Raw genomic sequence first — 57,671 nt, forward strand, 5'->3', positions numbered from 1 at the left:
ATGGTTAGCGCAGCGCCTTTTTCAAATCGGAAGGGGCCCCGGTTGAGTCGACGTTCACAAAAGGCAATGGTCGAGCCAAACAGTCGGATCGGGTGGGGCCAGTTGTCGGGGTCGCCGATCAGCAAATCCAGTACGTAGCCGATGAGGAGCGGCAGTATGACCAATACTAGTTTTTCCATTCGGACAGGGCGTTGATCAGCAGGGCGTTTTTATCAGGAGAGAGGGTGCAGACTCGAAAATGACCCGCTCCCAAACCCCGAAAATTACTAGCGTCTCGAATAAGCAGACCGTACTTTTCGAGCAAGAAAGCTTTTAACTGGGCTGCTGTTCCCTTGCTTGTTTCCACCAGAAAAAAATGCGTAGCGCTGTCAAATACGTGGAGCTGATCATTCTGACGCAATTGCTGAACGAAATGGGCTTTGTCAGCCAGGAGTTGATCCAAAGGCAATTGACACTGCTCGAACTGTTCAAAAATAAATCGCCCCGCAGCCAGTGCCATCGCGTTGACCGTCCAGGGCTGTTTACAAGCTTTGAGCTGATCTATACGTTCCGGCTTACCAGCAACGTAACCCAGTCGAAGACCCGGAATCGCGTAGGCTTTTGTCAATGACCGCATGACGAGCAGGTTATCAAACTGGTCGAGTAACCCAATTGCGGTATCAAGCTCACGGGTGAATTCGATGAACGCTTCATCGATCACAAAAAGGGTCTGCGGATTTTTTCCCATCCAGTCGGTCAGTTGCCTAAAAATGGCTCCCGTTGGGTTGTTGGGCGTACAGATAAAGACTAAATCGCTCGTCAATGCCGGCAGATCGGAAAGTGTATTCCAGTCGAGGAAGGTCAGCCTGTGCTGAAACATCCGGCAGGCATCTTCGTACTCGGCGAAGGCGGGCGCTACAATCGTGGTCGTCTGACCGGCAAATGCCTGAGCAATCAAATAGATGCTTTCGGTGGTACCACTGTTGATGAGTACTTGCTTTGGCGTCACCTGGTGGTGTTCGGCGACCTGATTAGCCAGACTCTCGGCCAGTACTTCCGGATATCGGTTGATGGTTGCCCATTGACTGAACAGGTATTCTTTAAGACCTTTAGGCTCACCGCCATACCACACATTGGTACTAAAGTCGGCTGTAATCGTGCGCGAATAGCGGTAGCTATCGTCGCCATGTCCGTGCAGCATAAACTAAGCTTCAAGTAGCCGAATTTGGGGAACGTATTCCCGAAACTGTTCGTCGGCGGATATGATAGTTAAATTTTCTTCCAGAGCAGAGGCTATCAGGAGTCGATCGAAAGGGTCGCGGTGATTAGCGAATAAGGGAATGGATTCGTAAGCCGCAATGTGCGTGTTACGGAGTGGCATTAACTGAAAACCATCGCGATAAAGCTGGCTAATCAAAGCTTCTACAGGCAAAGAGAGTTCAGGTAACTTATTAATTCTCTGCTTGATCGCAATTTCAAATAAGCTTATCTGACTAACCCAAATTGTGTTTGTCTGTAAAATGTTTTGAACAATCGGCTTTAACTTTTCCGGGCTGACAATTGCCCATATAAAAACCTGTGTATCGGCTAAATAATCCATTACATGTAATCACTCAGGTCGTCGAGCGGGTCATTGAAATTATCGGGGATACTATACTGGCCGGCTAAACTACCCAATTTCACTCCTTTATGGTCACCACTCGTCTTTTGCCATTCCTGCTCTTCCATGAATAGGACCACTACTTTTGACTTTTTCATTGTAGGTGGTAATTCGGTCAAGGTAAGATTACCGTTTTCGTAGATTCCTTCGATGGCTTTGTACATAACAGTTCATTTATAAGTGTACAATAATCAAAGATAACCTTTTTTGCAACGTGTTCGGATTCATACGTGAAGAGTCGCGTACACCTGGTCCATATCGACGTTCGCCCGAATCACATCCGCCAGCCGGTCATATTGCTGGTCTTTAAATTTCTGAAAATCGAACGGGGATTCTGATTGTTGCGTCGAATAGTCGGTCAGTAGATCGTTTATAACAACGTCGTTATCCAAAATGCCATGCAGATACGTACCCCAACAGCGATGGCTGTGCCGGTAGCCGTCCGCCAATCCATTGTCCAGGTACGCTACCGGATTGGATGTACCAAGCACCGTTGTCTCGCCCATGTGTATTTCATACCCTACGCAACGAGCCGTTTGCTGCTGGTAGGTGAACTGGCGTTGCTGCGTCGTTTTTGTATGTTGCAAAACGGTTCGAACGGGCAGTAGGCCTAAGCCGGGAATAGACTCAATAGCACTTTCCAAATGATCAGGGTCGTCAATACGTTCGCCCATCATCTGATAGCCACCACATATCCCAATCACCGTTTTGCCGTCTTTGTGGGCCGACACAATGGCGGAGGCTACGCCGTTATTTTTCAGCGTTAACAAATCCTCAATGGTGTTTTTACTACCCGGTAAGATAACAATATCGGCTTTGCGGAGTTCGTCGGGTTGGTTTGAATAAAACAGGTTGACGCGTGGATCGCGTTCCAATCGGTCGAAGTCTGTAAAATTGGATAAGCGTTTCAACAAAACGACCGCTACGTTTACTTTTCCGGCTACCGTAGATCGAAATTTCTGTTCCAATGAAACTGAATCTTCCTGCTCGATAAAAATATCCCGAAAGTAAGGTAATACGCCCACGACTGGAACACCGGTCAGTTCTTCCAGCATCCGGCGTCCGTCTTCAAACAAGCGAGCATCTCCCCGAAATTTGTTGACAATAATACCCTTGATAAGTGAACGTTCCTCTGGCGTCAGCAGAGCGATGGTGCCGTAAACACTGCCGAATAATCCGCCCCGGTCGATGTCGCCAATCAGGTACGTTGCCGCGCCCGCGTGCTGCGCCATACGCAGGTTGGTAATGTCGCGGTGTTTTAAATTTAACTCCGAAATACTACCCGCTCCCTCCATCACCACGGGCGAATACTGGTTGCTCAATCGGTCAAACGCCTGCTTAACAGCGGTAAAGAGTTCAGCCCGGTTGTTTCCCATGAAATAATCGTAAGCGGACTGATTGCCAATGGGCTTGCCATTGAGGATGACCTGCGAACTATTGTCGTTTGTTGGCTTCAATAATACCGGATTCATATCGGTATGACAGGCAATGCCAGCCGCTTCGGCCTGAACCGCCTGCGCCCGACCAATTTCGAGGCCATCGGGGGTTGCGTAGCTGTTCAGCGACATATTCTGGGCTTTGAACGGGGCAGGCTGATAGCCGTCCTGTTTGAAAATGCGGCAGAACCCCGCCGTGATAACGCTTTTGCCAACGTCGGACGCCGTACCGACAAACATAATAGGACGAAGCTTACGCATTAGTTTCTCATAGGTTAAGCCGTGAGGATACCGTCTTGGTTATCGTGTCTGCGGTCAGATCGTCCAGCGCTACGCACTCCGCGCCTAGAGCCTGAGCCAACTCCCGCGCCCGACCCAATCGCAGGTAATCAGTGTCCGTGTCAATAACCAGAGTCGATAGCGATTGATCACGAAGCTGGTTGGCCAGTCGAATTGTTTGTTGCCAGGCATCACCACCGCCGGGTAAGGGTACATTCGCTTTACCATCGCTTAAAATGACCACGAAAGGCTGTCTCTTGTCCGATTTTTGGAGCGATTCCACCAGTTCGGCAGTCATTTGTAAGGCGTGTGGTAATGGCGTTCGTCCGCCCGTTGGCAGGTTCTGTAGCGCCTGCTCAGCCTGCTCAATATCGCGGGTAGGGGCTAATAGTAGCTGCGATTCTACTCCCCGAAAAGCAATAACGCCCACACGATCGCGGTGCTGGTAAGCGTCGGTCAATAGACTTACTACACTCCCTTTGACAGCTTCCATCCGGCGGCTGGCAGCCATCGACCCGGACGCATCGACCACAAACAAAATCAGGTTACCTGTTTTTCCGACTCGCACACTCTGATGCAGATCGTCACGGGTGATTTTCCACTCATCGTCTCCCCGGTGTATTGCGCTCTGCAAGGTAGCTGATACTGCAAGATCCGTTGGTCGCTGATCGGGGACCGCTCGCACGAACGAACCGCGTGGCGCATTCGTAACTGGATTACGTCGTCCAGTCACAGTGGGTTGCTGACTGACGTTTGTTTCGGTAACCAGCGATGGCGTACTCAGGACAGGCAGCACGCCAAAAACCTGTTCCTGCTGTGATTCGTCACGAGATGATTCGTCGCTTTGTGATGAATTACCGTTGGGCGATTGTGGAGCTGTTTCCGATTGATCGTTGTTTTTTTTAGGTTGTGGTTGGTGGGGGGCATCCGATGGCGGCTGTAGTTCATCCAGCTGGTTTTCGAACTGTCGATTCTCTTCCGCTGGTTTTTTTCGATGCCGGTGGGGGAGAGCCAGCTCAGCCGCTTGCCGAATGTCGTCCGCTGTTACATCGGTGCGCCCCGCTAGAGCCACTAGTGTCAAAGCTGTTTTGTACAAGACAATATCGGCCCGTAGACTGGCGACGTTCAACTGCGTACACAGCTGACTAATGAACGTCAGTAACCCGTCGGTCATGCGTACTTCGGGTAACAACTGGCGAGCCTGCTGAATCTGACGCGCTATAGCCTTTTGTTCATTATCCCACTGATTGACAAATAGCACGGGATCGGCTTCAAAGGCAATACGACGTCGAACGACTTCGGTTCGCTCGGCAGCATCGCGGGGAGCCGTTACATCGACTACTAATCCAAACCGGTCGAGAAATTGAGGGCGAAGGTTGCCTTCTTCGGGGTTCATCGTTCCGATCAGCATAAACCGGGCCGGATGATTCACCGACAAACCGTCCCGCTGAACCGTGTTGACACCCATAGCCGCCACGTCGAGCAAACTGTCGATCAGATGATCGGCTAGCAGGTTCACTTCGTCAATGTACAGGATACCCTGATGAGCCGAAGCCAATAAACCCGGCTGTAATTTCTTTTTCCGTTCTACCAACACACCTTCTAAATCCAGACTACCCAACACCCGGTCTTCGGTTGCCCCGAGCGGTAGGTTAACAAACGGAACGGCTACCTCTTCCGTTTGCCAGTTGGGCTGCTGACACGCCTGACACGCATCCAATGGCTCGTTAGGCAGACAGTTAAAGAGAGAACCGGCTACACGTAAAATAGGCGGCATCACTGCTGACAAGCCGCGAACAGCCGTGCTTTTAGCAGTACCCTTGTCGCCCCGGACCAGTACCCCGCCAATACCCGGATCGACCGCGCACAAAAGAAGGGCTTGTTTGAGCCTGGGCTGACCGACGAGGGCCGAAAACGGGTAAATCATGAATGGGTGAGTCGGATAAAAAAGTAATTGGAAGCTGTCAAAATATGTTGGTTGCTGGTTATTCGCTGCGTATTTCAAGCATGCTTTCGCTTTTCAGGTACACCTCCTGCAAGGCCTGTAACATATCGGGGGATGGGTTCGCCCACATGCCCCGCTGAGCGGCTTCGAGCAACCGTTCGGCGATGGCGTTCAAAGCCCACGGGTTGCTTTCAGCAAAGAACTGCTGCATGGCGGGGTCCAGAGCGTAGGTTTCGCCCACCTGCTCGTACATCCAGTCATCGACAACCTGCGCGGTGGCATCATAGCCAAACAAATAGTCTACCGTAGCGGTCAGCTCCAAACCACCCTTGTAACCGTGTCGCTTGATGCTTTCCAGCCATTTCGGATTGACGACCCGCGACCGGAAAACGCGTAATGCTTCTTCTTTCAAGTCGCGCACAACCGGCTGGGCGGGGTTCTGTGAATCGCCAAAATAGTGTTTCGGCTGTTGCCCCGTCAGGCTGCGGATCGTGGCAATCATGCCGCCGTGAAATTGTAGGTAATCGTCACTGTCAAAAATGTCATGTTCGCGATTATCCTGATTGTGAAGCGCTACCTCCACACCTGACAACCGCTGTCTGAACTCGGTACGCGCGTCGACACCCTGCGCGGTTTTCGAATAGGCATACCCGCCCCAGTTGACGTAAGCCTGAGCAAAATCAGCGTCGGCGCGCCAATTTTTTTCGTTGATGAGCGGCAGAATACCTGCTCCATAGCTACCGGGCGCGGCCCCAAAGATTCGGTAACTAGCTCGCTCTTCAGCTTCTTCGAGGGGCATATCCTGGTCGCTTAGTCCGGCTAAATCAGCTAGATAGTGCTTACGGACGAAGTTCTGGTCGAGCGGTTCATCCAAGGCAATGACGCGCTGAACCGCTTCGTCCAACAACTCAATCAAATTTGGGAAAGCATCCCGGAAAAAGCCGCTGATTCGGGTCGTGACGTCGATTCGGGGGCGGCCCAGCTCGTCGAGCGACATTATTTCCACGGTTGTCACTCGCCGACTTTCGACCTGCCAGATCGGGCGGACGCCGAGCAAGGCCATTACTTCGGCTACGTCGTCGCCACTGGTCCGCATGGCGCTCGTCCCCCAGATGCTGATACCCACACTTTCGGGATACGTTCCGGTTTCTTTCCAGTGCCGGTCAAGCACTTCGCGGGCGAGTTGTTGACCTACTTCCCAGGCTGCCTGCGATGGTAACGCTCGTGGATCGACAGCGTAGAAATTACGGCCCGTCGGCAAAATATGCGCCATCCCCCGCGTTGGTGCGCCACTTGGCCCTGCCGGAACATACCCGCCGGATAACCCATGCAATAGGTTAGCAATCTCTTCGTCGGTACGCGCCAGATTGGGCATTAGCCGACTGCATACGTAACGCAATACCTGCCGAATGCCGTCAAACTTAGCTTGAGCTGGCGATTCGTTAAACGTCTCGAATAGCACTTGGTCGATGCGATCAGGGTGGAATCGGTACTGTTGAGTCACCCGAAACAAGTGGTTGGCCAGTTCGTCAAGGACTTCCAGCGCATCCGAATGGGTGATCACGGGGCGTCCGGCTAGTTTCGTAAATGCCATCGAAACAGATTGAAGTCGCGCACCTTTATTCGCTTGTAATGTGTTCAGGTTCCAGTTGAAAAGCTGCGCTAATTCGGCGGGTAAACTAGGCGTCGTGGCGTTCGGTAGCCGGGTAAGCGATTGCAACATATCGACCAGGGCGTCACCCGTCGGCATTTCGCCCAGCGTGTGTAGACCGTTCCGAATCTGAGCCGCTCCCAACTCACACAGGTAACCGTCAATGTCTTCGATCAGGTGCGCAACATCTTTTCCGTCCATTTCGGTTAGACTGACTGGCACACCTTCGGGCGTCATTTCATCGTCCCAATCGTGCTTGTGATCGCCGTGGTCGCGGCTGAGCATGGCCGACAGATCGGCGTCTAGGTTCGTTTGTTTGATGAGCGTCCAGATCTGCCGTTGCAACAGTGGGAGCTTGGCCGGGTCCATTGTTTCAACCTGATAATATTCATCGACCAACTGCGTCAGCTGAGCCAGTTCTCCGTAACTGTCGGCGGAGGTCATGGGGGGCGTCAGGTGATCGATCACGACGGCATGAGCGCGCCGTTTGGCCTGTGATCCTTCGCCGGGGTCGTTGATAATGAACGGATAGAAAAGCGGCAGATCGCCCAGAAATGCATCAGGAAAACAATTGGCCGACAGCCCGATTCCTTTTCCCGGTAGCCACTCCAATGTACCATGTTTGCCGACGTGCACAATGGCGTCGGCCCGCCAGTCGTCGCGGAGCCAGCGGTACAGAGCGTAATAGTGATGAGTAGGCGGTAAATCGGGCTGGTGATAGATGGCATCGGGGTCCATGCCGTAGCCACGGGGCGGTTGCAACGCAACGAACGCATTACCCAAATCCAGACCCGCCAACGCAATGTGTCCGTTGTGAACATAGGTTTCGCCGGGGGGCGGTCCCCACTGCTTCTCCATTTTTTTGCGCAGCGCTTCGGGCAACTGAGCATACCATTCCTGATAACGCGCAGATGACACCCGACCGGCAGCATGGGCGAGTTGCTCCGGGGTCAGATACGTTTCGTCGTACGCACAACGGTCGATGAGCTGGTGAATCAGCTCCGTTCCCGTTGCGGGTAGTTCGCCGATCTGATAGCCTTCCGCTTGCATCGCGTACAGGATATTCATCAACGAAGCCGGTGCATCCAGGCCAACGGCATTACCGATCTGCGAGGCTTTCGTATTTGAATTTGTGAAAATAAAAGCGATCTTTTTCTGGGCGTTCGGCAGATTCCGCAGTCGCGAAAAACGCAGGGCCAGCCCCGTTACGCGCTCTACCCGATCATCCAGCGGAACGTAGCCTTTGGCATGCCGCTCTTTCTCTTTGAACGAAACCGGAACCGTAATGATCCGTCCGTCAAACTCAGGAATCGCTACGTTCATGGCCGTATCCAGCGGATTGAGCCCCCGGCTTGACGACTCCCAAGGACCACGGGCCATTCCCGGCGTAATAGCCTGAAAAATGGGCACGTTGAGCTGGGCCAGCGCTCGCCCTGAATCCGCTTCCTCGTCCGCCGGGCGAACATCGGTCATCGCGTACGAGATGGTATTGATCAGATTGTCAATGGCAATGCCGCCGTGCTCGGCCTGGAAGTAGCTGAACGCGAATGGGGCGTTGGTAGCCGGGTCAATCGCTTTAAGCGACGACGTAAAGATCGGCAGTGCGTTCAGGCCTTTGTCTTCCAACGACCGAACGAGTGCATCCACAAAAGCCGTGTTGCCGCTAAGCCAGTGCGACCGGTAAAACGTAATGCCCACCGTAGGCCGATCCGGATTATGCTGCTGTACCCAGTCTGATAGATTGGCCTGTTCGGGTAGATCAGGATGATAAATGCCGTGTTCAGGTAGCTGGACGGGGGCATCGGCCCCGAAGCCCGTCATCAGCAGGTGATCGGATAAGAAGTAAAGCAGGGACGTAAAATTCTGGTAGCCTCCGGCTTGTACATACGCCAGCGTTTCGTGCAGAATAGCAGGTGAAACCGTCGAAACAGCAGCAAAATCAGGGTTCAACTCGCCCGTACCGCTAATGACGATCAGATGCTGCCCTTTTTCTTTAGCCCGACGTACCAACTCACTAAAGCCGGGAACACTGCTTGGCCGACCGTGAATACGCAGGACAATGATCTGAGCGGCCCCGATCTCCCGGTCGAGCAGTTGAGCCATCTGCGCTTCGCTCTTGATCGCCAGCAGACTGATCCCCGACGTTTTCGGAAAATCGTCCGGTAATTCCTGCAAGACCCGGTTCATTGTCAGCAGGTCGGTGTCGGCGTGAGTCAGGAACACGATGCCGCCGGTTGGCGTTGCCGTCTGGCCGAGTTGGGTAGCTACTTCAGAGCCTTTCCAGGTGTAAAATTGGAAAACGTATTCCGACAGCTCAGCCGGTGGGGCCAGAAACCCGTCGGCGGCAATCATGCTGTCGATGTAATCGAAAATGGCGATGATCTGCCAGTCGCTATTAACGGAATGAAACCACACCGAATGCCCGTCGAAGAGCAGCGTGACCACATTAGCCAGCGTGCAGGGGCCGAGGCACCCGCCTTTGGTCATGTGAACGACGTTGCGAATCTTCCGACGCATCCACTCGCTTTTGTACAATTCGACCGGAATGGCCGCGTACCCCCGGTCGGTGCGACCGCAGCAGCAGGCGTTGTAGCAATACGATAAGTGCCCCCGGCGCTGAACCAAGTTTATGGCTTTACCGTCGGATCGGGTTACTCGCTGGCGTTTGATGTCAGCCATAAGGATTAGTCCGCCAGGGCGGTGATTACTCTGTTTTTATCGACCAGAGATGCCGATAAAAGTTGATGAATAAATGCCGGGTTGTTGCCCCAGTATAGATGCACGTACGAAGCGAAGGTGTTGCTGACCCGGTACAATTTGGTTTCGACCGGAATCCCTTTCGCATTCGTGATCGTTGCGAGTGAATCAGAAGAAACTGATTTCTGTAACGTTGAGTAATGAAATTCGTGTCCGTTCAGCGCCAATCCATTCCAGTCCACTCGGCGGTAACCAAGCGTCAGTTTCGCTGTACGCATAGACGTGGTTAGCGGTAAGGCTCCCACCATTGGAAAAACTGCGCCCTGTTTATCTTCAATGCCTTGACCGAGGTACATGAGACCACCACATTCGGCGTACGTTAATCCGCCTGATTGGCAGTAGGCCCGAATGCTTTCCCGCATGGTGTCGTTGTCGCTCAGCGTTTGCGCGTACAGTTCCGGATAGCCGCCGGGGAGGTACAAAAAATTCGTTTCGGGCAGTGATGTATCGTGCAATGGGCTGAAAAATGTAACGCGACCGAAGCGAGCGAGTACGTCTAGGTTCTGCTCGTAAGCAAACGTAAATGCCTCGTCGCGGGCTACGCTGATGCGCCGGTCCGATACAGGTTCTGCCGTAGACATTGTGGTGCGTTCTGACCGTTGGGCGCGGGTAATCGCTAGTAAGCGGTCTACATCGATTGTCTTTGGAATAGCGTCGGCAACAGTCTGAATGATGCGTTCGTAATCCGTTTCGGTAGAGATATGCAGACCAAGATGTCGGGACGGAATGGTAAATTCGGGATTTGCCGGTAGATAACCCAGCGCTTCGACGCCTACGTCCGTACAAGCCTCCGCCAGAAAGCGGTAATGCGATTCTGATCCGACAAAGTTGAAGATCGCCCCGACCAGGTTGATGCCTTTGTAAAAGTTTTTGAACCCGTACAGCAATGGAGCCACCGAGTAAGCCATTGCTTTGGCGTTGACGACCAGCACGACGGGAATAGTCAGCAATTCGGCCAGTGCTGCGCTACTGCCCTGCATTCGATTCGAGCCGTCGAACAAGCCCATCACGCCTTCGGTCACGGCCACGTTGGCACCGCTGGCATAGCGTTGATACGACTCGGTCACGTGCTCCGGCGACGCCATGAACAGATCCAGGTTGATACTTGCCGTACCGGCTGCCGTTCGGTGATGATAGGGGTCGATGTAGTCAGGCCCGCACTTGAACGGCTGTACCCGCAGGCCCCGATCCGAAAGTGCCCGTAGCAATCCCAGCGTCAGCGTTGTTTTGCCGGAACCGCTGGATGGCGCTGCCAGCAAAAAATGCGAAAATTCGTCTAGATCAGGCATGCGTTCCATTGACAACCCGTTTAAAAAAACGTCAGGCTGCATTTCGCCATGCGAACGGGAGGGGGACAGCCAGCCAGGCTATGGGTACAATAAACCCATCATTCCGGTACCCAAAAAAGGGCCGACAGTGTACGCCAAGCTTGACCGTGCTTCAGACCGCGAAAGCATTGTCAGCAAGAAAAAGGGCAGGTTTCCTGACTTGTAACATTGCTGCCGTCCTTCCCAGCCCGGAAGGCCAGTGGACATTGTTGGGCAGCAACTTTTAACGTTACGTACAGTTGCGCGACAGTTCGGATTGACACCACCGGGGTGGCCTGACCGATTCCCTCTTGATCTGCCCGTGAGCAGAACCCTTTTCCTGTTGGGGAAATGAAGTAGTTAACGTATTCTCATCAAAGGTACGGTATATTTTATACTTTTGTGGCTGTTTACGGGTGTGCTTTCTACTGGGAAGCGCTTAAAAGGGAATCCGTCGCACCGTTTCGATGGTGTAAATCGGAGCAGTCCCCGCTGCTGTATAGTTCACAAAAAGGTTCTGACTTAATTAGCCACTGTTCGACTGCGAATGGGAAGGCGTCAGAACGGAACGAGCCAGAAGACCTGCCTTGAACAAATAGCTGGAATGCTTTCGGGACGAAAAGCAACAGAGAGCATTATGCGGCACCCCTCCGGGTGTACATCGGCTTTTTGTGTGCGTTCTCCGCAGGCCAATCAATGGTTCATTTAGTAGCGCAGACGCATGATCAATCCTCTTTTGCTGGATTCACTTCTCCTCGGTGTTCAGCACTCCTTTGAACCCGACCACATGGCCGCCGTATCGGTACTGGCCTCCGAAAAAAACAAACAAGCTAAATACCATATTTGGCGTGTTATCTGGCGGTCGTCGCATTGGGCGCTGGGCCATTCGTTCACGCTGATTCTTTTTTCCTGCCTGATTCTGTTGTTCAAATCGGCGCTGTCGCTGAATATTGCCGAACAAGTCGAACTGGCCGTTGGACCGTTGATGATCTGGCTGGGCATTGTCGCCATCCGACGGAATCATCAGCAAGCGCACGAGCACGTTCAGGCGTCTCCCAACACGTCGTTCAGCCGCTCGTTCTGGGTCGGCATGGTTCATGGATTGGCCGGTACGGGAGGTGCCTGTACCGTTGCGCTGACCCTGGCCGCCCGTGACGCTTCTACCGCCGTCTGGATTATCGTGTTACAAAGCGCTGGTATCATTGTCGCCATGACCATTTACGGGTATCTGTTGGCCTTTTCGCTGACAAGGGTGGTCGATACGTGGCGGCAAACCCTCCGGCTTGTCAACTATGCCGTGGGTATCTTTTCCATTGCCATTGGTTTATTTACTCTCTGGGAATCTGTCCAGCCTTAGTCCGCTTCATCTCGTTAAACTACCCCTAATTTATAGTCAAGTGAGTCTATTTTTACGTTTAAGTACCCGTTTACGCATCAGTGCCCAAGTCATCAACCGTAGCTCAGTAAGTGGTATCGTATGTCTGCTGGCTGGTCCGGCCTGGAGTCAGTCAACGCCCCCCGACACCGTACGCAACCGGGACCTTACGGAAGTCGTCGTTACAGCTACCCGTTCGGAAGTTCGACGCGATTTGGTTCCCCAGCAGATCACGGTGCTAAGCCGACATGACATCGACCAGACACCCGCTACGGACGTTACCGATCTGCTCAAAAAACTGGCGTCTGTCAATGTTATTCAATACCCTAGTTTATCGTCGGGCGTTGGTATTCGTGGGTTCAGACCGCAGTTTTCGGGACTCAATCAACGCACCCTTTTGCTTATTGATGGCCGTCCAGCGGGTGCTACGAACCTGTCAACCATTGGGCTGAATAACGCTGAACGGGTGGAGGTTTTGAAAGGACCGGCTTCGGCACTCTACGGTTCGCAGGCGATGGGCGGAGTCATCAACGTAATTACCCGGCGTTCGAAAGGACCGGTTCACGGCAACGCCTTTGCAGAATACGGTTCGTTCCAGACGTACCAGGCGGGTGGAAATGTCGGTGGTAACCTGACGAAACGACTCGATTTCGATGCGTCGCTTAATTATTTCAAACGGGCGCAGGATTACAAACTGGGCAACGGCAATTTCTTTCGGGATAAGCTGGATGGCGATCAGGCTGTAAAAAATTACAGCAACAAACCCGCCGAAACTATCGATGATCGTAAAGATGACGGGCAGGTTCGTCCAAACACCAAACTAACGTATTACTCGGGCGCATTACGAGTGGGTTACCAGCTCAGCACCAATTGGCGTGTTGATGCGCGGGGCGAAAAATTTATTGCCAAGGATGTTGAATCGCCCGGTGACATTACCTACGGAACTACCCAATCCAGCCTGAAAGATGCCGACCGGCAGGCGGGCGAAGTTGCGGTCAGTGGTCAGGTGGGCGCGCACAAACCCGTTTTACGGGTGTTTGCTTCTGGCGAAAACAGCTTTTTCAAAACGACCAACGTTTCGGGTAAACCAGTGACGCCGTATCAATCGTCGAGCACAGAGAATCGTTGGGTTGGCATACAGCTAAAAGATAATTGGCAGTTAGGGCCACACACGCTGACGGTGGGCTACGATTACCTTGATGCCAGTACACAATCGCGCAGTTGGACCGATGCCACGACGGAGCGGGCCCCATCACAGCCTAATTATGCCATTCGCTCGTCGGCTCTTTACGCGCAGGGGCTGCTGCATGTCTACCACGATCGACTTATTCTGCAACCAGGCATCCGATACGACAACATCACGTTTGACGTAAAGGAAACGCCCCTGCTGACGACGTTTAAACCGGGTAAGGCAACAACTCCATTCGTTAGCCCAAGCCTGGGTGCCGTTGTGCGTCTGTTACCGGGCTTACAGGCAAAAGGTACAGTAGGACGGGCCTTTGTTACGCCCGATGCGTTCAATGTGGCCGGGTATTCTGAAACACGTACCTCGGCGGGTAAGATTACCATTACGACTGGAAATTCGGGATTAACCAATGAAAACAGCGTTAGCTACGACGCGGGATTGACGTTCAATCGTCCGACAACCGGTTTCAGTGCTGGGGTCACCTATTTCCATACAAACGTAAAAGACCGGATTGCGCGGGTCGTAACGCAGGTCAATGAAGCGCAAACCAACGGCGACGTGATCGTCGCGCGTGCAACGTACGTGAATGCCGCCGATTCGGAAATCAGCGGTCTCGAATATGAACTAGCGTACGATTTTGGTGCGCTGAGCAACTACCGGTATTCATTACAGTTATTCGCCAACGCCACCAGTATGTTCCGGTATACCGAAACCATCGTTGGAACGGATCGATCCGTAACGCAGCGGGACATCATGAACGTAGCCAAACAGAACTGGAATGCTGGGCTGGATTACAACTCCTACAAAGGACTGCGGGCACGGTTGCTGGGACGGTATGTTGGTCATCGGAAAGACACCGACTTTACCGACGCAGCCAACCCTGAAATTGTTTACCCGGCTTATCTGGTTATTGATGTCAGTGCCTCCATGACAGTAGCAAAACAGCATACCATTGGTGTACAGATCGCAAACCTGACGGATGAGAACTATTACGAAAAAAGAGGGTATAACCTACCCGGTCGGTCCATTTCGCTACGCTATACATTAGCGTTCTAACATTACCCGGTTATTTAGCAAAATGATGATCCAAACGCGATTGATGGCGTAGATGATCAGTAGTCCATCGGCACCGAAACGCTTCGGTGCCGATTTTGTGTTTGGAAAGTATACCGTTTTAAAACGTGAATAATGGGTTGATATAATACGTAAGTGTCTAACGATCAAAATACTAAAAGATGGTTTTTGTCATCCCGACCGATCCGCCGGTGCGGCAGGAGAGATCTTCGGATGCTAGAATAGGCTGCTCTCAGCGAAGATCCCCGCTCCGGCGGCTCGGTCCTGTATTGGGATGACAAAAAACGTTGATAATCAAAAGATTAAACGGAAGCTGAGCCATTGTTCACGTTTTTAAAAGCTTACTCTGTAGCGGCAATTCACGAAAAGAATACGCAGCCCTCATTGGTTTGTGAACCATGACGCGGTGGCCTGAATACCCGCTTCGTAAGACGTCGGCGTATAGTTGAACGCCCGCTCAAATTTTGAGGAGTCGAACTCGAACGGAAACTCATCTTGGTAATTCATCTCGTACGCTTCTTTCAGGAAAGGATTAAACCAGCCGATAAGCTTTAACAACCACTTGGGTAGCACCAGTAATTTATTCGGACGGTTCATAGCGCGAGCCGCTATTCGAACAAACTCCCGGCCCGTTAGCGCCGTTCGGGGTGTAGGCAAATGCCAGATCTGGCCTAACGCTTTCTCATGCGTCGCTAGTAAATAAAGCGCTTTGGCCGCGTCAGGGACATAATTAAACGAGCGAGGCACATCGGCGTTAATGGGCCATTGCGCCCGGCTGCCTTTTTTAAGATTGCTAAACACGTAAACACCCGGCGCACTTTTGTCCGTCACCGTTGGTCCATAGAAGTCTACCGCCCGCGCAATAGCCGCCCGGATGTGTCCTTTGCTCATTGCCTGTTCGAGGATGCGGGCCACCTCCGCCCGTACCTTCCCCTTCCGGCTGACAGGTCGGTACGGCGTTTCTTCCGTGATAGGCCCATTTACCCGACCATACATGTATACGTCATCGAAAAAGATGAGCGTAGCATTCGTTGCCTGACAGGCGGCAATGGTATTTTGCATAATGATTGGCCAGTCGCGTTGCCAGACATCCGCGTTGTAGTCGATGCCGATGAGTAGATAAACCACATTCGAACCCGCTACGGCTTGTGTCAAGGCGTTTCGGTCGAGCACGTTAGCCGCCATTGTTTCGGTTCCAGCTACGGACTTAGGGTTGCGGGATACCAGCCGGATCGTTTCACCGTTTGCTTGCAGAATGGGAATAAGAGCGGTGGCGATGGTGCCATTAGCGCCCACTAAAGTATGTACAGCCATAACCGTATTTTTTGTGGATTGACAGGTCAAAAGTAGTGGAGGCAATACCCAGAGGATTGTACGAAAACGAAACAGGGGCAACCGAAACCCAATAACCCGACGATTCGTTAAAGCTGGTATGAACACGGACGATGCAAACATAGAACAGGTTCTCCTACCCGACGAGCGGCTGACGGACGTAGTGCGACACATCTATTGCATTCGCCAATCAGCGCAAGCACCGACGATCCAGAAGCAGTTGGTACCCAACTATGAAATGATGCTGATCGTTAATTTCGGTCCGGCAATAACTGCGTCGGCAGCTGATTATACCTGGGTTGTTGAGCGGTCTGCCGTTTTGGGACCACTCAACAAGCTTCTGCGGTATACCGTCCCGCCCGACGCAGACATGATGGTCGTCGTCTTTACGCTTAATGGCTTTTATCGGCTGGTTGGTCAACCTGTTCACTCACTGCGAAGCGAAGCGGATGCCGACATCGGAATGCGGCTGAACGATGAAACTTTTGCGGAGTTGTGGGCGCAGTTAAAAGCAATGCCATCGCTGGCTGACCGGCTCGATTTGCTGAATGCTTACCTGTTGCTGCATATGGCCCCCGCCGATGAGGATGCCCGCTCGATCCTGGAGGGAGTCGTATTGTTCGACAACGTAGCCATCGATCCAGTGAAAGTCATTGCCGAAACGCGTCAGCTTTCGACCCGTTCCGTACAACTTCGCTTTCAGACCAACTTGGGGGTTTCGGCCAAAGAACTGGCTCGGTTTCTGCGTTTCAAAAAAATGGTAACCGAACTGATCACACAGTACCCGGCCCCGCCCGATTGGGCCAATCTGGTATTCGTTCATGGCTACCACGATCAGAGCCATTTGATTCGGGACTTTCAGCAATTTATGGGCCTTAGCCCCACCGAGTTTTTACAGCAACTGGCCAGTCAGGAAATCTGCATTTCGCAACCCGGTAAATATTACTAAAATCATCGGATACGCTACTTGTTTGTCAAATGGTTGTTAGCGGTGCTACACCGCAACGACTCTACTTTATACGGCTTGAACGGTAAGATAGTTTAGTTCGTCACTTTGTAGTGTGACTAGGTAGAATCTACCACCGCTCAATTGTGTAAACAAAAGCCCAAATAGCCCATGCGTAACCGTTTAATTCTTTGCTGTATTCTATTTATTGTTTGTTCAACTCATTTGGCCGCTCAGTCCAGAGCGACCTGGATTTGGTATCCGGGCGATTTTGAAATCTGGCTGAGCAATAAAATGCAGACGAAACGCACCGAACGGAATGCATTTATACCGCCCTTCTGGCGACTGTACAGCCATCAGATTGTGGTGAATTTTTCCAAACAATTGAATCTGGCGCAGCCTGAGGAAATTACGGTAGCGGTCGAAGGGCAGTACAACGTAACGATTGACGGGAAATACGTGCAAAGCGATATTCGTCGGATTACACTGCCTGCTGGAAAGCATAGCATCAACTTTCAGGTGTATAATCAGGTTAGCCCACCATCGATCTACGTACAGGGAAAAACGATTTACTCCGATCCCACCTGGACAGTAGAAGTTGTTCATAACAATTCGGCGGACAACATGCCCGGTAAGGCAACCAATGGGTATGCAGGTAGCTGGAACTTCGACGGTCCCGAGAAGCTTCCTTCCCGATACAGCTTACCGACGAAAGAAGTAAAGGCTACGTCCATAAAGCGTAATGCGCAATCGGTTTTAGTCGATTTTGGTCAGGAAACGATTGGCTTTGTTCAGTTAAAAGGATTGACGGGTAGCGGTAAATTATCGCTCTATTTCGGCGAGTCGCAGGAAGAAGCGTTGTCGGTTGATTCCTGCGAAATTCTTGATCATTACACGATAAACAGTAACTCAACTAATTTTACGGCCAGCAATGCACGGGCGTTTCGCTTTGTCAACATCGTTCATGAGCCGGGCATTCAGTTTGCCGATGTGTCCATGTTATACGAGTACCTGCCGCTTGCTCAGCGCGGAACCTTTAAAAGCTCCGACGAGCAACTAAACAAGATATGGGATGTATCGATTCGTACCCTCGAACTGAACACGCGGGAGTTCTTTCTCGACGGTATCAAACGTGACCATTGGGTCTGGTCGGGTGATGCTGTACAGTCTTACCTGATGAATTACTACTCGTTTTTCGACAATGAATCCGTGAAGCGAACTACCTGGGCGCTGCGTGGAGCCGAACCGGTAGAATCCCACATCAACACCATTCTGGATTACTCGCTGTACTGGTTTACGGGGATCTACGACTACTACCAGTATACCGGCGATGAAGCGTTCCTTAAAACCATCTATCCGCGCATGGTTACTCTGATGGACTTTGTGCTGAAGCGCAGAAACAACAATGGTATGCTGGAAGGGTTGCCCGGTGATTGGGTCTTTCTGGACTGGGCACCCATGACGAAGGAAGGCGAGTTGAGTGCTGAGCAGCTATTGTTTGCCAGAAGTCTCGAAACGATGGCGCTTTGTGCTTCGCTCATGAACGATACCGAAAAGGCCGCTTCGTATGGTCAGCTTGCCACTGATCTGAAAACAAAAATTCTAGACACATTCTGGGACCCTAATCAGCAGGCGTTTATCCACAGTCGGAAAGATGGGCAGGTAAACCGGCAGGTTACCCGCTATGCCAACATGTTTGCCACAATGTTTGGCTATCTCGATTCCACCAAGGTAAATGCTGTTACCAAAAACGTATTGATGAACGACAAGGTGCAGAAAATCACGACACCGTACATGCGGTTCTATGAGTTGGCGGCCCTGGCCGAAATTGGTCAGCAAGCCTACGTAACGAAAGAAATAAAAGACTATTGGGGGGGGATGCTCCAGGAGGGTGCTACTACGTTTTGGGAAGCGTATGATCCGAAAGAAAAAGGGGCTGCCCGTTACGCCATGTACGGTCGTCCGTTCGGGAAAAGCCTGTGCCATGCCTGGGGAGCCAGCCCACTTTATTTGCTGGGTAAGTATTATCTGGGTGTAAAACCGGTGCAGCCCGGATACGCTAATTACGTGATCGAGCCAAATTTGGGCGGTCTGCAATGGATAGAAGGTAAAGTGCCAACACCCCAGGGCGATATTGCGGTATCGGTCAACACGCGACAGATCAAAGTAAACACGGTAGGAGGGAAAGGACTGCTCCGTTTCAAAAGTGCTAAAAAGCCTGCCTGCAAAGAAGGTCAGCTAATCAGTAAAGGAAAACAAACCTTTGAAATGGCGTTGGAAGCGGGTAAAAATTACATTGTCTCTTACTCGCTACCTTAAAAATTCAGCTTTTTGTAAGCAATTCAGGTTGATGTATTGATGGGTAAATAAGCGCTGTTTACGGTGACTTATTTGCCCATCCATTTTTTAAAGTCGGTGGCTCGTTCCCGGCTTACTAGAACCTCTTCAGCGGGGCAAGGGTTGAGCGTAAGTTTGAGCTTGTGATTAAAATAAGCGTGAATTTGCTGTACCGCGTTTACGTGAACAATAAACTGTCGGTTAGCCCGGAAAAACAGGGTAGGGTCAAGCATTGAATCCAGCTCGTCCAGTGTGTAATCCAGTGAATATTTTTGGCCTCTGAAGGTGCGAAACAAAGTGACCCGGTCTTCCGAGTGAAAAAACGCAATCTCGCCCACTTCGATGGGAAGCCACTGCGACAGGTGCCGCACCAGAAAACGACGCCGGTACTCGGCAGGCTCATTTTGTCGGCGCAACTGTTCGACAAGAGAATCAATAGCAACGACCTGAATGGTTGGTATTTCGGGCTGGCGGTTGAGAAGCTGGTATTTGTGTAAACTGGCGGCCAGTTCGGGCTGTTTGATGGGTTTTAGCAGGTAATCGATGCTGTTGACCTTAAACGCTTTAATCGCATATTCGTCGTAGGAGGTTGTAAAGATGACGGGGGTCGAAATCGACGTTTGTTCGAAAATTTCGAAGCTTTGCCCATCCGCCAGTTCAATGTCCATGAAGATCAAATCAAGGGACGGTTTTGTTTGAAGGTATTCTACCGATGTTTCTATACTGGACGTTACATTGACGATTTGTATATCGGGCGCTAATTCGGCCAGCAGTTTAGTCAGTCGGAGGGCCGCTAATTCTTCATCTTCTATGATAAGGACATTCATAAAATTGTCTGGGCTAAGAATTGGGTGAGTCGATTCACGAAACTAGCCAGACCGTACAATGCACCCAGCGCGACATTGTATCAACACCCCAAAAACGCGACTGAAACGGTATAGCCCGCTACTGACCTGAAACCAGATGCAACACAATAGGCTAAACCGGAATTAAGGGCAGAGCTACGACAAACTGATTGGTTTCTTCCCGCACCGAAGGCATCGGCTGACCCAGCATTTCGTATTTCGACAGAATGTTTGCTAAACCGACGCCCGTTGACATAACACCTTGTCTTTTTCGCTGAATATTATTGCGAACGTGTAGATTGGCCAAGCTGTCGGTTTGAATCTGAACCGTCAGCGGCTTACTCTTCATAACGATGTTATGTTTGACGGCATTTTCGACGAGTAATTGTAGGGTGAGCGGAGGAATTTGGTACGATTGGAACCGCTTGTCTACCTCAATCGACAGTTGAAAACCACTGCCGTATCGAGTCTGGAGCAGGTGAACGTACGAATGAATAAAGGATAGTTCCGTCGCGAGATCGGTTAAGTTTTGTTCACTGGCCCGCAACACATATCGGTACACAGAACTCAACTCTTCGGTAAACGTTTCGGCCTGCTTTGGATCTTCTCCAATCAACGTGATTAATGAATTCAGGCTGTTAAACAGAAAATGTGGGTTAACCTGCTGTTTGAGCACATCCATCTGTTGCTGCATGTGCAACTGCTTGAGTTTGTACTCCCGCTCGGTGCTTTGGCGTAATTGATTGTAGGTGTAAATGGATTCGTGCGAGCCCGCCGATATAACGTTCGTAACAAAGCCGATCATCAGTACCCAGGGAATGGTTTCGGGTTTGTACGGATACCCCAACTGTTCGTAGAGCCAATAAAGGATTAGAATCGCGGACATCATGAAGCCGACGTACATGAGCATGGAGTACAGAAGTCGCTGGCCGAACTGATCGGGTGCTCCGTAGCAATAACGCATGTAATTCATCCATAACGTGAGCACGACAAAGATGACTGCTCCCCAGATATTGATAATAATCGTACTGTCAATGAACAGCGATTTATCCTGAAAGTAAAGCGGCCCAAAAATGATGTAATTGGAAATAATAACAGCGGGGTAAGTCAGTAAATAGATGAGAAAATTATAGCGGTCAAACGTAGCCCACTGTTTCATAGACGAGGAATTAAGCTAATCCAAAGATAAACGATGGCGGGAGCGAATCAAGCGAAAAACAAGCAGGTCAACGGGGGAAGCTGAACGTCAAACCTGCTTGTACAAACTGCTAGACGGTCAGGTAACGACGTTGTAGTTCGGCGGCAATTCCTTTCTTGACCGCCCGGCGACCTAACCAGTTCAAGACAGGTTGCAGCACGGACATCCATCCGACCAGGTAGGTGCCACTAATCATAACCGTATAGCCTAGGGCGTAGAGGCTCTTAGGCATTCCCTGCGCGGTTGACTGCCCATCTCTGGCCAGGCCATACGTAATTTGAAGGGTCTGTTCAAAACCGGGGCAGCCGGGTGCAATCCGACACTGGAAGCGGCACGACTGAGCGCTTTGATTAAAGAAGCGATGTTTGCTGTAAGCAGGTGCCGTTGCCGATTCGCCCGGTTTTAGGCGGATAATCTGGTCGCCAACCTGAATGCTTAACTCACCTTCCAGACAAGTAAATTCTTCCGAGAAATCTTCGTGGTAATGCAACGGATTGCCCCCACCCGCTGAAAGCGTTACTTCAACTAACGTGTGGTAGCCATTGCTTTCGCGGCTTGTTTCCAGAAAGATTACTTCGTCTTTGAGGATCGGGTTGATGATGGTGCGCGAAGCGGTTAAGGTCGTTGCCGATTGTTTTACGGTTTGCATGAGCTTGTTGTTTAACTGAATGACTGGTTGAACGAATACCGGCTATTCGAAACCGGCGTTGATGGGACAAATTTGCGCAGAGACCAGGCCGATTACCGAGGATGATACTACTGAAGCGGTACTTAGACCTACTGAAGTGCTTACTTCCCCGCTTTGAGCAAATTGTTGCTATTCGGGCTAAACACACGCTGCGGCCCAAGCTGAGAGTTGATGAACAAATTGGCTGAGCCGATAGTCGGCAAGCGGAAATCTTGTAGGATTCAGGTTGCCTTTCGTGGTAGTTATCGCTTTCGTTTAGTGCGCACGATTATCAGGTGCGTATTTGGCTGTGGCTATCTCAAGAAAATCTGTTAAAATCTCAATTTCTGCCGACGCTCGACCGGGGTGGACAGGATTTAGCTTTGGCTCTTCGAATACCAACACTAAACGGTTCGTCAAGCTATGAATTATCAATCCCTTCTTCGTCAGCTTTATCAGGATTTCAATGCCCGTCACATTGATGCGGTTCTCGCTCATCTGCATACCGATGTCGCTTGGCCGAACGGGTGGGAGGGGGGCTATGTAGCGGGCCATGATGAAGTCCGCGCTTACTGGCTCCGGCAATGGCAGCAAATCAATCCTTCGGTAGAGCCGCTTTCCTTTGAAACAAGACCCGATGGAGAAATCGCGATCTTGGTTCATCAAGTAATTAAAGATCTGGACGGCCAGGTGATGAGTGATGAGCAGCTCAATCACGTATATCGCTTTGAAAACGGAAAAGTGCGGACAATGACAATCGAACACTGATAAGCTGTTCTACCACTATTTTCAAATCTAATCTGACAAACGATCTCGTAGCTAGAAATAAGGACTGTTTTGAGCCGTGGAAAGCAAACTAGAGTAGACCTTGTTGAATAATGAAGTAAAGACCGACAGGAACAGAACACGCTGCGCCGTATTTTTGTCCTTCTGTTTTACCGCACTAAAACAGAAGGACAATTGTAACCAATACACAATGATGTTTTGTGGCCGTTGTGCTTGGTCATTTTTGGGTAGGCTCTTCTAGTAAATTATGGTGGATTTACGTTCAACGTCAAAAAGTAAAACTTCATCGGCTTCATTCGCGGATACAAAACCACATTACAACATCCTTGATGGATTACGTGGCGTAGCGGCAATAACCGTTGTTTGTTTTCACTTATTTGAAGCCTTTGCAACCAGTCATTTAGACCAAAGAATCAATCACGGCTATCTGGCTGTTGATTTCTTTTTTATTCTGTCGGGCTTTGTAGTCGGCTACGCCTACGATGACCGCTGGGAAACCATGACGGTAAACGACTTCATGAAACGTCGGTTTATTCGCTTGCATCCGATGGTCGTGATGGGGGCCATTATCGGAGCCGTTATGTTTTACTTCCAGGGCTGCGCTGCCTGGGACGTGTCAAAAGTATCGGTGCCTACGCTGTTGGTAGCAACCCTTATAAATGCTTGCCTAATCCCGGCAACTCCCGGCTTTGAAATTAGGGGTGTTGGCGAAATGTTCCCGCTGAATGGTCCGAGCTGGTCTTTGTTTTTTGAGTACATCGGCAACATCCTCTACGCGTTCATTATCCGTAAACTTTCCACCAAAGCGCTTGCTGTACTGGTTGCACTGGCCGGTATCGGGTTAGCCGCATTTTCTATTTGGGGACCTTACGGCGATATATGCGTTGGGTTCTCATTAACGGGGGACAACATACTCGGTGGTTCTTTGCGTCTATTGTTTTCGTTCTCGGCGGGGTTGTTGTTATCTCGCGTGTTTAAACCTGTCCACGTAAAAGGAGCATTCTGGATCGGTGGTTTATCGATCATTATTCTATCAACCATTCCTCGAATCGGTGGCAGCGAACAGTTGTGGATGAACGGTTTATACGATGCAATCTGTGTTATTATAATCTTTCCTACGCTGGTTTATCTGGGGGCTTCAGGAACAACTACAGACCAGCTATCAACCCGACTGTGTAAGTTTTTAGGGGATATCTCTTATCCGCTGTACATGGTCCATTACCCGTTTATCTATTTGTATTACGCCTGGGTTAAAAACGAAAACCTCACATTCGAGCAATCGCTTCCCGGCGCTATAGCCCTTGTTGTTGGCTCTATTCTATTGGCTTACTTGTGCTTAAAACTATACGACGAACCCGTGCGCAAGTTTTTAACGAAGCGCCTGTTGCGAGTAGGAAAATAGCCTTTATTAAAGACCAGCTCTGTTAACTGTTCCCGTCGCTTCTCATTGAATAAAATATAACTTACTGCTCGTTTGAGAATCAGTTAGTTACAGCGTACTGTTCGTTGTTTGGATAACAAAATGCACCACTAATGTAGTTACCTACTTCAAATCGGTTTGATGTAATTAAATAGTTCGATCATGGGTCAGCAACAGCTATTACAGACAGTCGCCAGTAAACTAATCGAGCGCTGGCGTTTGGTTGAAGCACAGGGACAGAAAGATAGTAGTGGTGAAGCGAGTAAGACGTTTCATCATCAGGAAGGCCAGTTTCTTGAAGAGTTAATCGATCTGGTAAATTCAGGTTTAGCGGCCCCCAATTCAGATTGGAAAACGGAAAAACAGCCGAAGGCTCCACCTATCTACTTTAGTCCCGACTCGACTTATGTAGAGCCACGCTGATCATAAGTAGCCTTTTAATGAACGGGGTACTTTGAGTGATAAATGCTCGTCAGTTGCTATGACACACAGAGGTTCACGGGCCTGATCAGTTCCTATAAAACTCGCTGTTTGAAAATTAATAATCTGATAGATAAGTAGTTATCTTATAAATTAATTATTTTTTAATGAACTAGGAATAGTTTGGCTGGGATTGCTGTTCGTTTAAAACTACTGCATCTTCAATCCCATGCAATTCCTCTCTACGAATAACAAACTTCTTCCCCGCTGTTTAGCACTCTCTTTTACTCTTATTCAGTTTGGTTGCGGATCATCGACCAACGAAGCATCAACGGCGACCGAGATTCCCACATTGCCCGTCGTTCAAGTCAAAACAGCATCAGTCACAACGTATCAGGAGTTCTCGGCCACGCTCGAAGGCCGGGTCAACGTAGATATTCGTCCGCAGGTTGAAGGCTACCTAGAAAAAATTTATGTTGATGAAGGGGCTACCGTCCGCAAAGGACAGCCGTTGTTTCGCATCGATACCCGTACGTACCGCGAGCAAGTCGGTAATGCGGATGCCAGCTTGTTGGCCGCCAAAGCAAACCTGGATAAAGCTGCTCTGGAAGTAGCTCGACTAACGCCTTTGGTCGAAAATAACGTCGTTTCGGATGTTCAGCTCAAAGCCGCGCAATCGGCTTACGCAGCGGCTAAAGCGAATGTCGCACAAGCCCAGTCAATGGTGGGTAACGCCAATGTCAACCTCAGCCGTACACTAATCACCGCACCCGCTAGTGGTTTTATTGGTCGTCTGCCTTACAAAGTCGGCAGCCTGGTCGGACGAGCCGAGTTACAGCCTCTGACGACCGTATCTGATGTACACGAAATATACGCGTACTTCTCAATGGGCGAAGTTGACTTCCTTCGGTTTACCCAACAGGCGTCCGGTGGTAGTCTGGCCGATAAGATTCGTAAGCTGCCGCCTGTTGAACTGGTGCTTGCTGATGGCAAAGCCTATGCTCAGCACGGTCGGATTGAGATGGTATCGGGTCAGTTTGACAAAACGATGGGAGCCATCAGTTTCCGGGCCGTTTTCCCCAATTCACAAGGGCTGTTACGATCTGGCATCAGTGGGCGGGTCCGCATCCCTGAGCCGCATCCATCGGCGGTGGTTATACCTCAGGAAGCGACCTTCGAACGTCAGGATCGGGTTTTTGTTTTTGCCGTTGCCGATAGCAACAAAGTGGTGAGTAAACCACTTCAAATAGCCGGAAAAAGCGGTAACTTTTACCTGATTACCAAAGGTGTAAAACCCGGCGAGCGCATTGTACAGCAAGGGCTGGATCGGCTTCGCGATGGGGATGCCATTACCCCCCGCCTTGTTGCTGTCGATAGCCTGACAACGTCCCGCGAACTGTAATTACTTCAACGAAATTCATCGTTCTGATCGGCTTTGCCCGATTGGAGCGCTTCTGGCAAAACCATGCTTAAAACATTCATTGAACGTCCGGTACTGGCTACGGTCATTTCGATTCTGCTGGTCATATTGGGTGTCATTTCTTTGGTCACGCTGCCCGTCACGCAATTCCCCGAAATTGCCCCGCCAAGCGTGCAGGTTGCGGCTTCGTACCCCGGCGCTAATGCCGAGGTGGTTGCCCGCTCCGTCGCTACCCCCCTCGAAGAGGCCATTAATGGGGTTGAAAATATGACGTACATGACATCGTCGTCGGGTAATGATGGGTCAGTAGCAGTCAACATTTACTTTAAACTCGGCACTAATCCCGATCTGGCGGCTGTAAACGTACAGAACCGGGTAGCCAAAGCCACGAGTCTTTTACCCGCCGAAGTCATCCAGGCGGGGATTTCGACGCAAAAGCAACAGAACAGTATGATTATGATCCTCAACCTGAACAGTGATGAGGACGTATACGACGAAACGTTTTTGCAGAACTACGCCAAGATCAACCTGATCCCAGAGTTACAGCGGGTGAACGGTGTCGGACAAGTGATGGTGTTCGGGGTGAAAGACTATTCCATGCGAATCTGGCTAAAACCGGATCGATTGGTGGCTTATGGCCTTTCTCCCCAGGAAGTGCTCGGAGCGATTCGGGAACAGAACCTGGAAGCGGCTCCCGGTAAAATCGGTGAAAACAGTCGGGAATCGTTTGAGTACGTTATCAAATACAAAGGCAAACTTAGCCAGCCGGAACAGTACGAAAATATTATCCTCAAAGCGAATGCCGATGGATCGGCTATTCAGCTAAAGGACGTAGCCCGGATTGAATTTGGTTCGTTTACCTACAGTGGCGATACAAAAGTAAACGGTCGGCCAAGTGTGGGTATTGCGATCAACCAGATGGCGGGTTCTAACGCCAATGATATTCAGGTTGCTATTCTAGCGATCATGGATAAGGCCAAAGGAGCGTTTCCGAAGGGAATTAATTACACCATCGGGTATAGTACCAAAACCTTCCTCGACGAATCCATCGATCAGGTTACGCATACGCTGCTCGAAGCATTTGTGCTCGTGTTTATCGTGGTGTTCCTGTTTTTACAGGATTTTCGGTCCACGCTTATTCCGGCGATTGCGGTGCCGGTCGCCATTGTCGGTACGTTCTTTTTCATGCAGCTGTTCGGCTTTACGATCAATCTGCTGACATTATTCGCACTCGTACTGGCGATTGGGATTGTGGTTGATGATGCCATTGTGGTGGTAGAAGCGGTTCACACTAAGATGGAGAAAAGCCGCCAGTCGGCGCGGGTCGCTACGTTGCATTCCATGCAGGAAATTTCGGGTGCCATTATCTCTATCACGTTGGTAATGGCTGCGGTATTCGTTCCGGTTGGTTTCATGAACGGTCCTGCCGGGGTGTTCTACAAGCAATTTGCCTTTACGCTTGCAATAGCCATCCTGATCTCGGCGGTTAACGCCCTAACGCTGAGTCCGGCACTGTGCGCATTGCTACTCAAAAATTCGCATCACGTTGACGGTGCAGCGCACAATGGTCATTCGAAGAAAGGATTTTTAGACCGCTTTTTTGCGGGCTTCAACGCCGGATTTACATCGCTGACGAATCGCTACGTTGGTGGACTACGGTTTTTGATTCGCCACAAGTGGGTCGGCTTAAGCGGTCTGGCGTTAGTGACAGCGGTAGCGGTCTGGTTCATGCGCACAACCCCAACGGGTTTTATCCCATCCGAAGACCAGGGCTTTATCGCTTATTCGCTGAAGCTACCGGCGGGGGCTTCGTTACAGCGCACGCAGAAAGTTGCGGATAAAATCGAAGGTATTCTGCATAAGACCCAAGCCGTTGAACAGCACATTGAAATTAGTGGCTTCAACATGATTGCGAACTCGGCGAGCCCGTCGTATGCAGCCGGATTCGTTAAAATGAAGCCATACGCAGAGCGGGGAGCGGTGAAGGATTTACAGCAGGTCGTTGATGCCGTAAGCAAGCAGGTTGCTGGTGTTGAAGAAGGGCGGGTAGACGTATTTACCATGCCAACTGTACCGGGCTTTAGCAATGTCGATGGGTTTGAATTGTTATTGCAGGACCGAACAGGCGGGAAGCTGAATAAGCTGAGTGCTACAGCCAACGCGTTTATTGAGGAAATCCAAAAGCGGCCCGAAATTGCCGCTGCCTTTACGACATTCGACACGGGTACCCCGCAGTTTGAACTGGAACTGGACGTAAAGAAAGCGAAGCAACTAGGCGTTTCAACCAGCGACATCATGCAAACGATGCAGGTGTATTACGGGAGTACGTTTGCGTCGGATTTCAACCGCTTTGGCAAGTTTTATCGGGTTATTGCTCAGGCTGACGCTCCGTATCGGGCTGATCCGTCCTCGCTGAACAGCATTTATGTCAAAAATGCGACGGGACAGATGGTTCCGATGACGACGTTTGTGACGCTTAAGCGTGTGTACGGACCCGAAGCCGTTACCCGAAACAATCTTTTCACATCGGTCGCTATCAACGGAATGGCTAAACCGGGTTATAGTTCAGGGGATGCGATTCGGGCAGTAGAAGAAGTTGCGAAACAAAAACTACCGGTCGGGTACACGTACGAATGGACCGGGATGACGCGGGAAGAAATTGCAGCGGGTGGCCAGTCGGGTTTAATCTTCGGACTTAGTCTCGTGTTTGTGTATTTCCTGCTGGCAGCGCAGTACGAGAGCTACATTCTGCCCTGGGCCGTCCTGCTGTCTATTCCGACGGGGATTCTGGGCGTTTTTCTGTTCATCAATCTGGCCGGAATCGATAACAACATCTATGTGCAGGTCGGTTTGATTATGCTCATCGGGCTTTTAGCCAAAAACGCCATTCTGATTGTCGAATACGCGGTGCAGCGACGGCAGACGGGTATGGGCTTATTGGCGTCGGCTTTGGAAGCATCGCGGTTGCGGCTGCGCCCGATCCTGATGACTTCGTTTGCCTTTATTGTCGGGCTCATCCCGCTTATGGGTGCAACGGGTGCTTCGGCTAAAGGAAATCACTCGATCAGTATAGGAACGGCAGGGGGAATGTTGACAGGGGTTCTGTTTGGCCTCTTTATCATCCCCGTCTTATTCGTCATTTTTCAGGGACTTCAAGAGAAGATTCGTCGGCCTAAAACCGACGAGGAACGGAAGGCGCTGGCCGAAGAAGCCTTTGCCGATAGTCCGCTAAATCGTAATTAATCATGCTGCAAAGATTTATTCTATCGTTGCGCCCATACTTCAGCATTCTTCTCATTCTGTCCATCTTGTCGAGTTGCAAAGTCGGGCAGAACTACCAGCGGCCAATCACGAAGCTACCGGAACAGTTTAGCCCACAAGCTTCAACCGCCGATACGTCCAGTGTGGCAAAAATGCCCTGGCGTCAGTTTTTTCAGGATGCTGAACTGCAAAATCTGATCGGGAGCGCGCTTACCAACAATTTTGACTTACAACTGGCAATTAAACGTATTGAAGAGAATCAGGCTTATGTCCGGCAAACACGTTATGCATTGTTACCATCGGTCAACGCCCAGGTGGCGGCTTCCACGGTTACCCCATCGCGTAATAGTCTGAACGGACTGAGTCTGGAGAATTTTATTGGCACGCGGCATCTGGAAGATTATTCGGCCAATCTCGCTCTATCTTGGGAAGTGGATATATGGGGACGTATTCGTCGGCAAAACGAAGCGACAATAGCTACTTTTTTACAGACGCAGGAAGCCGCTAATGCCGTTCGTACTAATCTGGTCGCGAATGTGGCAACGGGCTATTTTAACATCCTGCTGCTGGATGCACAACTCGATGTTGCCAAACGCAACCTGGCTCTTGGTGATACGATTGTGCAATTGGTACGCTTTCAAAAAAAGTCTGGCGATGTAACGGAACTCGCTGTTCAGCAAGCCGAAGCGCAACGTCAGACTGCCGACCTGTTGCGTGCGCAGTTGGAACAGGGCTTGATTATTGAACAGAATGGACTCCGGCAACTTCTGGGTGACTGGCCGGGAAGTATTGAACGTGGCAATCGACTTACTACCTATCCCGTAGATGATACATTGCTAGCGGGCGTACCGGCTCAGCTGTTGGCCAATCGCCCGGATGTACGCGCTAGCGAATTAGGGTTGGTGGCTGCTAACGCCCGCATTGGCGTTGCGCAGGCCAGCTTGTACCCCGCGCTGACCATTACGGGTTCGGGCGGTTTGAATTCGTTTCAGGCGCAGAACTGGTTTGCTTTCCCCAACTCCTTATTTTACAATCTGGCGGCAGGGTTGACGCAACCCGTTTTTCTGCGACGACAGCTCCGTACGCAACTGGAGGTAACAACGATTCAGCAGGAGGCAGCCCTGATCCAGTTTCGCCAAAGTATAAACAATGCCGTTAAGGAGGTAGCCAATGCGCTGGCACAAAGTGAACGGTTGCAGGAGCAGGAGCGGATCGCTATCGGGCGGGTACAGACATTGCAAGGGGCTGTTAAAAATGCAAAGCTCCTGTTTAAAAGTGGTATGGCTACGTATCTCGAAGTAATCACCGCTCAGAGTAACGCGTTACAAGCTGAACTAGCTTTGGCTGATATTAAACGGCAGCGACTAGGCGCTATGGTCGAAGTCTACCGGTCGTTAGGCGGTGGCTGGCGCTAGATCGGCTTAGCAGATTGAGCAACTACTTATTTGTTTATCATGGTTGCTCGATCTGCTAAGCATGATTATTGCTACGTACGGATATCTCCTACAAATTCTCGATTTAAATAGAATATATAGCTATTCTGCCGAAAGGGTTGATGTTTAGTGAGTAGCAACGTTCTATATGTGTCCGTTTTTGGGTATCCTTTAAATAAGAATACCACCCAGTAAATAAGATAAAGCTAATTTGTGATTAGGTCGCACTTGCTTAACAATTATGCGTAGAATTGTTACCTGTAACTAAAAAGTGTTAACCTAATTAGCAAAATGACTTTGATGTTAAGTGTATTCACGTATGTGGTGACCGTACCTGTACGACTGCTCACCGTCTCTTTATCTTTTCGGCGTTTTACCAGCAAATCGGGCTGCCCTTACTGCGGGAGTGTTTTGGATAGTGAACGTACTACCAGACCCTTGTTAGTAAAAAACTTGCTTTTCTTTTTACCGTTAAAGGCTTATAAGTGCATGAAATGCCGTAAAGAACATGTACGGTTTTAGTTTGTGTATAGATCTTGATGCAGTACATACGTCGCATGTAGTGTCTAACAAACTGGTTTTGGGGAAAACCATGAAGAAGGCTACAAGGCAAGAGGTGTTTTAAGAACTACTGAATAAGTGGATAAAACAGGTAAGCCAGACTTAGTTAAGTCTGGCTTACCTGTTTTATTGACCGATAGATAAAGGAAGTCGAGATAGGAGAGATGCGTAGTTTTGTTTTATGTTGTTAATACCAGCGCTATTGATTTTTGTATAACTTCGGATACAGCGACTGGCGTAAGTATACGCTGAACGTTGTTTACTTGGTAAAAACGAGTATTGCTCATTCCGGCAAGCTTTATCCACAACGATCATGATTGAAAGACTGAGTTTATCAGACGAAATTACGTTCAATCAATTTGGGCAGGGAGTTGTTTCGGAACTTGCTTTACTAGAGCGTTTTAGCCAATTCAATGAAGAACAAAAAAGGATGCGTGTTCTTAGTTTGTTTACGCTGGCCCGGCAGTCAAAACTCAATGAAGAGGATATAAAACAAGTCTTAACGGATGTACCGCCTACCAAACCTGATCAATCACCTTTTTCAATACTGTATACGAGTCGGTTAAACAAAGGGCTACGGATAAATCTGGCTGAAACGGAGCTAGACAATTCGTTTGTGCTTTTGCTACGATTATTCAAAACCGCTTACCAACGCTGCTACGAGCGTGAAAAAGGCAGTATTGCGAACTGGTGGTACTGGGATTTGTCAAAGCCTGAAACGGTACAGCGTATAGTTTCGAGGCATAATGAACTGGTCGAAGAAGTCTACAACGATCCAGGTTTTAAAAGCGAATTTTCATGCATTGCAAAGCTGTGGAATAAGCGGAAGGAAAACCGGGGAATTCCACAGCAGGAGCCAACTCCTGATTCCCCAACGCGCTTCAATTTTCTCTCGTACGATGAGATCGTATACAGTTCAATGATAGCATGTTGGGACAAGACACTTCATTCGATAATGGCGTTGGAAAATGCACTCAAAAACGCACTTTCCAAACGGTACGGTTTACCCGTCGAGCTGATCGAACGAGTAACAGACAACGTAATCGAACGGTACTACCGCGAAATGTATAACTCAGGACTGATTGAGTAGAAATCGTCCTTCCGCTTATACTGAACAATAAAGCCCCACGCTGTATAAGTGGGGCTTTATTGTTCAGTCAGTTTCTAATCCTTTAGGTACACTAATCTGTATTTTGCAGCGCTCAAAATGGTCTTTGGCCCGTTTTACGCTCAAAAACAACTCGCTTTCCAATTTACTCAGCCCGTTGAAGAGCTGATAAACGTGTCTTACTCTTCCCTTCTCTTTGCTACGGACAATTGCTTTAATTTTATCCTTGGCCAACGTCTGCTCGGTTGTGGTGTAATAGACCACATCGCCGACATATAACTCAAACATACTGGGTAGAAAAGCCGAGGAGTTGGTACGACTGGCTTTCAATAAGAAAACAAACCGATACAACCATTAATTCGTTCTAAATCATATTTTAAGCACTTTTTTGCATATTGATTTCTTAGACATGCAAACGAAATTCATTGCATCTGTATATTTTATTTGTATGATAGTGCCACGGTTTCTGCGAGATATTTATAATAGGCATTCTATTAAAAGCTAATCAATTTGTGGTGTCGGTTTTGAGAAACCGACACCACAAATTGATTAGCTTTTAACGAATTTTTGAAACGAGAAGTCAGGATGACGCATCTCTAGTTCGTTCATCGTTGAGTCATGCTGGGCCGCTGTTGCGTAAACCTTCATTTTTTGCTCATAATCGTCAATAGCAGCCTGCACAGTTTGATAGTCTCCGCTAGTCAGGTTATCGGATAAAATCAATGCATCCAGGAGGCCTGTGTTAACGCCCTGACCCGCAAAGGGCGGCATCAAATGAGCGGCATCTCCAATGAGCGTTATGGGTAACGAACGATTCTCTTTCCAGGGTTTATCCAAGGGTAGTTTTCTGGTCGGTAACCCCCAAAAAGTAGAAGTAGCCTGAAATAATTGGTGGTAGCGTTCGTCCCAATCGGCGAATCGTTCGGAGAGAAATGAACGAACGCTATCCTTGTTCTGGAAGTTGACTTTATTGTCATTGGTCCACCCGGCTGGTGTCGCAAAAATGACATTATAGGTCAGGGCCCCGTCGTTGTCGGGATTTGCCACCAACAAATTGCCTTGGTAAGAACTCATCAGGATATTGCCACCGGATAACTGGAAGAAAGGAAGACAGTTGATTTCAGGGTCAAGTACCTCTCCCTGGATAAAATAGGTTCCGGTATCTTCGACTTTACTGTCGGTGACCTTTTCTCGTACGTTAGACATTCCCCCATTCGCCACAATGACAAAATCAGCTGTCGCCTGACTTTCGTTTTCAAATTGCAGGAGCCAGCTTCCGTTGTGCTCGTTGAGTCCTGTCAGTTTACTGTTCCAGACAACGGTGTCACTGGCTAAGCTATCCAGCAGCATTTTCCGTAAATCGTTCCTGTTAATTTCAGGGTTATTATACTGGTTTTCGGGTGTGGGTTTCTTAGAGAACAATAACCGGCCTCGCTCATCGGCTAGGGTTCTGCCCATTGGTCTGGCTAAGGCGAAGTACTGTTCGAGCAACCCTGCTTTTTCCATCGCTCTCTGGCCGGAAGATTTATGCAGGTCAAGCGTACCGCCCCAAACTCGCGCTTGTGCGTCCTTATCTCTTTCGTAAACCGTCACCTTAATACCTTGCTGTTGTAGTAATTTCGCCATTGTCAGACCGACGGGGCCTGCACCGATAATGGCTATCTGTTTATCTTGAAGTACCATACGCTTGTATTGTTTGACGCCGATACAAAATTCCAGTACCTTTTCGGAGTTAAATAACCCTCTTCGCTCAAAAAATAGTCGTAAAGGATTACAATGGTCAGAGACGATTGGCAAACTATTCCACTGGTTTTACAAACGTTTGCTCGTGTAGTAGGGGCAGAAATAAAAAACCGAAGACTGGTTATTCCCGAAAAGTTTGGTAGCGGTTATTGCGCCGGATATGTTTTTAATGCGCATATCCGAATGCTGATCCTGAATTATGAACTCAAGGAAGATCTGCTGCTCCAAAACCCGGAGGTTAACGCAGCTGGGCGCATGATTCTCTTTAAGTTTCAGAACGTAATTCCCAAACCAACTACCGCAACAACGGGTAAGGAAACCCCTTCTGTTTTAATTGCGACCAGTAGTATGAATACTGACGTTGTTATACCGATCCATACCAATACGTCGACGATCAATATAGAAGTAGATACGTATTATTTGAAGGAATTGGTAGATGTGTCAGACGAATCGCCGGTTTTGCAAAGCCTGCTTGCCAACGCACAACCGTTGCTGTTTGAAGAAATGATCTTTCCGTCTTTACAGGGTATCATAGACGAACTGTTGACTGAATCAGTTGACGAAATGTTCCAACTGTTTTTTCTGAAAATAAAGGCGGAGGAGCTGATTTGCCGATTGTTGATGGCGTTGAAAAAGCGCGACGAAAAGCAGCTTTATTCCATAAACGGTTTGGATAGCCAAGCCATTTACCGTGTGAAAGCGCAAATACTGGAACGCCTGGAAACTCCGCCGGTGATTAATGAATTGGCCGTTAGCGCCCGGATGAGTCCATCCAAGTTGAAACGGTTATTCAAGCAAATCTTCGGCAATAGCCTTTTCAGTTATTACCAGGATTTCAGAATGAGAGAAGCGGCTCGCCTATTAAAAGAGGAAAAACTATCCGTTTCGGAGGTAGGTTATCGACTCGGCTTTACCAATCTAAGCCATTTTTCGAGGATCTTCAACGAGCACATTGGAAGAAATCCGAAACAGTATAGCCGCACTAAATAGCAATCGGCTTACCCCTGACATATACCCGTCCGGGGGTAAGCCGATTGCTCACCCCCGGACGGAAAATGGATAGTTTAACTAAATCACCTGACGACACGAATTCCTCGTCAAATCTGCGAGTAGGCAGTGGGTACCAGAAAGGTACGGTTGATATTGGATATAATTTTAGCGTCCGCATACTCCGGCATTGAGCTGATCTTTTTCCACTCTGGGTCGCCACCAAACGTTCGCCAGTTCTGGTCATGCTCCGCCATGTCGTCGAACGTTAGCATGTATGTCAGATTAGGGCGCATTGGGCCAATCAGCGTTTCGCCAAAAAAGACGGGAGTTAACCCAACTCGTTTGAAGATGGCAATCTCCCCACCCTGGTTAAACATCTCGATCTTTTTCTTGCCGGCGGTTTCGTTATGACTTTCGTACCGACGTAATTCAAACAGGCGCTGCTTTTTAGGGGGAACTTCCAGCCGGGGCATATCCGCCAACGCTTTCAGCAGCGAACTTTCGATGCGCTCATACGCTGGTGCCGTTGCTTCCGCATTCAGGTAATCTGCACCGGCTTGCTGGTAGGCGCTATCCTTGGCCAGCTGATCCGATACTTTTAAATAATCGTCCATTGAGTTGAACGGAATAACCACCGCCAGCTTGGTAAACCCCTGCGGAAGATATTCGGTAAATACACCAATGTTTTTACTGCCCAACCGATTGAGCGCTGGAATGGCGGCCTGTTGCCAGTAATTGTTTAGAATAGTCAGTTGTTTCCCATTTTTCAAACTGTAGATCCGAAGCTCGTAAAACTCTGGGCTTTGACTTTGGTGAGCGTCTGAAGGAGCTATTGATTGACTCAGCGGATTAACGAAACTTGATACTGAACCGGTTAAAAGAGAGGCTTTAACGAATGAACGTCTTTTCATAAAATGAGTTGTTGAAAGTACTTTCCTGGGCTGATGGTTAGTTGTCAGGAAAGCATGCAAATGTATTGGTTTTTCTGACCTGGTTTTAGAAAATACTTGATGCGTTTACGCCCATTTTTCTACCAAATACAAGGCGTATTTCTTTCCATGATTTGATCCCGCTTGCAGAAGTAACCTGTTTCGGAATGGTGCTATAGATGCACTCCCTGTATGACTTGCTTTTGGAAACAGAAAGAGCGTTGAGACAGGATAACTGCTAATTTTTACGATGACTATTCTCAAATCCGACGTACTTTTGCAGCACCATGCGTTCCGTATTGACATACATCCTGTTGATAGCTGTGCTCTTGCCTAGCATTAGTCCCTGGGGAACCGTTGCCTATTATCACCTCAACAAAGATTACATTGCCCGTGTCCTCTGCGAGAACCGCAGCAAACCTGAGCTTCACTGTGACGGAAAGTGTTATCTGGCAAAACGCCTGAAAGCCCAGCAGGACAAACAGGATAAAGAAACGACGGAGCGAGTACAGCAAACAGCGCCGATCCAATTATTTTGCGAAACGCATTTTTCATTTGATTTTGCGCGTGAGATTGCGTTTAGCCATCGTCAGGTATTTCATTATCTGATTTCTTCCTACATGTCGCCGGCTAGCGGTCTGCTTCGTCCGCCCTGCGCCTAAACTAACCGATTTTAGTATACCCTCTTTTTTACGACTGGCTCCCATTCGTACACGTAATTTATTGATAGTTAACTTATTGTGTCGGTAGTCGCACGTGGCTGACGCTCAGTCTAATCAGGTAACATTCATAGTTTCTAAATCATCCGTGGCTGTCTACTGGCCACAGAACAACTAGTCGATCCTCAATGAATTTATTTAAAATAGTCGTAGCTATGCTGGCTGCGATAACGCTATTTGCTTGCCAATCGAAACCAACTTCCGATGCGACTGCACACGCATCCCATTCGACGGCGCAAGCCGCTGCGAAACCAAAATCCGTGGCCGATCTTGAGCAGCAAATACTAGCCGTTCACGATAGTGTAATGCCCGCCATGAGTGAACTGATGCGGCTGAATAAAATGATTAGCCAACAACTCGCCGAGCAAAGTAAACAACCTGCCTCAGCCGATGCTCACCAGCGGGGACTCGCGGTAAAGGCTGCGCTGGAACAGGCAGACCAGTCGATGATGAACTGGATGCATCACTACAACGGAGATACACTCGCTACATTGACTGAGCAGCAGGCACTGGCTTATCTACAGGAGGAGCAACAACGCGTCAATGCCATGAGTGAGCTGATGCGAAAAAGTATTACGGACGCACAAGCCTATCTAAAACGATGATGAAACCAATCTTTCTTGCCGCGGGCTTATTCCTTTCTCTGAGTAGTTGCCACCTGACCGACGAAAAACTGCCGTATATGGGGGAGTCCGAAACTGTGACCAAAATCGTCGATGGTAAAAAAGTTACGGAGCGAGAGTACCCCGCCATTCCGGCCTTCTCATTCGTTAACCAGGATGGGAAAGCCATAACCCAGGACGATTTTAAGGACAAAATCTACGTAACCGATTTCTTTTTCGTGACCTGTCCGACCATCTGCCCGATCATGAAAAAAAACATGCTGACTGTTTATGAAGCCTACAAGGATAGTCACGACGTACGCATCTTATCGCACACCATCGATCCCGATCACGATACGCCTACGGCGTTGAAGCAATACGCCAACGACATGGGCGTCGTGGGAAACATGTGGCAGTTTGTGACGGGCGACCGCGAGAAAATTTACGACATTGGCGAGAATCACTATCTGGTGACGGCTACCAAGGATTCTACAGCTCCGGGAGGCTACATACACAGTGGAGCGTTCGTGCTGATCGACAAGGAAAAGCACATCCGGGGTATGTATGATGGCACCACGCTGGAAGGTACTCAGAAGTTGATCCGGGACATTGACGTGCTTCGGCGGGAGTATGAGTAACGAATTTAAAAGTAGAATTGTATGAAGCTAACGCGTCGTTTATTTACTATTCATAGCTGGCTGGGGCTAATCACGGGCATTTTCCTAATTCTATTAGGGCTGAGTGGGTCGGTGCTGGTCTTCCGACACGAACTGGATCGACTAGCCAATCATGATTTGTTGACGGTAAAGCCATCTCGTCCGCTTTATGAACGCTCGTTGACCAGATGCTACCAGACGATTACTGCCCGTTACCCTAATTTGGATGGTATTGCCTGGATGAATCCGAATGCTGGTCCTACGGATGCTTACGATTTCCGGTTATACCTGAATGACGCTCGCCTATTCACGTACGATTTGGGACTTATTTCGTTGAATCCGTACACGAATACTATTCTGCGCGAAGGTAAATCGAGTGATTTCAGCCCTAGCTTCATTGAATGGCTATTGCAGTTTCATTTCAGCTTTCAATTGGGTGTACCCGGTGCGGCTTTGGCGGCTTTGTTTGGATTGACTATGTTAGGCTCACTGTTGACAGGCGTGGTTGTTTACCGAAAGATAATCTGGAAAGTACTGTGTTTTCGGGTGCGGATTAATAGAAAAAACTGGCGTACCCTTAGCTCTGATTTACACCGGGTCGTCGGCGTCTGGTCGCTGCTGCTGAATGCGATTATTTTCTTTACTGGGTTCTGGATGAACCTGTTTGCGTTCGAAGCGAAAACCTGGAAAACCGAGCAAATACCTACGCATCTGAATACAACAATGGTATTATCGGCTGATGCTCTACTTCAAAAGGCCAGGCAATTAATGCCCGATTTAAAGCCCTCGTACGTTTATTTGCCGACTCAGCCCGAGCGAAAATTTCGGGTCAATGGTCCGTTGGAAGGTCAATGGGCTTTGTGGGGAACGGGCAACTTGGTCAGTCTTGATCAGCAAACGGGTAAGCTGATTCAGCTTCGTCGCTTAGCAGCGCTTCCTATTGGTGATCGCCTTGAAGCTACATTTTTTCCTTTGCATGTAGGCAACTATGGTGGCTTACCGGTAAAAGTGCTGTACGCACTTATTGGCTTGACGCCCGGATTACTGGCTATTACCGGCTTTCTGCTTTGGTGGCGTCGTGTCCGAAAAGCTGTTCCGAATGCGTCCCGGAAATATGTTTTGGTTAAATCAACCTAAAGGATAAGCAACTATGAGTGCTTTACCTACTCGTCAGGATTTGCGTCAGCTATTGGCTGATACAGGTGTTACCTTGCCCGAATCGAAGCCTGTCTTAAGGCAGGATGTTGTGCACTGGACGGCACTGGTGCTCATTCATTTTACCGTGCTTTTGGGAATCGGCGATATGCTCTTCCGTCTTTGTTCTAACACGCATTGATCGATCAGGTACTGCAAAATCCGTTTTCAAATTCGCCAGGGTTTCAACTCGGTGAATTTGAAAACGGATTTTTGTTTTTGTTTGGTTGTCAGGGCATTATAGATAGCATAGTCGTGCCTTAGTGACGAAGTCGGGTTAAAAATTAACGTTATATGTGTTCTTATTCTCGCTCATCACAAACGTACTGTGGGTGCTCCCGATACTGGTTACCGAACCCAATTTATTAAAGACAAAGTCCTGGTAGTGTTTCATGTCTTTGGCATACACCTTTAAAAGAAAGTCGAAATCCCCGGAGATATTGTAGCATTCAACTACTTCGTCCAGCCTAAGAATGTCAGTTACAAACTCATGTCCAATGCGTTTATCATGCTGCTTAAGCTTGATATTACAAAAAACGATTAATCCGTAGCCCAGCTTTTCGGCATCAATCAAAGCGATGTATTTCTTGATGTAGCCATTAGACTCCAAACGCTTTACCCGTTCAAAAACCGGCGTATGAGACAGATTTACCCGATCCGCCAATTCTTTTATAGTCTGTTTCGAATTTTCTCCCAGAAGTTTGAGTAACTGCTCGTCTATATCGTCTAGTTTTTCCATAGAAGGATTTTCTGTTGTGGGCAGAAGAATCAATTACAAAGAGAATAAATAACTATTACGATCACGAAAGTAGAATTTTTATCTTAATTAAGTTATATAAAGTAGATGTTAAATCTGACAATATAATTTTGACCCGAATTTTATCCGTCAACAGGGTTCGATTCAACGTTCTTTTCTAAAGTGCCTGAAATAGGTTTTCGACGAGAGTCGGAATCAAAAGGGAATCGGTCAGACTGCTGATGTGGTCTAAAGCCGAACTGTCGCGCAACTGTACGTAACGCACAAACTGTCGTCCCATGCACGTTCACTGACCGTCAAAGGTTGGGAAGGACGGACGACAGGTTACAAGTCAGGATACCTGCCTTTTTTAGGAATAGACAATGTTTTCGCGGAATAAAACACGTAGTCTGACCTTATACCTTTCAGCCGATTGTATGTCGGCTTCTGTGTCGCCGTGCGCTCTGTTCTCGAAGCCTTGTCCCGTTTAGTGAAGCACGTTTCACCTGTTTTCATCAAAACAATCAACAAAAATGCTGACACAAAACCTGGGCTACCCTCGGATTGGTGGACAACGACAACTCAAAAAAGCCAGCGAACAGTATTGGGCAGGCAAGATCGACCTGACGGAATTAAATCGGGTTGCTCAGACGATCAAAGAAGAAAACTGGCAAACGCAGCTGGGTGCTGGTATTGATCTAATTCCGTGTAATGATTTTAGTTTTTACGATCAGACGCTGGATACAAGCCTGCTGCTGGGCGTTATCCCTCCGCGTTACAGACCTGTGCTGTCCGAAGTTGCCCATAACCAGGAAATCGATCTTTATTTCGCGATGGCCCGGGGCTACCAGAAGGATGGTCTGGATATTACGGCGATGGAAATGACCAAATGGCTGGATACAAACTACCATTACATTGTGCCGGAGTTTACCGCCGATCAGGAGTTTCGCATTTTTAACGAACATGTATTCACCGAATACACGAACGCCAGGCAACTGCTCGGTCAAAAGGCCAAGCCGGTATTGGTTGGTCCAGTCAGTTATCTGCTCTTGGGTAAAGAAAAACAAGAAGGCTTCGACCGCGTTGAGTTGATCAACAAACTGGTTCCAATATACGTCGAGATCATCAATCGGCTCGGACAACTAGGTGCCGAATGGATTCAGCTGGATGAGCCCTACTTAGCCCTCGATTTGTCGAAGAAAGAGAAAGAAGCGTTTGAATTTGCCTATCGACAGATTGCTAGTCAGGTAAGTGACGTCAAACTCATGGTCGCTACTTATTTCGACGCTTTGCTGGACAATACCGCATTGGCTGTCAGCTTACCCATCACGGCGTTGCACGTTGATCTGGTTCGCGCTCCCGAGCAGTTGGATGAAGTGCTTACCTTAATTCCCGATCCGCTTATACTCTCTCTGGGTATTGTGGACGGACGAAATGTCTGGAAGAACGATTACGAAAAATCGCTGAAGCTGATCAACAAGGCTGTTGAGAAACTAGGAAAGAACCGCGTGATCATTGCGCCATCCTGCTCGCTGCTACACAGCCCAATCGATCTGGATGGAGAAACCGCGCTTGATCCAGAAATCAAAAACTGGATGGCCTTTGCGAAACAAAAACTAAATGAAGTAAGTGAACTGGGGCAGATCGTTGACGGAAACCAGACGTTGTTGGAGGCCAATAAAAAAGCAATCCAAAGCCGACACGCTTCACATAAAGTACACAAGCAAGCGGTTAAAGATCGGGTGGCAGCCATCACGGATGCCCAACGAACCAGCGCTTTCCCGATTCGTCAGCAGATCCAGCGTGAACGTTTCAACCTACCAGCCTTTCCAACTACAACGATTGGTTCTTTCCCGCAAACGGATGAAATTCGTCAGTTACGGGCTAAACTAAAAAAGGGAGAGTTAACGGTTGAGCAATACGAACAATCGATTGAGCAGGCGACCATCGACGCGATTCGTTGGCAGGAAGCAATCGGTATCGATGTACTGGTCCACGGCGAGTTTGAGCGGAATGATATGGTTGAGTATTTCGGTGAGCAACTCGAAGGGTTCCTCTTTACCAAAAACGGGTGGGTACAAAGCTATGGCAGCCGTTGCGTCAAACCGCCCGTAATTTTCGGAGATGTCAGCCGTCCGAATGACATGACCGTACGTTGGAGCCAATTTGCGGCTGCCCAGACCGACAAACCCATGAAAGGTATGCTGACCGGCCCGGTAACGATCCTGCAATGGTCTTTTGTCCGTGACGATCAGCCCCGCGAGGTAACTACCAACCAGATCGCGCTGGCGATCCATGACGAAGTTCAGGCGCTGGAAGCGGCTGGTATCGGCATCATCCAGATCGATGAAGCCGCGATTCGAGAAGGACTGCCATTGCGCAAAGCCAAGCGCCCGTACTACCTGAATTGGGCCGTGAAAGCCTTTCGGATAACGGCCAATGGCGTTGACGATCAAACGCAGATTCATACTCATATGTGTTACAGCGAGTTTAATGATATTATTGAACATATTGCCGCTATGGATGCAGATGTAATCACGATTGAGACTTCCCGTTCCCAAATGGAATTGCTCCATGCGTTTGCTCATTTTGACTATCCAAACGAAATCGGACCCGGTGTCTACGATATTCACTCGCCACGAGTTCCGAGTACGGACGAAATGACTGCTTTGCTATCCAAGGCCGCAGATCTGTTGCCAGCGCACAACTTGTGGGTGAACCCGGATTGTGGACTAAAGACTCGAAAATGGCCGGAAACCAGGGAGGCTTTAACAAACATGGTAGCAGCCGCCAAGCAGGCACGAGAGCAAATCAATACAGAAATCATACGGTAAAATAGGGAAGGGCGGGCGATTCCGCCCTTCATCATTCCGCTAAAATGACAGTGTCGTGTATCAATCCTGTTGATGCCGCCAAATCGATCAGTAAGGAGGAAGCGTAATAATAAACCGTATTTGGACTATATTTCGCCAACGAAAGGCGCCAATGACTGCTACATCACCTGTCTACTGATACGAAATGACTCGTGCCATATAACTGGTAGCCACTATTTTAGACATTCAAGCATAAAGCTCTAGCTCAAGTACCAACAATGTTTCTCGAAAAGATCAAATCCGGTCAGTCAGGTGTGTTACTGTACGGCATTACGCCCCCCAAAACGAGCACGCTCCCTGAACGCGTCGCTGAGATTGCCCAAAAAACAATTGACCGACTGGCTGTCCTGGACATTGATGGGCTTGTCGTTTATGACGTACAGGATGAGTCGGCTCGCACTACAGAAGAACGGCCCTTTCCTTTTATCAACGCGCTGGACCCGCTTAGCTTTGCTTCTACCTATTTGGGGGAGTTACGGGTTCCAAAAATAATCTACCGTCCAGCCGGTAAGTTCAGCCCCGAGGAGCTATCTAATTGGCTGGAAGACCTTCACCAACAGAAATTCTATCCAGTTTTTGTCGGCGTGCCCGCTCCGGATTTTCCAGTAAAAACCAGTCTGTCGGCAGCATACCAGATATGGAGTAAGCACCAGGAAACCTCCGTCATTGGCGCTGTAACCATTCCCGAACGGCATCAGGTGCTACACGATGAAGATGTCAGAATACTGGATAAAATGAGTTGTGGCGTATCGTACTTCATTTCCCAATGTGTTTTCAATCTTGACTACGCCAAACAGATAATTGACGATCTGGCTCACCGTTGCCGTCAACAGGCTGTCCATCCCCCAACCCTAATTTTCACGCTTACTGCTTGTGGTTCGGCCAAAACGCTACAGTTTATGGAGTGGCTGGGGATTCACGTACCACTCGAATTGCAGGAAGAGTTGAAGAAATCAGATGATATTCTTCAGAAATCGGTAAAGGTGTGTCTTGATATTGCATCAGCGCTGACCGATTACTGCACAGAACATGCCATCCCTTTCGGTTTTAATATCGAAAGTGTTGCTATTCGCAAAGCAGAGATCGAAGCATCGATTTACATGACCAATGAGATCGGTCAACTGCTAAAGGAAAAAGGTATCAGAAAGCCGTTAGCAACTAGCCGTTCGGAAACTGTAGACGATACGCAGGTTTACAGCAAAATCGAGAGTTTATAAAATCGACTACGGCCTCGAAACGTTCAGGTAGCTTTGCGTCCGGGTCTAAACGAACCTTATTCGAGTGACCGAAGATCAAAGCTTGAACCCGGCACTAATCCTAGCGATATGACATCAGATTTCCTTGCCCATTTGCTGGTCGTTGAAGATGAATTGAAAGTAGCAACGTTCATCAAAAAAGGCCTTCAAACCCAGTCCTATTCTGTTGAAGTGGCTGCGACGGGTGAGGAAGCCAAAACCCTGTTGGGCAAATCGCACTTTGATCTGATTATTCTGGACGTTAATCTGCCCGATACGACGGGACTCGAACTGGCCGAATACATCCGTAATAAGCCTAGCCAAGTGCCTATTCTCATGCTGACCGCCCTCGATACCATCGCCGATAAGCTGCTGGGTTTTGAGGCTGGGGCTGACGACTACCTGGCCAAACCATTTGACTTTATGGAATTGCTGGCCCGGATAAAAGTGCTGTTGCGCCGGTCAACAACGGTCCAGGAGCCGGGTCGTATCCTGCGTGTGGCTGATCTGGAGCTTGATCTGCACGAACGAGTAGCGCGACGAAATGGGCAAACCATCGAACTAACCGCCCGAGAATATGCTCTGTTGGAGTATCTGATGCGAAATGCCGGACGAGTCGTTTCCAGGGTCGATATTGCCGAGCAGGTTTGGGATATCGGCTTTGAGACGGGTACAAACGTGATCGATGTGTACGTCAGTTACTTACGCGCTAAAATCGACAAAGATTCACCTTCCAAGCTTATTCATACCTTAATTGGAATGGGCTACGTGTTAAAAGAAAAATGAGCCTGCGCACCCGACTGACCCTGCTATTTACGGCTATTGTTTCTCTTTTGCTGGCCCTGTTCTGCGGATTTCTGTATCAACTGGCGGAAGGCTATCGGGAGCGCCAATTTCAGGAGCGCCTGCGGGCGGAAGCTTCAACCGCAGGTCAGCTGTTACTGAGCCAGGAACGAATAGATCCGGCCCTGTACAAAGTACTGGACAAGAATCACCTGACCGTATTGCCCGAGGAAGAAATCATTATCTATAATTCACGCAATCGGCTGGTGTACGAAAGTGGAACGGATTACCTTACGATTACACCTAATCACCTCCATCAGATCCGGCAGGACCGGCAGGTAGCCTGGCGGGAGTCAAATCGGCAGATTGTGGGTATCTTATTTACCAACCACCAGCTGCCGTTTGTCATTGTTGCCTCCGCAGTCGATAGCTATGGACAGCGCACCGTAGCAAATTTAGGTCAACTGCTTGGACTGGGCTGGTGTGTTATGATCGGCCTAACCGGGTTAGCTGGCTGGTTTTTTGCCGGACGCATGCTTAGGCCCATTAGTCAGATTAATCAGCAAATTGACAACATCACCGTTTCCAATCTTTCACTACGTTTATCGGAAGGGTCTCACCGGGATGAAATAAACCAGTTGGCCCAGCGATTCAACCGAATGCTGAATCGGCTTGAAGAAGCGTTCCGATTACAGCGTTCATTCGTGTCAAGTGCTTCTCACGAGCTACGAACACCCCTGACGGCTATTACGGGACAGGTAGAAGTAGCGTTACTGGCGGACGATGAACCGGAAGAACTACGCGCGACCCTTCGTTCCATTCTGGAGGATGTGCGCGGCTTAAATCGAATGGTGAACGGGTTGCTGTCGCTGGCCAACGCCAGTGTGGATATTTCGACCGTACCGATGGGTTTGGTGCAACTGGATACCTTACTGGATCAGATTCGCCTGGAGTTGAAACGGATTCAACCGGAATACACAATCGATCTACGCATCGACTCTCCGAACATGCCAGTCTCCCCAGCAACGTGGCAACTCAAAGGCAATGAAACCTTGCTGCGAACAGCCATTCTTAATTTGCTGGATAATGGAGGAAAGTTTTCGCCGGATCATACGGTGCAGGTGCAGCTATCCAGGCGGGGATCAACGATTTGCGTGACGGTTCATAATACCGGTCCCGTTATCGACCAGGATCAACAAACCCTCATTTTTAATCCTTTTCAACGGGGACGTAATGCCGGTAGTCAGCCTGGGCATGGCATCGGCCTGGCGCTTACAGAGCGTATTATTCGACTTCATCAGGGCCAGATCCAGGTTGACTCATCGGCCGAAGCAGGCACGACCTTTACGGTTATTTTACCTCACTAACGCATACCCATTTCGTTTGTCTGTTCTCAACAGCGTACCCGCTGATCGGGTCATCGTCGTTCGCCTTAGTCGGTTAATTTACGGGTATGCGGTTGTTTGTCGTGCATATTTTGCATTTCTAATCCCGTTCTAATGCGGCTCTAACAGGAGCCTAACACGGGGGTGCGACCTTTGTCATGTCAATCAGGCAATGATTCAACAATGCATGTTGTAAGCCTGACTGATCAAGCAAAAACGACAAAAGCCATGAAAACATACCTCGTTATTACCGCCTTGAGTATCCTTACCATCCTGAGTGCCTCGGCGCAGGATGACTCCAAGCTGCGCCGTGACGTAACGTACTCAACTCATAATTATAAACATCCGAATAAAGCAGCGACTGCCCGTCAGTGGGCCGCAAAAAAAGGGATTGCCGTGAATGCCCCTACGTTGAGTCAGGGGCCCGCAGTTAGTTACAAACATCAGGCTCCAGGTGCAAAGCCGGTTGGTGGCATGGTTGTACCACACACGCCTGAATCAGACGTAGCTCTTCGAAATTATAAAATTCAGCGGGGTCGCGAGTCACGACCAGCTGCTACGGATTCGGAGGTAACGGCTGGTGTACAACAAAAGCAACCCAGTACCAGTGGAAACTAACACTGTCGGCTAAGCCAGCATTGACCTGACAAAGGCAAGTCGGACGTTGACGGACGAATGGAGCAGTTTGCTAGCCATTCCGTCCGTCAGCGTATATTTTTACTCTTTTCCCTTCTCCCTTATTATGTATTCACCCGATGTAGCACTGGGCTTAGGTAGCCTGGTTTATGCCTTATCTTGTTTAGAGGGACGGCCTCACAAAGAAGAAATTATAGTAGCCAAAGCCTTGTTGGTCAGAGAACCTCACGGTTCACTGGCGCTCAATGGTTATTTCCTGCGCGAGAATGCAGGGGAATCCGCTGAAGAAGCCTATGCCTTCGGCATGCGTCGGCTGGTGAGCCGCCAAACCGAATTGACGGATAAGCTAAAAAAACGGTTTGTCACGCTACTGCTCCGCGTGGCTCGGGCGCACAAAGGTATTTCGGCGAACGAGTGGCTGTTTATTCGACGGTTTAGACGTGATTTACAACAACTTCAGACTGGTTAAAGCGTAGACGTCATCCACGTTTATTAGCAGCCGTCAACATCAGCGAACCAAATCTTGGTACGGTATACTGACGTAGGTAATCATTGTGTAATCATCTTTCTCGTACAAAATGCCAACCTTACCGTCCTGCTGTACAACCAGGTCTGAGTATGCAGCCGAGCCATTATAAATTTCTTTTCCTGCCGACCAGCTTCTTCCATCGTCTTGACTAGCGCGGATGGTTAATTTCTCGCGTTTCGTCTGGCTGTTCAGATTGCTGAAAAGCAACACGGTCTGTTTATTGACGGTGTAGTAATTGATCTTACTACCCTGACAAATTGGGTCTGGTAAATCACTGGCGATTGTCACCCGGTCCCAGGTTTCGCCCGCGTTGGTTGAGAAGGACAACAATCGATTTTTAACGTCACCAGACTGAATGCGGCTGTTCATCAGTAAGCTACCCGTTGAGATTTCGGCGGCAGTACTTTCGTTACCACCGGGGTAGCTTATGGTTGCTGACAGCTTCCAGGTTTTGCCGTGGTCATCGGAGTAAAATCCATGCGCCCGGTAATCGCGGAACTGAGGTTGTTCCCTCCCCTCCGAATGATTCGCGGCAACAAACAGCCGACCTTTATAACGCCCATTCTGCATTTGAAGCGCGTGGCCTGGCGTATTGGCATATGATCGCCAATCGTCTTGAAACGCATAACTCGCGTTGACTTCCGGCTTATTTGGACGGTTAACGGAGATTGTGATGTTTACAGGTTCTGACCAGGTCTGACCGCTGTTGGTGCTGGTTTTGTACCATACTTCCCGAATGGCTTTTCCATCTCGTACATCTTTCTCCGAAGCTATGCCGGTATTATAAATCATAAATAGCCGTCCGTTAGGAAAACGGCTGTCTGTTAGGTCGAAAACGGGGGCAGGATTTCCGGCCTGCGCAAGTCCATAATCAGCGACAATGCGCACTGGGCTCCAGCTTTGACCATTATCACGGCTGGTTTTGAGCACAATGTCTACATCACCAAAATCTCCGCAGTCCGATTTGCGGCCTTCCGCGAAGGCCAGCAATTCGCCTGAGGGGGCTTTCACAATTGCCGGAATCCGGTAGCACGTATAGCCATCTTCTCCATTCTTAAACACGACAGTTTCAGCTGCATGAGCACCCGTTGATTGGGATCTTGTTGCCACCGACTGAGTACTGGTAGGAATGGGCTTGATTAACCCACAGACTGCCAGACCCAGACAAGTAAAGAGGGAATAAAACATAAAGGGTTAGCTTAGAACAGGCGCTGGAAATGATTCTCCAACTGGTTACGTTTGGCGTTATAAGATCTAAGTTATAGCAATACACTTCTCTTCTTAATAGTCATCTTTCTTCGCAACCAGGCTCTCACTGGTTCGTCATACCACGTTAAACTCACATAAGCTAACCCGATAGCGCCTGAAAACGTGAGGAGGGCATATGGCCAGGCTTGCTCTAAGGTGATGCCTTTATGATTGCTTACCCAGGCCACATAAAAATAAACCAATACATAATGCGTCATGTACAAAGGATAAGAGAGCTTACCCAGAAACTGACAAAGTTTAACTTCTTTTTGCGTATGCACCACACCACTAGCCCCGATATAAACTATGAGTGGAAAGACAAAGATGATGCAAAAGGCTTCGTACAAACCATTCATCCACAGATGGTCTGTACCGCCAATTCGTGGCATCAGCAAAACAATTGCAACCAGCAGGGCACTCCACAAAAAAGCATTTTTAATATAGGTAGGCCGCCAGACCCGCGATAGCAGCAGACCCGCAAAAAATGGAAACAGCGTGCGTGTTATTCCGATGCGCATGTGTTCAGCGTTGAGTGTCCAGCCACCCGTAACGTCGCCGTTGGGATTCGTAACCGCAAAATGCAAAAGCAAAGCACCTGACAGTACGACAAAATAAGCCAGTACTTTATTCGATAGCTTGCGTAAACCTAAGGCATACAAAATATTAGCGATGTACTCGAAAAATAACGACCAGCCTACGCTGTTAAGCGGATGCATCTCTTGCCAGCCGCGTATATCCATCGAAAGAGGTACGGGTATGAGCGTATAGCCGATTAGCATAACGACGATCAGTTTCCAGACAGGAACGGTATGGATAAGCGGCCATATCGTTGAGTCAGTAAAGTAGAAGCCTATAGCACCTAGCGTCATGCCCAGTACTACGAGTGGCTGCAACCGCTCGATCCGGCGAAGTAGAAAGCCGCCAACCGTTACTTTGTCCCATCGGTCGTCGTAGGCATACCCAATCACAAAACCGGAAAGAAGGAAAAAAAAGTCAACGGCCAGATAACCGTGATTCACTACATTGTCAAGGCGGCTGCTGGCTAGCGGTTCGGCCAGGTGGAAGAATACGACGATGATAGCAGCTACCCCCCGCAGTCCATCTAAGAGTTGATAATGCGGCTTTGTACCCAGTTTGTCCTGGCTCATAAATGGCAGAAAAATGGGTCAATATACGTTGGCATGGCCTGAATACACATGGTCTTGAACTTTTATTCCCCTAAGTCATCACCGCTTCTGGAAGTACGGTGTCTGTTCTGAAAGCAACAACCTGCTCATAAGCCATCTATATCAAGTTCTAACCGGCTGAATGCATCTTAGAAAATCTATAGATAGATTGCTGGTCTACAATCAACGGATGATATTGTAGCACAAGAGAAGCAGACAAGTTTAGCTTGTCTAAGAGAATTATAAGGTGAGTTCTGTAGTACAAAAAAAGCCCCACTGGTAGATCAATGGGGCTGTGAGAAGCATAACTCTTTACTAACGGATGCGCAGACCTTTTATTGTGCACTATGAAACACAACGCTGTTTATTTTTCTCTTTTTTTTGACGTATATGGGTTACGCTGGGAACATACCGATCTTTTAGTTAACAGCGATCCATCGATGGGCTGATTCTTTCTTCTCTTTACGAACCGTCGTCCAGGCAACTTTTCGTAACTGCTTGGCAAAGTTAGCATCCACTCCTGGGGGCGTGTAGCGCAAAGCAGCGGGAGATTCGTTATACAGAAAGCTGTACCAGACCAGCGATCCTAGATAACAACCGGCATCATTAGCGTGATGCGAATCGAACCCTAGTTTATCGTTGTTCCAGTAATAGCCAACATGCAACGAGTGCGTTTGATTGGGTAGGACCGGCGGTTGTAAATGCTGGGCTTCAACGTTTCCTGCGCCCTGAAAACCCCATTTTCTGCTAGAAGCAATTCGCCAAAATGCGTCACCGTTAGGAATGACCGGCGTACTTAACTCATCGGCAACCGTATGGTAAGCGGCCCTGGATTTTTGCCACATTTGCTCTGCGTTTTTAGCTGAATCTCCCTTCGCAATTCGACTGAAATCTTTTGAATCAACGCGGTATGCCCATGTTTGGTGAAACACTACAGTAGCCTTTGGCTGAAGATTTTTTACGTAATCATACAGTTTACGGGCATAGGGCTGATACGTTTCTAGGTCACCGGATAGAATTGATGCCTGCTGGATGGTGATAACATCCCACGTCCCTTCCGATAAAAGCATCTTAAGCGACTTTCCTCCGTAGGGTTTTCCTTTGGGATCATTGGAATCTTTTTCCGCAGCTTCAGCGTGGTCCCAATGCCGTTGTAACGAACTACCGCCAATCTCGGCGCGTCCAATTATCAATTGGTGTCCACCTTCCTGACTTAATTGAGGCAAGTATTTTGACGCATTCTGTGAGAAGCTATTGCCAATCATAAAGAGGTGAAGAGGCTTCTGACGGCTTTGAATAGGGGAGTGGGCAAAAGCCGTGTGAACGAGTAAAAAATAGACAAACAACAATGTTGTCCTTCGGCTTACAGATCGAAAATTATGCATGCTACTAGTCAGTGTAATAAAACAGTACTAATCATATAGAGAGGCAACAGCAATGTATTTACTGTGCCAATATACTTTTTAAATTCTCTCCCAAACTTGGAGAGAATTAGAGATTATAAAATAGTCTGCGGATTCGATGGGATATACGATGATCTGGGAATTTGTATAGCTATCTGGCATTCGACAAAACATTTTATGCCACGCCCGGTTCGGCCTGTACTATTGTGCATTTTGTGAACGCATACTGGTGTCCTATCTATCTATCAAACTGTCTGGTTATACCAGAAACGAAAAGGAAAAAGTCTTAATAAGCTACCCCGTTAGCACGGGAATACTATAATCTATCAGATAAATCAGATCGACTAACTTTTCACTTATACCCCAAATCCAGACAAGTCATTTCGCACTTAAAATACTAACAGTAAGATTCTTACAAGTCAAGAGATTTGCATTCTGCGGTCGTAGAAGCAACGGTTCGTTTACATACAGTTTTTATTTTTTCCTTCAACTATTATGAGAAAAGTTCTAATCGTCAATTGGTTAGTGTTACAATTCATGTGTCTGCGCCTTTTTGCGCAGGAAGCGGCTGTTAACGGTCGCGTAACGTCCTCCGATGATGGTTCGGCCTTACCAGGTGTGAGTGTGGTGGTCAAAGGAACAAGTCGCGGAACAACGACCGACGTCGATGGAAATTATCGCATCAGTGTAGAGCCCAACACAACCTTGACGTTTTCGTTTGTTGGTTTCAAGACACAGGATGTGGCTATTGGCAATCGCAGAACGATTAATGTGGTGCTGGCTGCGGATGCCTCGACACTAAACGAAGTCGTGGTAACTGGTTTCGGTATCCAGCGGACTGAACGTGAAATTGGTACCTCGGTGGCTCGTATCAACAGCGCTCAAATTAACCAGGCAGCCCCCGTCAACGTGGCCAATGGCCTAACGGCTAAAGTGTCCGGTCTTCAGATCAACACGACCAATAACGCGGTGGGAGCCGGTGTCCGCCTGACATTGCGTGGCAATCGCTCATTTTTAGGCAACAACCAGGCCCTGTTGATCGTCGATGGGGTCATTTCCGACATTAATTTTCTAACAGCCATCAACCCCAATGACATTGAAAGCACTACCGTTCTGAAAGGTCCCAGCGCGGCAGCCTTGTACGGGTCGGATGCGTCGAACGGTGCGCTTATCATCACAACAAAACGCGGCACTCAGAATAACAAGCCTCAGATCACGTACACGAACAATACGCAGTTTGAGAGTATCTCTTACATGCCTGGATTACAGACCCAGTTCGGGGCCAACGGTGGCGAAGGCGCTCCTTATTATGATCGAAACTACCGCCGGCTGTACGTTCCCTACGAAAACCAGCAGTTTGGCCCCGCTTTCGACGGCTCAATGCAACCACTCGGCTACGGAGTTCAGGTGCGGGATGCAAACGGTAACGTACGGCTTGATACACTGATGGTTCCCTTTTCAGCACCCGGTAAAGACCCTCGCCGGGCCTTTTTCAACACGGGTGTCACCGAGCAGAATGACATTTCGTACCGAATCGGTGATGCACAAAACTACTTCGGTCTAAGCTTGCAACGTGTTAATCAGAAAGGGGTAGTGCCAAACGACAAATACCAGCGAACCACTATCGGGATTCGGGGAGGCCGCTCCGTAAACAAGATCACGACAAATGCGAGCGCTCAATTTGCCTATCAAACCATTAACACGGAAAACGGAGATTTTAATCAAAACCGGCCCGTGTACTGGAATGTGCTGAACCAGCAACCGCAGGCTCCGCTCAACAGTTATCCGCTCAACGATATAACGTCTCCGTTCGGCGATGTCAACGGTTTTTACAATGCTTACTACCCCAACCCTTATTGGCAAATTACGGGTAATAACTCACGCCGAATAACCAATCTGTATACTCTTCAGGGCTCTGCCGATGCTGCTTATCAGGCTACCAGTTGGCTAAATGTGCTTTACCGAATTGGCGGACAGATCTATAACTCGCAGTTAAAAGCGTACATCGCTGATGTAACGTTTTCGGAATACGCTACCGGTGACCCCTGGGAAGCGGGTAACATTGCTTCGTCGGCGGGTGGGCACACAAACGCGACGGTTCAGGATGCGACGCAGCTCAGAACTCGCTTTACGGGCGATCTGCTCGTCACGCTGAATCCCAAATTTGGTGATTTTACAACAAGACTGATTCTGGGTCAGCAGACCCGTCAGGAATACAGTCGATCAACGTATGATTATGCCGGAGCGTTGGTTGTGCCGGGTACTTACAACATTGCTAACCGGTTAGGCAACCCAACGGTATCGGAATATAGCAGTCAGAATCGTCTCCTCGGTGTATTTGGCGACCTGACGATTGGCTACAAGGACTTTGCGTTTATTCACGCTACGGGTCGCAACGACTGGACTTCCTTACTGGCTCCCAGCAATCGCTCTTTCTTCTACCCGAGTGTCGACGCTTCGGTTGTGCTGACGGAGGCTATACCCTCGTTGAAAAACAGTTCTGTACTCAGTTACGCTAAAGTTCGGGGGGGCGTAGCCCGAGTCGGGCAGGTAAACGTAGTACCCTACCAGTTGCAGAATGTGTTTAATCCCGGTACTGGATTTCCCTTTGGGGGACAAGCAGGCTTTGGCCAAAGTACGCAGCAGAATGATCCGAACCTGAAACCGGAATTTACCACGAGCGCCGAAGTTGGACTGGAAGTCGGTTTGTTTGATCGCTTTAACGTCGAAGCCGTCTATTATAACACGACAACGACGAACCAGACGGTACCCATCGACGTATCGCGGGCAACGGGTTATGCATCGGCTTTGGTGAACACGGGTACGATGAAAAACCACGGTATCGAATTGGATTTACGGACGATTCGACCGCTGGTTAACGCCGGAAACTTTACTTGGGATCTCAACACGAACTTTACCTACCTGGAAAGTCTGGTAACGGACGTGTATCAGAATTTGCCCCGAATCAATATTCCGTACGGCACTGATCCTTATCGGCCAAACCTGACGCCTACCGCATCGAATGTGTTCGCAGCAAAAGGATTTGCTTATCCAGCCCTGTATGTCAGCGATGTTCAACGCGTTCAGACAACGGACCCAACCGCAGCCAACTATGACCCGACAGGGCAGTTTGCCGGTCGGCCCGTGGTCGATGCAACTGGCTATCCAATCCTTGATCCTAATCTCCGGTATGCCGGAACAACGCAGCCTAAATACCGATTTGGCTTAACGAACACGTTCAAATACAAAGGCTTGACCCTATCTGCGGTCGTCGAATATCGGGGGGGAGCCGTCATTTACAATGCAATCGGTAACGCACTGGAATTTACGGGAGCAGGCATCCGGTCTGTTTATGCAGGACGACAAAATTTTGTATTCCCCAACTCCGTTGTTGTTGCCGGTCAGAATTCAGACGGAACGACTCAATATGCGAACAACACCAACGTAACCACGCGGGACGGCAACTTGGTTTTCTGGACAAACTCGGGTTATCACAACGCAGGGTACAGCTACGTGACAAGCGCCGACTTCTGGAAACTGCGCGAGGTAGTACTGAGCTACAACATTCCCACGGTGATCCTGGGCTATACCAAATTCATTAAATCGTTGAACGTCGCGCTGACGGGTCGGAATCTAATCATGCTTCGCCCAAAAACAAACGTGTTCACCGACCCCGAATTTTCGGGTGGATCGAACGCCAACGACAACAGCAACGCGGTCGGAACGACGACCGAGTACCAGACACCACCAACGCGGTTTTACGGGTTCCGGCTCAGCTTTGGCTTTTAATCATCTCCTTTTCGTCAAAAACTATGCGATTTATAAAATACATAAAGGCAGGCTTATGTGCCAGTCTGTTTATGGCTGTGGTTGGCTGCAACGACTATTTAGACATAAACAATAATCCCAACCAGGTGACGACAGCCACTCCTCAGTTGGCTTTACCCAGCGCGCTGGCGACTACCGGCTGGTATCTGTCCGGAAATGTACCACCAGGAAGTGGCACTACAGCCAATACTAATTTTTACTTCCTGAATCTATGGATGGGCTATTGGAACTGGAGCGGAAACTATTCCATCGCCACTTCTGACAAAAACTACCAGTTTACGCAGGGATTTAACAACAGTATCTGGTCCAGCGCTTATTTAAACCTGAGTAACTACAATTATATTGAGAATCAGGCAACAACGTTGAATCAGCCTATTTTGCGGGGTATGGCCAAAATTATGAAAGCACTGCATTTTCATATTCTGGTCGATACCTACGGTGATGTTCCTTACCGCTCGGCGTTACAGGGGACAACCAATATTCTGCCTAGTTACGAAAGTGGTCAGGTGATCTACGAAGACCTGTTTAAACAGATCGACTCAGCAATGGTCTTTCTGAACAACAGCGAAGGCACGCTTAATCCGGGAGCCAACGACATTATGTTCGGAGGTGATGTTTCGAAATGGCTTAAATTTGGCAATACGTTAAAGCTGCGTATGTTGCTGCGCCAGTCGGAGAAGCCAGAACGTGCCCAGTTTATTCAAAGCCAGTTAGCCATTATCAATGCATCAGGCTACGGATTTCTGGGACCTCGCGAGAATGCAAGCGTAAATCCAGGTTATTCGAATTCGCAGAACCAGCAAAATCCACTTTACGGCGCTTTTTACGCGATCAATGGCAACCCAACAACGCTTAATAACCAGTACAAGGGTAATCTCTACGGTATCACATTTTATCAGCAGACAAATGACCCTCGACTGAACGCTTACTACAGACCCGTAGCCGGGACAACCAGCCAGTTTAACGGTACGTATTTCGGCACTACTGATCCGTTGGTCAACAGCCAGGTTTCTGATATTGGACCGGGCGTTCTGCAAAACGTCAGTCAGTCTTCACCAGTTTTACAATCGCACGAAAGCTTATTTATGCAGTCAGAAGCTGCGCAGCGGGGCTGGATCCAGGGCGATCCCAAAGCGCTGTACCAATCAGCAATTACGGAATCGTTTCTCAACGTGGGCCGAACGGCCGCAGAGGCCGCGACCTATTATGCTCAGCCGGGCGTTGCTGACGTAAACTGGGAAGCTTCTCCCAATAAGCTGGAAGCTATCATCACTCAGAAATGGGCTTCAGAGAATGGAACAGCACCGTTTGAAGCCTGGTCGGATTACCGTCGTTTAGGCTTGCCGGCTACAATTCCGATTTCGCAGGACCCTAGCACAACGGTACGGCAGATTCCGGTACGGTTGCTTTACCCAACCAGCGAATACAGCAACAATGCCACCAATGTAGCGGCACAGGGTACAATCAATCAGTTTACCAGCAAGATTTTCTGGATGAAGTAATCGTCAAACGAACCTAACAATGATGAATACCTTAGTAAAGAGCATTATAGCCCTAAGTCTGGCTTTGAGTCTGACTTCATGCCTCAATGATGACGAACACTTTGTCGATTTTGCCAGCGCTGGCTACGTTGCCGAGATTCCGTATGCAGCTAACCGGAGTGTTCTTAAAACCGTGTCGGTACCAGCCACTAGCTCCGGCACCGTTGCTCCTGTTGACGTAAATATTGCTTCCCCCAACCCGCCAACGCAGGATATTCCGGTAACGGTGGCTATCGATCAGGCCGCGTTGACAGCCTACAACACGGCGAATAATACGGCTTACACCCTGCTGCCAGCAACCGCTTTCCAGTTGACAAATCCGACTGTAACAGTCGCTGCGGGTCAGCGGATTGCTACGGTAGCTATTAATCTTATCGGCACTCAGATACCGGCGACGGGTGGCCCATACGCGGTGCCAATCAGTATCACGACGGTTCCCCAGAATGTGATCATCAGCGCTAATTACCACACGCAGATTCTCGTCATTTCACGGACGCAGTAAAAGCGGATATTTTATACGACAAAGCCTTTCCTGTGTACCGCAGTGAGGGGCTTTGTCGTATAAGTTTATTGCTAACTAGCTACTGACAATTTGAGTTAGCTGGGTGAAGTGTTGACGAATGTAAATGCCTTTTGCTGGCATTTACATCAACTGTGGTTCAGGTCCGCGAAAAGGATCAAGCTTGGTATACAGCGGTAGTTTGACGGGTCGCCCTTCCTGAGCCGACTGGTAGATAGCCTCCATGATACGGTGATCCTGCAAGCCTTCTTCTCCGGGTGTAAACGGCTGCTTATTTTGCTGAATACAATCCGAGAAATGGTCCATCTCCGTAGCAAACTGATTTTTTTCCATGATCTCGATTTCATCCCGATGTTCGGTTTGCCCAATGGCGTAAGCCTGCTGCATTTGTAAACCGTTGTAAGCAAATGCGTTCTCGACATTTAACCAACCCCGTTCGGCCAGCACACGATACCGGCGGGACTCATGTGTAAAGTAGTCGGTGCCACAGTTTGCTATAACACCGCTCGGAAATCGCATCTGCCACGACACCAACTCCTCAACTTCCCGAAACAACGGATTGCCGGGAGTGC

The 57,671-nt window shown here is 49.0% G+C and carries 47 protein-coding genes and 3 riboswitches (2 of these 50 cut by a window edge); of the genes, 27 read left to right on the forward strand and 20 right to left on the reverse strand.

The features are described from left to right. The 8 genes in view from cbiB to LQ777_RS26520 are tightly spaced (at most 60 nt apart) and all read right to left on the reverse strand, a layout consistent with a single transcriptional unit that may run on beyond the window. Positions 1-179, reverse strand: the start of a protein-coding gene (cbiB, locus tag LQ777_RS26485; protein WP_232563454.1) for an adenosylcobinamide-phosphate synthase CbiB. It extends 769 nt beyond the left edge of the window; 179 of the gene's 948 nt are visible here — the first part of the coding sequence; its start codon is at positions 177-179; its stop codon lies beyond the left edge, outside the window. Beyond that, on the reverse strand, positions 167-1,180 hold the full coding sequence (locus LQ777_RS26490; RefSeq protein ID WP_232563455.1) for a pyridoxal phosphate-dependent aminotransferase: 1,014 nt from the start codon (positions 1,178-1,180) through the stop codon (positions 167-169). Before LQ777_RS26490 ends, cbiB begins: the two co-directional genes overlap by 13 nt. A gap of 3 nt (positions 1,181-1,183) precedes the next feature. Then, complete coding sequence (locus LQ777_RS26495; protein WP_232563456.1) at positions 1,184-1,579, reverse strand: type II toxin-antitoxin system VapC family toxin; 396 nt, start codon at positions 1,577-1,579, stop codon at positions 1,184-1,186. Then, a complete protein-coding gene (locus tag LQ777_RS26500; RefSeq protein ID WP_232563457.1) occupies positions 1,579-1,803 on the reverse strand; it encodes a hypothetical protein in 225 nt (74 codons plus the stop codon). The genes LQ777_RS26495 and LQ777_RS26500 overlap by 1 nt, the downstream gene beginning before the upstream one ends. A 60-nt stretch (positions 1,804-1,863) precedes the next feature. Further along, on the reverse strand, positions 1,864-3,336 hold the full coding sequence (locus LQ777_RS26505) for a cobyric acid synthase (protein ID WP_232563458.1): 1,473 nt from the start codon (positions 3,334-3,336) through the stop codon (positions 1,864-1,866). 7 nt (positions 3,337-3,343) lie between these two features. Next, positions 3,344-5,281 (reverse strand): putative cobaltochelatase, encoded by a 1,938-nt coding sequence (locus LQ777_RS26510; RefSeq protein WP_232563459.1) that lies wholly within the window; start codon positions 5,279-5,281, stop codon positions 3,344-3,346. Between the two features lie 58 nt (positions 5,282-5,339). Then, a complete protein-coding gene (gene cobN, locus LQ777_RS26515; RefSeq protein WP_232563460.1) occupies positions 5,340-9,629 on the reverse strand; it encodes a cobaltochelatase subunit CobN in 4,290 nt (1,429 codons plus the stop codon). A gap of 5 nt (positions 9,630-9,634) precedes the next feature. Continuing rightward, a complete protein-coding gene (locus LQ777_RS26520) occupies positions 9,635-11,005 on the reverse strand; it encodes a cobyrinic acid a,c-diamide synthase CobB (protein ID WP_232563461.1) in 1,371 nt (456 codons plus the stop codon). Between LQ777_RS26520 and LQ777_RS26525 the strand changes: the two genes are divergently transcribed. From LQ777_RS26525 to LQ777_RS26535, 3 genes are all read left to right on the forward strand, one after another. Then, positions 10,995-11,201: a hypothetical protein gene (locus LQ777_RS26525; protein WP_232563462.1), complete on the forward strand. Its 207-nt coding sequence runs from the start codon at positions 10,995-10,997 to the stop codon at positions 11,199-11,201. The genes LQ777_RS26520 and LQ777_RS26525 overlap by 11 nt on opposite strands. Then, a riboswitch (cobalamin riboswitch) is annotated at positions 11,164-11,366 on the reverse strand. It overlaps the preceding gene by 38 nt. A 45-nt stretch (positions 11,367-11,411) precedes the next feature. Beyond that, positions 11,412-11,618: riboswitch (cobalamin riboswitch) on the forward strand. Positions 11,619-11,735: 117 nt separating this feature from the next. Then, the gene (locus LQ777_RS26530; RefSeq protein ID WP_232563463.1) at positions 11,736-12,371 is read left to right on the forward strand and encodes a cytochrome c biogenesis protein CcdA; all 636 of its coding nucleotides are present in this window, start codon (positions 11,736-11,738) and stop codon (positions 12,369-12,371) included. Between the two features lie 40 nt (positions 12,372-12,411). After that, positions 12,412-14,631 (forward strand): TonB-dependent receptor plug domain-containing protein, encoded by a 2,220-nt coding sequence (locus tag LQ777_RS26535; protein ID WP_232563464.1) that lies wholly within the window; start codon positions 12,412-12,414, stop codon positions 14,629-14,631. A gap of 399 nt (positions 14,632-15,030) precedes the next feature. On the opposite strand, the gene LQ777_RS26540 is transcribed toward LQ777_RS26535, so the two are convergent. Further along, positions 15,031-15,963 carry an NAD-dependent epimerase/dehydratase family protein gene (locus tag LQ777_RS26540; protein WP_232563465.1) on the reverse strand — a complete coding sequence of 311 codons (933 nt, stop codon included), beginning with the start codon at positions 15,961-15,963 and terminating at the stop codon, positions 15,031-15,033. Between the two features lie 118 nt (positions 15,964-16,081). Between LQ777_RS26540 and LQ777_RS26545 the strand changes: the two genes are divergently transcribed. Continuing rightward, on the forward strand, positions 16,082-16,930 hold the full coding sequence (locus LQ777_RS26545) for a helix-turn-helix domain-containing protein (RefSeq protein WP_232563466.1): 849 nt from the start codon (positions 16,082-16,084) through the stop codon (positions 16,928-16,930). A 168-nt stretch (positions 16,931-17,098) separates the two neighbouring features. Beyond that, the gene (locus LQ777_RS26550; protein ID WP_232563467.1) at positions 17,099-19,246 is read left to right on the forward strand and encodes an alpha-L-rhamnosidase-related protein; all 2,148 of its coding nucleotides are present in this window, start codon (positions 17,099-17,101) and stop codon (positions 19,244-19,246) included. Positions 19,247-19,314: 68 nt separating this feature from the next. Here the strand turns inward: LQ777_RS26550 and LQ777_RS26555 are convergent, their stop codons facing one another. The 3 genes from LQ777_RS26555 to LQ777_RS26565 all read right to left on the reverse strand — a co-directional run bounded on the left by LQ777_RS26555 (position 19,315) and on the right by LQ777_RS26565 (position 21,956). Next, positions 19,315-20,091, reverse strand: coding sequence for a LytR/AlgR family response regulator transcription factor (locus tag LQ777_RS26555; protein WP_232563468.1), 777 nt, complete (start codon positions 20,089-20,091; stop codon positions 19,315-19,317). A 151-nt stretch (positions 20,092-20,242) separates the two neighbouring features. After that, positions 20,243-21,268: a sensor histidine kinase gene (locus LQ777_RS26560; RefSeq protein ID WP_232563469.1), complete on the reverse strand. Its 1,026-nt coding sequence runs from the start codon at positions 21,266-21,268 to the stop codon at positions 20,243-20,245. A 109-nt stretch (positions 21,269-21,377) separates the two neighbouring features. Beyond that, on the reverse strand, positions 21,378-21,956 hold the full coding sequence (locus tag LQ777_RS26565) for a cupin domain-containing protein (protein ID WP_232563470.1): 579 nt from the start codon (positions 21,954-21,956) through the stop codon (positions 21,378-21,380). A gap of 441 nt (positions 21,957-22,397) precedes the next feature. On the opposite strand from LQ777_RS26565, the gene LQ777_RS26570 reads away from it, so the two are divergent. The 7 genes from LQ777_RS26570 (at position 22,398) to LQ777_RS26600 (ending at position 32,365) form a co-directional block, all read left to right on the forward strand. Then, complete coding sequence (locus tag LQ777_RS26570; protein WP_232563471.1) at positions 22,398-22,742, forward strand: nuclear transport factor 2 family protein; 345 nt, start codon at positions 22,398-22,400, stop codon at positions 22,740-22,742. 265 nt (positions 22,743-23,007) lie between these two features. Continuing rightward, positions 23,008-24,162 carry an acyltransferase family protein gene (locus LQ777_RS26575; RefSeq protein ID WP_232563472.1) on the forward strand — a complete coding sequence of 385 codons (1,155 nt, stop codon included), beginning with the start codon at positions 23,008-23,010 and terminating at the stop codon, positions 24,160-24,162. A gap of 180 nt (positions 24,163-24,342) precedes the next feature. Beyond that, the gene (locus LQ777_RS26580) at positions 24,343-24,603 is read left to right on the forward strand and encodes a hypothetical protein (protein WP_232563473.1); all 261 of its coding nucleotides are present in this window, start codon (positions 24,343-24,345) and stop codon (positions 24,601-24,603) included. A 226-nt stretch (positions 24,604-24,829) separates the two neighbouring features. Then, positions 24,830-26,002 (forward strand): efflux RND transporter periplasmic adaptor subunit, encoded by a 1,173-nt coding sequence (locus LQ777_RS26585; RefSeq protein ID WP_232563474.1) that lies wholly within the window; start codon positions 24,830-24,832, stop codon positions 26,000-26,002. 63 nt (positions 26,003-26,065) lie between these two features. Continuing rightward, a complete protein-coding gene (locus tag LQ777_RS26590; RefSeq protein WP_232563475.1) occupies positions 26,066-29,263 on the forward strand; it encodes an efflux RND transporter permease subunit in 3,198 nt (1,065 codons plus the stop codon). A gap of 2 nt (positions 29,264-29,265) precedes the next feature. Next, a complete protein-coding gene (locus tag LQ777_RS26595; protein WP_232563476.1) occupies positions 29,266-30,696 on the forward strand; it encodes an efflux transporter outer membrane subunit in 1,431 nt (476 codons plus the stop codon). A gap of 892 nt (positions 30,697-31,588) precedes the next feature. Further along, the gene (locus LQ777_RS26600; protein WP_232563477.1) at positions 31,589-32,365 is read left to right on the forward strand and encodes a DUF5958 family protein; all 777 of its coding nucleotides are present in this window, start codon (positions 31,589-31,591) and stop codon (positions 32,363-32,365) included. 63 nt (positions 32,366-32,428) lie between these two features. Here LQ777_RS26600 and LQ777_RS26605 read toward each other — a convergent pair whose 3' ends face one another. After that, on the reverse strand, positions 32,429-32,671 hold the full coding sequence (locus LQ777_RS26605) for a hypothetical protein (RefSeq protein ID WP_232563478.1): 243 nt from the start codon (positions 32,669-32,671) through the stop codon (positions 32,429-32,431). Between the two features lie 261 nt (positions 32,672-32,932). Beyond that, positions 32,933-34,066: an FAD-dependent oxidoreductase gene (locus LQ777_RS26610; RefSeq protein WP_232563479.1), complete on the reverse strand. Its 1,134-nt coding sequence runs from the start codon at positions 34,064-34,066 to the stop codon at positions 32,933-32,935. A 93-nt stretch (positions 34,067-34,159) separates the two neighbouring features. On the opposite strand from LQ777_RS26610, the gene LQ777_RS26615 reads away from it, so the two are divergent. Next, complete coding sequence (locus LQ777_RS26615) at positions 34,160-35,116, forward strand: helix-turn-helix transcriptional regulator (protein ID WP_232563480.1); 957 nt, start codon at positions 34,160-34,162, stop codon at positions 35,114-35,116. Between the two features lie 107 nt (positions 35,117-35,223). Here the strand turns inward: LQ777_RS26615 and LQ777_RS26620 are convergent, their stop codons facing one another. Continuing rightward, entirely contained in the window at positions 35,224-36,027 is an 804-nt protein-coding gene (locus LQ777_RS26620; RefSeq protein WP_232563481.1) for an NIPSNAP family protein, read from the reverse strand. A gap of 305 nt (positions 36,028-36,332) precedes the next feature. Here LQ777_RS26620 and LQ777_RS26625 point away from each other — a divergent pair, with 305 nt between their 5' ends. The 5 genes from LQ777_RS26625 to LQ777_RS26645 all read left to right on the forward strand — a co-directional run bounded on the left by LQ777_RS26625 (position 36,333) and on the right by LQ777_RS26645 (position 39,358). Further along, positions 36,333-36,707 (forward strand): hypothetical protein, encoded by a 375-nt coding sequence (locus tag LQ777_RS26625; RefSeq protein ID WP_232563482.1) that lies wholly within the window; start codon positions 36,333-36,335, stop codon positions 36,705-36,707. A 185-nt stretch (positions 36,708-36,892) separates the two neighbouring features. Next, the gene (locus LQ777_RS26630) at positions 36,893-37,369 is read left to right on the forward strand and encodes a hypothetical protein (RefSeq protein WP_232563483.1); all 477 of its coding nucleotides are present in this window, start codon (positions 36,893-36,895) and stop codon (positions 37,367-37,369) included. After that, positions 37,369-38,004 (forward strand): SCO family protein, encoded by a 636-nt coding sequence (locus LQ777_RS26635; RefSeq protein ID WP_232563498.1) that lies wholly within the window; start codon positions 37,369-37,371, stop codon positions 38,002-38,004. The genes LQ777_RS26630 and LQ777_RS26635 overlap by 1 nt, the downstream gene beginning before the upstream one ends. Positions 38,005-38,025: 21 nt before the next feature. Then, positions 38,026-39,159, forward strand: a complete 1,134-nt coding sequence (locus tag LQ777_RS26640; RefSeq protein ID WP_232563484.1) for a PepSY-associated TM helix domain-containing protein — start codon at positions 38,026-38,028, stop codon at positions 39,157-39,159. A 13-nt stretch (positions 39,160-39,172) separates the two neighbouring features. Next, positions 39,173-39,358, forward strand: a complete 186-nt coding sequence (locus LQ777_RS26645) for a hypothetical protein (protein ID WP_232563485.1) — start codon at positions 39,173-39,175, stop codon at positions 39,356-39,358. A 135-nt stretch (positions 39,359-39,493) separates the two neighbouring features. Here LQ777_RS26645 and LQ777_RS26650 read toward each other — a convergent pair whose 3' ends face one another. Continuing rightward, positions 39,494-39,955, reverse strand: a complete 462-nt coding sequence (locus LQ777_RS26650) for an Lrp/AsnC family transcriptional regulator (RefSeq protein WP_232563486.1) — start codon at positions 39,953-39,955, stop codon at positions 39,494-39,496. Positions 39,956-40,129: 174 nt separating this feature from the next. Then, positions 40,130-40,335, forward strand: a riboswitch (cobalamin riboswitch). 150 nt (positions 40,336-40,485) lie between these two features. Between LQ777_RS26650 and metE the strand changes: the two genes are divergently transcribed. The 6 genes from metE (at position 40,486) to LQ777_RS26680 (ending at position 47,333) form a co-directional block, all read left to right on the forward strand. Beyond that, the gene (gene metE / locus LQ777_RS26655; protein WP_232563487.1) at positions 40,486-42,786 is read left to right on the forward strand and encodes a 5-methyltetrahydropteroyltriglutamate--homocysteine S-methyltransferase; all 2,301 of its coding nucleotides are present in this window, start codon (positions 40,486-40,488) and stop codon (positions 42,784-42,786) included. A gap of 257 nt (positions 42,787-43,043) precedes the next feature. Then, positions 43,044-44,042 carry a methylenetetrahydrofolate reductase gene (locus LQ777_RS26660; protein ID WP_232563488.1) on the forward strand — a complete coding sequence of 333 codons (999 nt, stop codon included), beginning with the start codon at positions 43,044-43,046 and terminating at the stop codon, positions 44,040-44,042. Between the two features lie 108 nt (positions 44,043-44,150). Further along, a complete protein-coding gene (locus tag LQ777_RS26665; RefSeq protein WP_232563489.1) occupies positions 44,151-44,846 on the forward strand; it encodes a response regulator transcription factor in 696 nt (231 codons plus the stop codon). Then, positions 44,843-46,210 carry a HAMP domain-containing sensor histidine kinase gene (locus LQ777_RS26670; RefSeq protein WP_232563490.1) on the forward strand — a complete coding sequence of 456 codons (1,368 nt, stop codon included), beginning with the start codon at positions 44,843-44,845 and terminating at the stop codon, positions 46,208-46,210. Before LQ777_RS26665 ends, LQ777_RS26670 begins: the two co-directional genes overlap by 4 nt. Positions 46,211-46,456: 246 nt before the next feature. Further along, positions 46,457-46,846 carry a hypothetical protein gene (locus LQ777_RS26675; protein WP_232563491.1) on the forward strand — a complete coding sequence of 130 codons (390 nt, stop codon included), beginning with the start codon at positions 46,457-46,459 and terminating at the stop codon, positions 46,844-46,846. 124 nt (positions 46,847-46,970) lie between these two features. Beyond that, entirely contained in the window at positions 46,971-47,333 is a 363-nt protein-coding gene (locus LQ777_RS26680; RefSeq protein WP_232563492.1) for a TerB family tellurite resistance protein, read from the forward strand. Positions 47,334-47,372: 39 nt separating this feature from the next. Here the strand turns inward: LQ777_RS26680 and LQ777_RS26685 are convergent, their stop codons facing one another. From LQ777_RS26685 to LQ777_RS26695, 3 genes are all read right to left on the reverse strand, one after another. Further along, positions 47,373-48,581 (reverse strand): sialidase family protein, encoded by a 1,209-nt coding sequence (locus tag LQ777_RS26685; RefSeq protein WP_232563493.1) that lies wholly within the window; start codon positions 48,579-48,581, stop codon positions 47,373-47,375. A gap of 71 nt (positions 48,582-48,652) precedes the next feature. Then, the gene (locus tag LQ777_RS26690) at positions 48,653-49,789 is read right to left on the reverse strand and encodes an acyltransferase family protein (protein ID WP_232563494.1); all 1,137 of its coding nucleotides are present in this window, start codon (positions 49,787-49,789) and stop codon (positions 48,653-48,655) included. 437 nt (positions 49,790-50,226) lie between these two features. Then, positions 50,227-51,192 carry a DUF4886 domain-containing protein gene (locus LQ777_RS26695; RefSeq protein ID WP_232563495.1) on the reverse strand — a complete coding sequence of 322 codons (966 nt, stop codon included), beginning with the start codon at positions 51,190-51,192 and terminating at the stop codon, positions 50,227-50,229. A gap of 513 nt (positions 51,193-51,705) precedes the next feature. Here LQ777_RS26695 and LQ777_RS26700 point away from each other — a divergent pair. Genes LQ777_RS26700 through LQ777_RS26710 form a run of 3 tightly spaced genes read left to right on the forward strand, consistent with a single transcriptional unit; the run spans position 51,706 to position 57,081 of the window. Then, a complete protein-coding gene (locus LQ777_RS26700) occupies positions 51,706-54,999 on the forward strand; it encodes a SusC/RagA family TonB-linked outer membrane protein (protein ID WP_232563496.1) in 3,294 nt (1,097 codons plus the stop codon). A gap of 23 nt (positions 55,000-55,022) precedes the next feature. Beyond that, complete coding sequence (locus LQ777_RS26705; RefSeq protein ID WP_232563332.1) at positions 55,023-56,540, forward strand: SusD/RagB family nutrient-binding outer membrane lipoprotein; 1,518 nt, start codon at positions 55,023-55,025, stop codon at positions 56,538-56,540. Between the two features lie 19 nt (positions 56,541-56,559). Beyond that, complete coding sequence (locus LQ777_RS26710; RefSeq protein ID WP_232563333.1) at positions 56,560-57,081, forward strand: DUF1735 domain-containing protein; 522 nt, start codon at positions 56,560-56,562, stop codon at positions 57,079-57,081. 141 nt (positions 57,082-57,222) lie between these two features. Here the strand turns inward: LQ777_RS26710 and LQ777_RS26715 are convergent, their stop codons facing one another. Continuing rightward, positions 57,223-57,671 carry the 3' portion of a Gfo/Idh/MocA family protein gene (locus LQ777_RS26715; RefSeq protein ID WP_232563334.1) on the reverse strand. The gene runs 937 nt beyond the window's last position, so only the last 449 of its 1,386 coding nucleotides appear in the window; its start codon lies off the right edge, out of view; it ends in the stop codon at positions 57,223-57,225.

Source organism: Spirosoma oryzicola (assembly GCF_021233055.1).
Lineage (GTDB): Bacteria > Bacteroidota > Bacteroidia > Cytophagales > Spirosomataceae > Spirosoma > Spirosoma oryzicola.

Excerpts from the sequence above, each read along its gene's own strand:
- LQ777_RS26685 (WP_232563493.1), bottom strand. The coding sequence starts at position 48,581 with ATGTTTTATTCCCTCTTTACTTGTCTGGGTCTGGCAGTCTGTGGGTTA.
- LQ777_RS26605 (WP_232563478.1), bottom strand. The coding sequence starts at position 32,671 with ATGTTTGAGTTATATGTCGGCGATGTGGTCTATTACACCACAACCGAG.
- LQ777_RS26600 (WP_232563477.1), top strand. The coding sequence starts at position 31,589 with ATGATTGAAAGACTGAGTTTATCAGACGAAATTACGTTCAATCAATTT.
- LQ777_RS26660 (WP_232563488.1), top strand. The coding sequence starts at position 43,044 with ATGTTTCTCGAAAAGATCAAATCCGGTCAGTCAGGTGTGTTACTGTAC.
- LQ777_RS26625 (WP_232563482.1), top strand. The coding sequence starts at position 36,333 with ATGCGTTCCGTATTGACATACATCCTGTTGATAGCTGTGCTCTTGCCT.
- LQ777_RS26615 (WP_232563480.1), top strand. The coding sequence starts at position 34,160 with ATGGTCAGAGACGATTGGCAAACTATTCCACTGGTTTTACAAACGTTT.
- LQ777_RS26645 (WP_232563485.1), top strand. The coding sequence starts at position 39,173 with ATGAGTGCTTTACCTACTCGTCAGGATTTGCGTCAGCTATTGGCTGAT.
- LQ777_RS26610 (WP_232563479.1), bottom strand. The coding sequence starts at position 34,066 with ATGGTACTTCAAGATAAACAGATAGCCATTATCGGTGCAGGCCCCGTC.
- LQ777_RS26665 (WP_232563489.1), top strand. The coding sequence starts at position 44,151 with ATGACATCAGATTTCCTTGCCCATTTGCTGGTCGTTGAAGATGAATTG.
- LQ777_RS26570 (WP_232563471.1), top strand. The coding sequence starts at position 22,398 with ATGAATTATCAATCCCTTCTTCGTCAGCTTTATCAGGATTTCAATGCC.
- LQ777_RS26550 (WP_232563467.1), top strand. The coding sequence starts at position 17,099 with ATGCGTAACCGTTTAATTCTTTGCTGTATTCTATTTATTGTTTGTTCA.
- LQ777_RS26590 (WP_232563475.1), top strand. The coding sequence starts at position 26,066 with ATGCTTAAAACATTCATTGAACGTCCGGTACTGGCTACGGTCATTTCG.
- LQ777_RS26505 (WP_232563458.1), bottom strand. The coding sequence starts at position 3,336 with ATGCGTAAGCTTCGTCCTATTATGTTTGTCGGTACGGCGTCCGACGTT.
- LQ777_RS26690 (WP_232563494.1), bottom strand. The coding sequence starts at position 49,789 with ATGAGCCAGGACAAACTGGGTACAAAGCCGCATTATCAACTCTTAGAT.
- LQ777_RS26565 (WP_232563470.1), bottom strand. The coding sequence starts at position 21,956 with ATGCAAACCGTAAAACAATCGGCAACGACCTTAACCGCTTCGCGCACC.
- LQ777_RS26500 (WP_232563457.1), bottom strand. The coding sequence starts at position 1,803 with ATGTACAAAGCCATCGAAGGAATCTACGAAAACGGTAATCTTACCTTG.
- LQ777_RS26650 (WP_232563486.1), bottom strand. The coding sequence starts at position 39,955 with ATGGAAAAACTAGACGATATAGACGAGCAGTTACTCAAACTTCTGGGA.
- LQ777_RS26490 (WP_232563455.1), bottom strand. The coding sequence starts at position 1,180 with ATGCTGCACGGACATGGCGACGATAGCTACCGCTATTCGCGCACGATT.
- LQ777_RS26540 (WP_232563465.1), bottom strand. The coding sequence starts at position 15,963 with ATGGCTGTACATACTTTAGTGGGCGCTAATGGCACCATCGCCACCGCT.
- LQ777_RS26675 (WP_232563491.1), top strand. The coding sequence starts at position 46,457 with ATGAAAACATACCTCGTTATTACCGCCTTGAGTATCCTTACCATCCTG.
- LQ777_RS26495 (WP_232563456.1), bottom strand. The coding sequence starts at position 1,579 with ATGGATTATTTAGCCGATACACAGGTTTTTATATGGGCAATTGTCAGC.
- LQ777_RS26630 (WP_232563483.1), top strand. The coding sequence starts at position 36,893 with ATGAATTTATTTAAAATAGTCGTAGCTATGCTGGCTGCGATAACGCTA.
- LQ777_RS26620 (WP_232563481.1), bottom strand. The coding sequence starts at position 36,027 with ATGAAAAGACGTTCATTCGTTAAAGCCTCTCTTTTAACCGGTTCAGTA.
- LQ777_RS26585 (WP_232563474.1), top strand. The coding sequence starts at position 24,830 with ATGCAATTCCTCTCTACGAATAACAAACTTCTTCCCCGCTGTTTAGCA.
- LQ777_RS26555 (WP_232563468.1), bottom strand. The coding sequence starts at position 20,091 with ATGAATGTCCTTATCATAGAAGATGAAGAATTAGCGGCCCTCCGACTG.
- LQ777_RS26700 (WP_232563496.1), top strand. The coding sequence starts at position 51,706 with ATGAGAAAAGTTCTAATCGTCAATTGGTTAGTGTTACAATTCATGTGT.
- LQ777_RS26525 (WP_232563462.1), top strand. The coding sequence starts at position 10,995 with ATGCGTTCCATTGACAACCCGTTTAAAAAAACGTCAGGCTGCATTTCG.
- LQ777_RS26580 (WP_232563473.1), top strand. The coding sequence starts at position 24,343 with ATGGGTCAGCAACAGCTATTACAGACAGTCGCCAGTAAACTAATCGAG.
- LQ777_RS26520 (WP_232563461.1), bottom strand. The coding sequence starts at position 11,005 with ATGGAACGCATGCCTGATCTAGACGAATTTTCGCATTTTTTGCTGGCA.
- LQ777_RS26560 (WP_232563469.1), bottom strand. The coding sequence starts at position 21,268 with ATGAAACAGTGGGCTACGTTTGACCGCTATAATTTTCTCATCTATTTA.
- LQ777_RS26710 (WP_232563333.1), top strand. The coding sequence starts at position 56,560 with ATGATGAATACCTTAGTAAAGAGCATTATAGCCCTAAGTCTGGCTTTG.
- LQ777_RS26530 (WP_232563463.1), top strand. The coding sequence starts at position 11,736 with ATGATCAATCCTCTTTTGCTGGATTCACTTCTCCTCGGTGTTCAGCAC.
- cobN (WP_232563460.1), bottom strand. The coding sequence starts at position 9,629 with ATGGCTGACATCAAACGCCAGCGAGTAACCCGATCCGACGGTAAAGCC.
- metE (WP_232563487.1), top strand. The coding sequence starts at position 40,486 with ATGCTGACACAAAACCTGGGCTACCCTCGGATTGGTGGACAACGACAA.
- LQ777_RS26680 (WP_232563492.1), top strand. The coding sequence starts at position 46,971 with ATGTATTCACCCGATGTAGCACTGGGCTTAGGTAGCCTGGTTTATGCC.
- LQ777_RS26640 (WP_232563484.1), top strand. The coding sequence starts at position 38,026 with ATGAAGCTAACGCGTCGTTTATTTACTATTCATAGCTGGCTGGGGCTA.
- LQ777_RS26695 (WP_232563495.1), bottom strand. The coding sequence starts at position 51,192 with ATGCATAATTTTCGATCTGTAAGCCGAAGGACAACATTGTTGTTTGTC.
- LQ777_RS26670 (WP_232563490.1), top strand. The coding sequence starts at position 44,843 with ATGAGCCTGCGCACCCGACTGACCCTGCTATTTACGGCTATTGTTTCT.
- LQ777_RS26575 (WP_232563472.1), top strand. The coding sequence starts at position 23,008 with ATGGTGGATTTACGTTCAACGTCAAAAAGTAAAACTTCATCGGCTTCA.
- LQ777_RS26595 (WP_232563476.1), top strand. The coding sequence starts at position 29,266 with ATGCTGCAAAGATTTATTCTATCGTTGCGCCCATACTTCAGCATTCTT.
- LQ777_RS26545 (WP_232563466.1), top strand. The coding sequence starts at position 16,082 with ATGAACACGGACGATGCAAACATAGAACAGGTTCTCCTACCCGACGAG.
- LQ777_RS26705 (WP_232563332.1), top strand. The coding sequence starts at position 55,023 with ATGCGATTTATAAAATACATAAAGGCAGGCTTATGTGCCAGTCTGTTT.
- LQ777_RS26635 (WP_232563498.1), top strand. The coding sequence starts at position 37,369 with ATGAAACCAATCTTTCTTGCCGCGGGCTTATTCCTTTCTCTGAGTAGT.
- LQ777_RS26510 (WP_232563459.1), bottom strand. The coding sequence starts at position 5,281 with ATGATTTACCCGTTTTCGGCCCTCGTCGGTCAGCCCAGGCTCAAACAA.